This is a genomic window from Clostridium lamae, from assembly GCF_033043255.1.
Lineage (GTDB): Bacteria > Bacillota > Clostridia > Clostridiales > Clostridiaceae > Clostridium > Clostridium lamae.
Map to the genome: position 1 here is coordinate 1 of NZ_JASCQJ010000009.1, position 57,671 is coordinate 57,671.

The 57,671-nt window shown below is 28.3% G+C and carries 56 protein-coding genes and 1 other annotated feature (1 of these 57 running past the window's edge); of the genes, 43 read left to right on the top strand and 13 right to left on the bottom strand.

The window, feature by feature from the left end:
• Window positions 1-70: 70 nt before the first annotated feature.
• Complete coding sequence (locus QK892_RS06475; RefSeq protein WP_317272721.1) at window positions 71-811, top strand: alpha/beta family hydrolase; 741 nt, start codon at window positions 71-73, stop codon at window positions 809-811.
• 79 nt (window positions 812-890) lie between these two features.
• Here the strand turns inward: QK892_RS06475 and QK892_RS06480 are convergent, their stop codons facing one another.
• The gene (locus QK892_RS06480) at window positions 891-1,517 is read right to left on the bottom strand and encodes a hypothetical protein (protein ID WP_317272722.1); all 627 of its coding nucleotides are present in this window, start codon (window positions 1,515-1,517) and stop codon (window positions 891-893) included.
• Between the two features lie 225 nt (window positions 1,518-1,742).
• Here QK892_RS06480 and QK892_RS06485 point away from each other — a divergent pair, with 225 nt between their 5' ends.
• Complete coding sequence (locus QK892_RS06485) at window positions 1,743-3,218, top strand: LCP family protein (RefSeq protein WP_317272723.1); 1,476 nt, start codon at window positions 1,743-1,745, stop codon at window positions 3,216-3,218.
• Window positions 3,219-3,339: 121 nt separating this feature from the next.
• On the top strand, window positions 3,340-3,990 hold the full coding sequence (locus QK892_RS06490) for a site-2 protease family protein (protein WP_394855009.1): 651 nt from the start codon (window positions 3,340-3,342) through the stop codon (window positions 3,988-3,990).
• A 75-nt stretch (window positions 3,991-4,065) separates the two neighbouring features.
• Here QK892_RS06490 and QK892_RS06495 read toward each other — a convergent pair whose 3' ends face one another.
• A complete protein-coding gene (locus QK892_RS06495) occupies window positions 4,066-5,574 on the bottom strand; it encodes a Ppx/GppA phosphatase family protein (RefSeq protein WP_317272725.1) in 1,509 nt (502 codons plus the stop codon).
• 146 nt (window positions 5,575-5,720) lie between these two features.
• Window positions 5,721-5,922: a binding site (T-box leader), on the top strand.
• 56 nt (window positions 5,923-5,978) lie between these two features.
• Between QK892_RS06495 and argS the strand changes: the two genes are divergently transcribed.
• Together argS and QK892_RS06505 are read left to right on the top strand one after the other, a co-directional pair.
• On the top strand, window positions 5,979-7,670 hold the full coding sequence (gene argS, locus QK892_RS06500; protein ID WP_317272726.1) for an arginine--tRNA ligase: 1,692 nt from the start codon (window positions 5,979-5,981) through the stop codon (window positions 7,668-7,670).
• A gap of 186 nt (window positions 7,671-7,856) precedes the next feature.
• Window positions 7,857-8,942: an AI-2E family transporter gene (locus QK892_RS06505; RefSeq protein ID WP_317272727.1), complete on the top strand. Its 1,086-nt coding sequence runs from the start codon at window positions 7,857-7,859 to the stop codon at window positions 8,940-8,942.
• 44 nt (window positions 8,943-8,986) lie between these two features.
• Here QK892_RS06505 and QK892_RS06510 read toward each other — a convergent pair whose 3' ends face one another.
• Window positions 8,987-9,151 carry a FeoB-associated Cys-rich membrane protein gene (locus QK892_RS06510; RefSeq protein ID WP_317272728.1) on the bottom strand — a complete coding sequence of 55 codons (165 nt, stop codon included), beginning with the start codon at window positions 9,149-9,151 and terminating at the stop codon, window positions 8,987-8,989.
• Window positions 9,152-9,502: 351 nt separating this feature from the next.
• Between QK892_RS06510 and QK892_RS06515 the strand changes: the two genes are divergently transcribed.
• Window positions 9,503-10,285 (top strand): ribonuclease H-like domain-containing protein, encoded by a 783-nt coding sequence (locus QK892_RS06515; protein ID WP_317272729.1) that lies wholly within the window; start codon window positions 9,503-9,505, stop codon window positions 10,283-10,285.
• A 75-nt stretch (window positions 10,286-10,360) separates the two neighbouring features.
• On the opposite strand, the gene QK892_RS06520 is transcribed toward QK892_RS06515, so the two are convergent.
• Window positions 10,361-11,227 carry a ComEC/Rec2 family competence protein gene (locus QK892_RS06520; protein WP_317272730.1) on the bottom strand — a complete coding sequence of 289 codons (867 nt, stop codon included), beginning with the start codon at window positions 11,225-11,227 and terminating at the stop codon, window positions 10,361-10,363.
• Window positions 11,228-11,370: 143 nt separating this feature from the next.
• On the opposite strand from QK892_RS06520, the gene QK892_RS06525 reads away from it, so the two are divergent.
• A complete protein-coding gene (locus QK892_RS06525) occupies window positions 11,371-12,081 on the top strand; it encodes a lysophospholipid acyltransferase family protein (protein WP_317272731.1) in 711 nt (236 codons plus the stop codon).
• Window positions 12,082-12,409: 328 nt separating this feature from the next.
• On the top strand, window positions 12,410-14,158 hold the full coding sequence (locus QK892_RS06530; RefSeq protein WP_317272732.1) for a phosphoenolpyruvate carboxykinase (ATP): 1,749 nt from the start codon (window positions 12,410-12,412) through the stop codon (window positions 14,156-14,158).
• A gap of 60 nt (window positions 14,159-14,218) precedes the next feature.
• Here the strand turns inward: QK892_RS06530 and QK892_RS06535 are convergent, their stop codons facing one another.
• Window positions 14,219-14,428: a DUF378 domain-containing protein gene (locus QK892_RS06535; protein ID WP_317272733.1), complete on the bottom strand. Its 210-nt coding sequence runs from the start codon at window positions 14,426-14,428 to the stop codon at window positions 14,219-14,221.
• 60 nt (window positions 14,429-14,488) lie between these two features.
• The gene (locus tag QK892_RS06540; RefSeq protein ID WP_317272734.1) at window positions 14,489-14,956 is read right to left on the bottom strand and encodes an Lrp/AsnC ligand binding domain-containing protein; all 468 of its coding nucleotides are present in this window, start codon (window positions 14,954-14,956) and stop codon (window positions 14,489-14,491) included.
• A 250-nt stretch (window positions 14,957-15,206) separates the two neighbouring features.
• On the opposite strand from QK892_RS06540, the gene QK892_RS06545 reads away from it, so the two are divergent.
• Entirely contained in the window at window positions 15,207-15,542 is a 336-nt protein-coding gene (locus QK892_RS06545) for a hypothetical protein (RefSeq protein WP_317272735.1), read from the top strand.
• Between the two features lie 48 nt (window positions 15,543-15,590).
• Here QK892_RS06545 and QK892_RS06550 read toward each other — a convergent pair whose 3' ends face one another.
• Window positions 15,591-16,616, bottom strand: coding sequence for a histidinol phosphatase (locus tag QK892_RS06550; RefSeq protein WP_317272736.1), 1,026 nt, complete (start codon window positions 16,614-16,616; stop codon window positions 15,591-15,593).
• A 118-nt stretch (window positions 16,617-16,734) separates the two neighbouring features.
• On the opposite strand from QK892_RS06550, the gene QK892_RS06555 reads away from it, so the two are divergent.
• A complete protein-coding gene (locus tag QK892_RS06555) occupies window positions 16,735-17,235 on the top strand; it encodes a gamma carbonic anhydrase family protein (protein ID WP_317272737.1) in 501 nt (166 codons plus the stop codon).
• Window positions 17,236-17,248: 13 nt separating this feature from the next.
• The gene (locus tag QK892_RS06560) at window positions 17,249-18,091 is read left to right on the top strand and encodes a CvfB family protein (protein WP_317272738.1); all 843 of its coding nucleotides are present in this window, start codon (window positions 17,249-17,251) and stop codon (window positions 18,089-18,091) included.
• Window positions 18,092-18,171: 80 nt separating this feature from the next.
• Here the strand turns inward: QK892_RS06560 and QK892_RS06565 are convergent, their stop codons facing one another.
• Entirely contained in the window at window positions 18,172-19,218 is a 1,047-nt protein-coding gene (locus tag QK892_RS06565; protein WP_317272739.1) for a BtrH N-terminal domain-containing protein, read from the bottom strand.
• 173 nt (window positions 19,219-19,391) lie between these two features.
• Here QK892_RS06565 and QK892_RS06570 point away from each other — a divergent pair, with 173 nt between their 5' ends.
• The 4 genes from QK892_RS06570 to QK892_RS06585 all read left to right on the top strand — a co-directional run bounded on the left by QK892_RS06570 (window position 19,392) and on the right by QK892_RS06585 (window position 22,051).
• On the top strand, window positions 19,392-20,192 hold the full coding sequence (locus QK892_RS06570; protein WP_317272816.1) for an amino acid ABC transporter substrate-binding protein: 801 nt from the start codon (window positions 19,392-19,394) through the stop codon (window positions 20,190-20,192).
• Window positions 20,193-20,221: 29 nt separating this feature from the next.
• A complete protein-coding gene (locus QK892_RS06575) occupies window positions 20,222-20,863 on the top strand; it encodes an amino acid ABC transporter permease (protein ID WP_317272817.1) in 642 nt (213 codons plus the stop codon).
• 10 nt (window positions 20,864-20,873) lie between these two features.
• Window positions 20,874-21,563: an amino acid ABC transporter ATP-binding protein gene (locus QK892_RS06580; protein ID WP_317272740.1), complete on the top strand. Its 690-nt coding sequence runs from the start codon at window positions 20,874-20,876 to the stop codon at window positions 21,561-21,563.
• 269 nt (window positions 21,564-21,832) lie between these two features.
• Window positions 21,833-22,051 (top strand): hypothetical protein, encoded by a 219-nt coding sequence (locus QK892_RS06585; protein ID WP_317272741.1) that lies wholly within the window; start codon window positions 21,833-21,835, stop codon window positions 22,049-22,051.
• 151 nt (window positions 22,052-22,202) lie between these two features.
• On the opposite strand, the gene QK892_RS06590 is transcribed toward QK892_RS06585, so the two are convergent.
• Complete coding sequence (locus QK892_RS06590; protein ID WP_317272742.1) at window positions 22,203-24,833, bottom strand: calcium-translocating P-type ATPase, PMCA-type; 2,631 nt, start codon at window positions 24,831-24,833, stop codon at window positions 22,203-22,205.
• A 137-nt stretch (window positions 24,834-24,970) separates the two neighbouring features.
• Between QK892_RS06590 and QK892_RS06595 the strand changes: the two genes are divergently transcribed.
• From QK892_RS06595 to QK892_RS06635, 9 genes are all read left to right on the top strand, one after another.
• Entirely contained in the window at window positions 24,971-25,393 is a 423-nt protein-coding gene (locus tag QK892_RS06595) for a YaaR family protein (RefSeq protein WP_317272743.1), read from the top strand.
• 82 nt (window positions 25,394-25,475) lie between these two features.
• Window positions 25,476-27,188, top strand: coding sequence for an ABC transporter ATP-binding protein (locus QK892_RS06600; RefSeq protein WP_317272744.1), 1,713 nt, complete (start codon window positions 25,476-25,478; stop codon window positions 27,186-27,188).
• A 108-nt stretch (window positions 27,189-27,296) separates the two neighbouring features.
• A complete protein-coding gene (gene trxA, locus QK892_RS06605; protein ID WP_317272745.1) occupies window positions 27,297-27,611 on the top strand; it encodes a thioredoxin in 315 nt (104 codons plus the stop codon).
• Window positions 27,612-27,624: 13 nt separating this feature from the next.
• Window positions 27,625-28,491 carry an NAD(P)/FAD-dependent oxidoreductase gene (locus QK892_RS06610; RefSeq protein WP_317272746.1) on the top strand — a complete coding sequence of 289 codons (867 nt, stop codon included), beginning with the start codon at window positions 27,625-27,627 and terminating at the stop codon, window positions 28,489-28,491.
• Between the two features lie 123 nt (window positions 28,492-28,614).
• A complete protein-coding gene (locus tag QK892_RS06615) occupies window positions 28,615-30,348 on the top strand; it encodes an oleate hydratase (protein ID WP_317272747.1) in 1,734 nt (577 codons plus the stop codon).
• A 305-nt stretch (window positions 30,349-30,653) separates the two neighbouring features.
• Window positions 30,654-31,247: a 30S ribosomal protein S4 gene (gene rpsD, locus QK892_RS06620; protein WP_317272748.1), complete on the top strand. Its 594-nt coding sequence runs from the start codon at window positions 30,654-30,656 to the stop codon at window positions 31,245-31,247.
• Window positions 31,248-31,476: 229 nt separating this feature from the next.
• Window positions 31,477-31,947 (top strand): L,D-transpeptidase, encoded by a 471-nt coding sequence (locus QK892_RS06625; protein ID WP_317272749.1) that lies wholly within the window; start codon window positions 31,477-31,479, stop codon window positions 31,945-31,947.
• Between the two features lie 132 nt (window positions 31,948-32,079).
• Window positions 32,080-32,931, top strand: coding sequence for a DegV family protein (locus QK892_RS06630; protein ID WP_317272750.1), 852 nt, complete (start codon window positions 32,080-32,082; stop codon window positions 32,929-32,931).
• A 168-nt stretch (window positions 32,932-33,099) separates the two neighbouring features.
• On the top strand, window positions 33,100-35,289 hold the full coding sequence (locus QK892_RS06635; protein ID WP_317272751.1) for an alpha-galactosidase: 2,190 nt from the start codon (window positions 33,100-33,102) through the stop codon (window positions 35,287-35,289).
• 38 nt (window positions 35,290-35,327) lie between these two features.
• Here the strand turns inward: QK892_RS06635 and QK892_RS06640 are convergent, their stop codons facing one another.
• Window positions 35,328-35,756 (bottom strand): hypothetical protein, encoded by a 429-nt coding sequence (locus QK892_RS06640; RefSeq protein ID WP_317272752.1) that lies wholly within the window; start codon window positions 35,754-35,756, stop codon window positions 35,328-35,330.
• A gap of 161 nt (window positions 35,757-35,917) precedes the next feature.
• Between QK892_RS06640 and QK892_RS06645 the strand changes: the two genes are divergently transcribed.
• The 14 genes from QK892_RS06645 to QK892_RS06710 all read left to right on the top strand — a co-directional run bounded on the left by QK892_RS06645 (window position 35,918) and on the right by QK892_RS06710 (window position 51,000).
• A complete protein-coding gene (locus QK892_RS06645) occupies window positions 35,918-36,631 on the top strand; it encodes a gamma-glutamyl-gamma-aminobutyrate hydrolase family protein (RefSeq protein ID WP_317272753.1) in 714 nt (237 codons plus the stop codon).
• A gap of 206 nt (window positions 36,632-36,837) precedes the next feature.
• A complete protein-coding gene (locus QK892_RS06650; RefSeq protein ID WP_317272754.1) occupies window positions 36,838-37,377 on the top strand; it encodes a bifunctional transcriptional activator/DNA repair enzyme AdaA in 540 nt (179 codons plus the stop codon).
• 38 nt (window positions 37,378-37,415) lie between these two features.
• A complete protein-coding gene (locus tag QK892_RS06655; protein WP_317272755.1) occupies window positions 37,416-37,904 on the top strand; it encodes a methylated-DNA--[protein]-cysteine S-methyltransferase in 489 nt (162 codons plus the stop codon).
• Window positions 37,905-37,916: 12 nt separating this feature from the next.
• A complete protein-coding gene (locus QK892_RS06660) occupies window positions 37,917-38,627 on the top strand; it encodes a DNA alkylation repair protein (RefSeq protein ID WP_394855008.1) in 711 nt (236 codons plus the stop codon).
• 51 nt (window positions 38,628-38,678) lie between these two features.
• Entirely contained in the window at window positions 38,679-39,440 is a 762-nt protein-coding gene (locus QK892_RS06665; protein WP_317272756.1) for a MurR/RpiR family transcriptional regulator, read from the top strand.
• Window positions 39,441-39,561: 121 nt separating this feature from the next.
• Window positions 39,562-41,169, top strand: coding sequence for a PTS transporter subunit EIIC (locus tag QK892_RS06670; protein ID WP_317272757.1), 1,608 nt, complete (start codon window positions 39,562-39,564; stop codon window positions 41,167-41,169).
• A 139-nt stretch (window positions 41,170-41,308) separates the two neighbouring features.
• Window positions 41,309-41,929, top strand: a complete 621-nt coding sequence (locus QK892_RS06675) for an orotidine 5'-phosphate decarboxylase / HUMPS family protein (protein ID WP_317272758.1) — start codon at window positions 41,309-41,311, stop codon at window positions 41,927-41,929.
• Complete coding sequence (hxlB, locus tag QK892_RS06680; protein WP_317272759.1) at window positions 41,926-42,468, top strand: 6-phospho-3-hexuloisomerase; 543 nt, start codon at window positions 41,926-41,928, stop codon at window positions 42,466-42,468. The genes QK892_RS06675 and hxlB overlap by 4 nt, the downstream gene beginning before the upstream one ends.
• Window positions 42,469-42,739: 271 nt before the next feature.
• Window positions 42,740-44,074, top strand: a complete 1,335-nt coding sequence (locus QK892_RS06685) for a 6-phospho-alpha-glucosidase (protein WP_317272760.1) — start codon at window positions 42,740-42,742, stop codon at window positions 44,072-44,074.
• Between the two features lie 95 nt (window positions 44,075-44,169).
• On the top strand, window positions 44,170-45,885 hold the full coding sequence (ilvD, locus tag QK892_RS06690) for a dihydroxy-acid dehydratase (protein ID WP_317272761.1): 1,716 nt from the start codon (window positions 44,170-44,172) through the stop codon (window positions 45,883-45,885).
• Between the two features lie 304 nt (window positions 45,886-46,189).
• Window positions 46,190-46,693, top strand: coding sequence for a GNAT family N-acetyltransferase (locus QK892_RS06695; RefSeq protein ID WP_317272762.1), 504 nt, complete (start codon window positions 46,190-46,192; stop codon window positions 46,691-46,693).
• A 190-nt stretch (window positions 46,694-46,883) separates the two neighbouring features.
• The gene (locus QK892_RS06700) at window positions 46,884-48,611 is read left to right on the top strand and encodes an ABC transporter ATP-binding protein (protein ID WP_317272763.1); all 1,728 of its coding nucleotides are present in this window, start codon (window positions 46,884-46,886) and stop codon (window positions 48,609-48,611) included.
• Window positions 48,611-50,395, top strand: a complete 1,785-nt coding sequence (locus QK892_RS06705) for an ABC transporter ATP-binding protein (RefSeq protein WP_317272764.1) — start codon at window positions 48,611-48,613, stop codon at window positions 50,393-50,395. The genes QK892_RS06700 and QK892_RS06705 overlap by 1 nt, the downstream gene beginning before the upstream one ends.
• Before the next feature lie 74 nt (window positions 50,396-50,469).
• Window positions 50,470-51,000, top strand: a complete 531-nt coding sequence (locus tag QK892_RS06710) for a hypothetical protein (RefSeq protein ID WP_317272765.1) — start codon at window positions 50,470-50,472, stop codon at window positions 50,998-51,000.
• Window positions 51,001-51,199: 199 nt separating this feature from the next.
• On the opposite strand, the gene QK892_RS06715 is transcribed toward QK892_RS06710, so the two are convergent.
• Together QK892_RS06715 and QK892_RS06720 are read right to left on the bottom strand one after the other, a co-directional pair.
• Window positions 51,200-51,718, bottom strand: a complete 519-nt coding sequence (locus QK892_RS06715; RefSeq protein WP_317272766.1) for a DUF2179 domain-containing protein — start codon at window positions 51,716-51,718, stop codon at window positions 51,200-51,202.
• A gap of 152 nt (window positions 51,719-51,870) precedes the next feature.
• Window positions 51,871-52,185, bottom strand: coding sequence for a hypothetical protein (locus QK892_RS06720; protein WP_317272767.1), 315 nt, complete (start codon window positions 52,183-52,185; stop codon window positions 51,871-51,873).
• 169 nt (window positions 52,186-52,354) lie between these two features.
• Here QK892_RS06720 and QK892_RS06725 point away from each other — a divergent pair, with 169 nt between their 5' ends.
• Window positions 52,355-52,921 carry a beta-class carbonic anhydrase gene (locus QK892_RS06725; protein ID WP_317272768.1) on the top strand — a complete coding sequence of 189 codons (567 nt, stop codon included), beginning with the start codon at window positions 52,355-52,357 and terminating at the stop codon, window positions 52,919-52,921.
• Window positions 52,922-53,006: 85 nt separating this feature from the next.
• Here the strand turns inward: QK892_RS06725 and QK892_RS06730 are convergent, their stop codons facing one another.
• On the bottom strand, window positions 53,007-53,957 hold the full coding sequence (locus QK892_RS06730) for an alpha/beta hydrolase (protein ID WP_317272769.1): 951 nt from the start codon (window positions 53,955-53,957) through the stop codon (window positions 53,007-53,009).
• A gap of 352 nt (window positions 53,958-54,309) precedes the next feature.
• On the opposite strand from QK892_RS06730, the gene QK892_RS06735 reads away from it, so the two are divergent.
• The 4 genes from QK892_RS06735 to hcp all read left to right on the top strand — a co-directional run.
• Window positions 54,310-55,341: an AI-2E family transporter gene (locus QK892_RS06735; RefSeq protein WP_317272770.1), complete on the top strand. Its 1,032-nt coding sequence runs from the start codon at window positions 54,310-54,312 to the stop codon at window positions 55,339-55,341.
• A 217-nt stretch (window positions 55,342-55,558) separates the two neighbouring features.
• Window positions 55,559-56,191 carry an HAD family hydrolase gene (locus QK892_RS06740; protein WP_317272771.1) on the top strand — a complete coding sequence of 211 codons (633 nt, stop codon included), beginning with the start codon at window positions 55,559-55,561 and terminating at the stop codon, window positions 56,189-56,191.
• Entirely contained in the window at window positions 56,191-57,213 is a 1,023-nt protein-coding gene (locus tag QK892_RS06745; RefSeq protein ID WP_317272772.1) for an ROK family protein, read from the top strand. The genes QK892_RS06740 and QK892_RS06745 overlap by 1 nt, the downstream gene beginning before the upstream one ends.
• A 203-nt stretch (window positions 57,214-57,416) precedes the next feature.
• On the top strand, window positions 57,417-57,671 hold the beginning of the coding sequence (hcp, locus tag QK892_RS06750) for a hydroxylamine reductase (protein WP_317272773.1). It continues 1,398 nt past the right edge of the window; 255 of the gene's 1,653 nt are visible here — the first part of the coding sequence; its start codon is at window positions 57,417-57,419; its stop codon lies beyond the right edge, outside the window.

A 57,671-nucleotide genomic window follows, 5' to 3' on the forward strand; every position in this document is an offset into this window, starting at 1 on the left:
ATATTCCTACTATGATTTTTTGTTAAAAATTAATATAATATATATTATTAGAAATGTATAGGAGTAAATAATGAGTGGGAAAATAATAAATAAATTTAAAAAAGGTACTATAATTGTTTTAAGTGCTTTGCTAATAATATCAATAATTTTTATAGCATGGGCCCAAAAAGTTTATGAACCTACTGAAGAAGCTATTGAAGTATTTAAAAATCAAGAGTCAATAGAAATAATTCAAGATGAATTTATCATTTTTAAACCTAAGAATGATACAGTTAAAAAGGGTTTTATTTTTTATCCAGGTGGAAAAGTTAACCCGGAGTCATATTCTGTTCTAGCTGAAGGAATAGCTGAAAAGGGATATTTAGTTGTTATAGTACCAATGCCTTTAGATTTAGCAGTGTTATCTCCAAACAAAGCTGAAGAGGTTATTAATATGTATAGTGATATAGAGACTTGGGCTATTGGTGGACATTCTCTAGGGGGGGTAATTGCTAGTAGGTTTGCAAGTGAAAATGATAATGTCAAAGGATTAGCTTTATATGCTTCTTATCCTAGTGGGGATGAACTTGTAGACAAAACTTTAGAAGTTATAAGTATCTATGGAAGCGAAGATGGAGTTGCGGATTTAGAAAAAATAAAGAATGCGAATTTATCTAAAAATAGTGAACTATTTGAGATTAAAGGTGGAAATCATTCTCAATTTGGTAATTACGGTCATCAAGAGGGCGATAATAATGCTACAATTAGTTCTAATGATCAAATTACAGAAACAATTAATATTACAGTTAGAATGTTAGAAGAGTTAAAGTAATTGATATTATTTATATAATATATAAAAAAGAAATTAGTTATGTATTTATAGTACTAACTAATTTCTTTTATTATTATTATTATGATATCATTTCACTAAGTTTTTGTAATGCATCATCTTTAGCATCAAAAAAGAATTTATGTTCTTTTATATAATTTTGGTCTGTTTCAGGCAAATTAGCTATAGGTTTAGAATCTGTATAAACCTTTTTCTCTGATTCAATTATATTTCCATTTTCATCAGTTTTAAAGATAGAAATATATCCATCTTCTTCACCTAAATAATATTTATTAGCTTGAAATTTATCATTACTTACTTCTTCATCACGTGTGTATGTTAGTTTTTGCTCATTTTTTTCAGAGAGAACATAACCTTCTTTTGATAATTCTTCTGAAAGTTCTTCTTCTGTTAATTTATCTTTTAAATTTAATTTTTTCTTTACATTAAGTAAATTATCTACCATGTCAACAGTATCATTTGTTTTTAAAGTTACAAATATATTATCATTTAAGTAATTATTATCTACAATTACATTTTGAGTATTAATATCTTCATTTTTTCTATTAGGATTAGTTAAGTAATTTGTTATAAAGTAGCTTGCACAAAAAGAAATTGCTAGCAAGGTAACTATTGAAACTAAAATTGCAGATTTTTGTTTTTTATTTAAATTTGGTTTAGAGGAATTATTATTGTTCATATCATCCATATTTATCACTCCTTGCTAAGATTATTGACAACAATTAAGATAATTAAACAAAAATAATAAAAAAAATTATAAATTTGGGCATTATATAAGTAAGGAATTAAAAATAAATATAGATTGTTATTATTTTGTAATGAAAATTGAAAATTATTCTTGTATAATGAAATAGATATTGTTAAAGAGTGTATAATAGTCGTTATATGATTGGAAGGCATAGGGAGGAAAAAAATGAGTGAAAATGAATCATTAAAGAGAATAAAAGATAAAAAGAAAAAAAGAAAAAAAAGTAAAATTATATTAATATCAGTTTTAGGGGTACTAGCTATTTTAATTGCTGTGGGAGTTTTGTACTACAATCATATTAAAAATAGAGTATTTATTGAAACTAAACCTAAAGAGAGTGCTACTCAAAAAGTTGATTATGAAGAAGTAGAGGGAATTACAAATGTATTATTAATAGGAACTGATGGTAGAACTTCAGATGAAGCTGCTAGAGCAGATTCAATAATTATAGCTACTTTAGATAACAACAATAAGAAAGTTAAGTTAACATCTATAATTAGAGATACATTAGTAAATATTCCAGAGTATGGAGAAGATAAGATTAATGCAGCCTTCTTTTATGGATCTTCAGAATTAGACGATGATGGAAAGTTAAGAGGCTTTGAAGGTGGAGCATCTTTATTGATGGATACAATTGAAGAAAATTTTGATCTTCATTTAGATAAGTATGTTATAGTAAACTTTTGGGGATTTGAAGAAATCATAGATGAAGTTGGTGGAATTGAAGCAGATATAAAAGATTATGAAATAGATGAAATCAATAAATATATTGGTGAATCTACTGGAGTAAATTCTCCGCCTATAACTGAAACAGGATTACAAACTTTAAATGGCCAACAAGCACTTTCTTATGCAAGAATTAGATATGTTGGAAATGGTGGATTTGAAAGAAGTGAGAGACAAAGTAAAGTTTTATTCCAATTAGCTACAAAGTTGAAAGAGGTTAATCCTTTAAAATATATTTCTATTGCTGATACTTTATCAAAACAAGTTAAGACTAATATACCTATACCAGAAGCGTTAGATTTAGCTTATACAATATATAAATTGCCTACATTAGAATTTGAGCAATTACAAATACCTCAAGCAGAGCTTATTGCGAGAGATAATTTATATAAGGATAGAGGTTGGTGCTTACTAATAGATATTAAGCAAAATGCACAAATAATGCATGATTTTATATTTAATAATAAGCTTCCAAACGTAGATGAATTTGATTTGAATTCAGTGTATAGTGTAGCTGCAGCATATGATGCAGAAGAAGCAAGATATAATTCTATATATAACATAAATCCAGCAGATTATGATGATAAAGGTACGGATGAAACAACAAATCCAACGCCTCCAAAAGTAGAAAAGCCTTCTAATGAAAATCAAGAAAAACCAAATAATAATACCGGTGGAAATAATAATGGTGAAAATAATACCGGTGGAAATAATAATGGTGGAAATAATAATGGTGGAAACAATGAAACGCCTCCAACAAATCCTGGTGGAAGTACAGGAGAAGATAAAGGGGAAGAAAAACCTCCAGCAACAGGTGGAGAAACAGGTGGAGAGACTGGTGGAAACAATGAAACAAAGCCAACAAATCCTGATAATAAACCTACAGCACCATCAAATAATACCACTAATCAATAATAGAAGTTTGGAGATAATTAAGGTGGAATGTAAATATCATTCCACCTATTTTCTTAAATTAATGTGAACAAATAAAATGTATACAGGTATGTGATATAATTAAAAAAAGAAAAAAAGGAGGATTTCAATGCAATATTCTTTATTAAATAAGATAATAGTAATCCCTGCCATATTAATTGCATTTGTGGCACAAGGTTATGCAAGAGCTAAGGTTGCAGATAAGTTAGGGGATAAAACACCAAAGTTTCACGGCCGTTTAAGCTTAAATCCATTAGCTCATATAGACTTGATTGGATTTATAATGATATTAATAACTGGTTTTGGATGGACTAAGCCAGTAGAGACTAATCCTGCAGCGTTCAAGAGAGGATATAAAGATGAGATAAAGGTAACAATTGCTGGACCGTTGGCAAATTTAATAGTTGCTTTTGTTGGTGTGTTTATATTTCAAATTTGGGTTGAGTTAGCATATGGTATTTTACCATACTCAGCTTATACTATTATAGGGTCTATGTTATATGGTATTTGTACTATAAATATAAGTCTTTTTATATTTAATTTATTACCTATACCAGGGCTTGCTGGTTTTGATTTATTTAGACAACTTAGTCCAAAGAATTTTTATAAGTATGGAATAAAGTTATATGATTATCAAATTGTAATACTTATAGCTATTGTTTTTTTAGGAAGATATATTCTGTCTTATCCAGTTATATATATATATAGATTTTTTGCGCTGATATCAGGTTTAGTTTTAGGAATATTCTTTTAAAGAAATGATGTGTCATATGCATTGACACATCATTTTTTATTTACAGGGAAAGGAATATAATATTTATATCCTTTTTTATATTGATTTAATAATTAATTCTTTTCCGTAGATTTCTTTAAATCTTTCGCTTGCCCTAAGAGCTTGACGGACTTCAAAATCCACATCAATATCAGAATGAACATTAATAGTTACTGTTTCTTCGTCAAAGGTTACATCAAGATCCTTTACGGCTCCTACTAAACTTCTATCTAAGCCCTCAGCTATTTTTAAAAGAACACCAATAGTCTTAGCAATTTTAAAGTCTAATTGGTTAATTATAGCTGAAAAAGGTGATATTGGAGTTGTGTAACTATTAAATCTGTGAGATGCAGCTATAGCAGCACTCATAAGAAGTTCTTTATGAGTTAATCCATTTATAGTTGAATTCAAAATTATATAAAAGGAGTGCTTATGGTGGCCATAATAATTTATACTTATACCACAATCATGAAGCATTGCTGAAGTTTTGATAATATTATAAAATTCATCTCCTAAATGATGTAAAGGTCTTAAAGCATTATATAAAGAATACGTTATGTTAAAAACATTTTTTGCATGATTTTTATCTCCATTAAGTGTATCTAATATTCCGTTAATGCTGTAATCTAGAATATCACTTGGAATAGAGTAGTTTTCCTTTAAATATTCATATATTAAACCTTCCCGTAAGCCTCTGCCAGATATAATAATTTTATTGCACTGTACAATATTTGAAATCCTCTTAAAGATAGCAGTTCCGCCAACTATAATATCAGCAAGTTCTGGATCAATTCCTTCAAGCTTTTGCCTTTGTTTAAAGTCTTTGCATTTCAATAAATTAAAGATTTCTTGAACATCAATATCTGTAAGTTCATAATTGTGAACTATATCAAAAGGATATCTTTTCCTTGCTCTATCAATTTTACCAACAGTTCTTATAGTGGATGCTATGCCAATTATAGATTGAAATTTAGTTTCCTTTAACCACTCAATACTTTCAATTTCCTTTGATAAGGCTTCGAATGCATTATTTAAGTCATTAGGTAATATTCTATCCTTTAGATTATAATTATAAGTGAAGTTCACACTCCCAAGTGGAATGGTGATACTTTTTATAATATCATTTCCATGTACCCAAGCTAGATGAGTATCTGTGCCAGCAACCTCAACTAATAGAGAGTTTTCTATATAAGTACTTCTTCTTACACCTAAAAAGTTGTAGAAAATTTCTTCCTTACAGCTTAAAACACGAATGTCTATGTTTAATTCTTCTTTTATGCGTTTAATTAATGTATCTTTGTTTTTAGCTTCCCTTAATGATTCTGTAGCTACAGCAAAGATTCTACTTGCACCTGAGACTGTACATAATGACTTATACGCTCTCAATGTTGAAAGTATAATATTTAAGTTTTCGTTACAAATACAGTAATCATTAACTAAATCATAACACAATCTAACTGATGTTTTTAGTTCATCAATTATTTTAAAATATCCATTTTCATTAACTTCAGTCAACATAAGTCTAAGAGAACTTGGACCTATATCAATGACACCAATCCTATCCATATTAACTCCTTAATTAAAATAATTTTAAATATTAATATAAACTATTATATCATTTATAATAATAAAGTATAGGGACGTTGATATAGATTTTATATTGACAATAAATCTCTCATTTATGTATAATGTTGATATTGTAAATATATATATTAAAATCTATGAAAAGAAGAGTACTGTATTCGATTCTTTTAGCGAATAAGGGATGGTGTGAGCCTTATAAGATAGAATAATAGGAAGAGAGCCTTGGAGATAGCTACTGAAATTTAAGTAGGATAGTTCGTTTGCTGCGTTAAAGCATTGAGTGGCATTTAATGCAATCAGAGTGGTACCGCGGATTTATCCGTCTCTTATATTATTTAAGAGGCGGTTTTTTTATTTATAACAATAAAATACAAGGAGGATAAAAAATGGATTATAAGAAGAAAGTTGCTGAAGCTATAAGTAAGCATGTTGATATGGATGTTGAAAATATTGAAAAATTAATAGAAATTCCACCTAAAAGTGAAATGGGAGACTATGCTTTTCCATGTTTCCAATTAGCAAAAGCTTTTAGAAAAGCTCCAAATATGATTTCAGAAGAATTAAAAGAAAAAATAAGTGGTGAAGGATTTGAGAAAGTAATTAATATAGGACCATATGTTAATTTCTTTGTTGATAAGAGTGAATTTACTAAAAACACAATAGATAAAATATTATCTAAAGGTGATGAATATGGTTCAAGTAATATTGGAGAAGGTAAGACTATATGTGTAGAATATTCATCTCCTAACATTGCTAAACCTTTCCATGTAGGACACTTATTTACTACAGCTATAGGTAATTCTTTATATAAGTTGTTTAAAAAAGAAGGATATACTGTAGAGGGAATTAATCACTTAGGTGATTGGGGAACACAATTTGGAAAGCTTATATCTGCATATAAAAGATGGGGAAATGAAGAAGCATTAGAGAAAAATGCTATAGATGAGTTATTAAGAATATATGTTAAGTTCCATGACGAAGCAGAAAAAGATCCAGCATTAGAAGACGAAGGAAGAGCTTATTTTAAGGCTTTAGAAGATGGGGATAAAGAAGTAGAAGCTTTATGGAAGAGATTCAGAGACTTAAGTTTGAAGGAATTTGAAAGAATATATAATGTATTTGATGTTAAATTTGATTCATATGCTGGGGAAGCCTTTTACAATGATAAGATGGATGTAGTAGTTGATGAATTAAAAGAAAAAAATCTTTTAGTTGAAAGTAATGGTGCTCAAGTAGTTATGCTAGATGAGTATAATATGCCGCCATGTATAGTTTTAAAAGGTGATGGAGCTTCAATATATGCAACAAGAGATTTAGCAGCAGCTATGTATAGAAAGAAAACTTACGATTTCTATAAGAGTATATATGTAGTTGGAAGCCCTCAAGCATTACATTTTAAGCAAGTATTTAAAGTTCTTGAGCTTGCAGGACATGAATGGGCAAATGATTGTGTTCATGTAGGATTTGGATTAGTTAAGTTTGCAGATAGAAAGCTTTCAACTAGAAAGGGTGAAGTTATACTATTAGATGACTTAATAAAGGAATCTGTAGATAAAACTTTAGAAGTAATCAATGAAAAGAATCCAAATTTAGAAAATAAAGAGGAAGTAGCTAAGAAAATAGGAGTAGGTGCAATAGTATTCACTTATCTAAAAAACTCAAGAGAAAAAGATATTGTATTCGATTGGAAGGAAATGCTTTCATTTGAAGGTGAAACAGGACCTTATGTTCAATATTCTTATGCTAGAGCAAATAGCATATTAAGTAAGGTTGATGAGTTAAAAGGAGTTGCAGATTATTCAAAATTAGATTCTAAGGAAGAATTTGAATTAATTAAATCTCTAGAAAGCTTTGGAAAACAAATTCACCAAGCAACAGAAAAATTAGAACCATCAATAGTTACTAGATATGCAATAGAAGTTGCTAAGTTATTTAACAAGTTCTATAATGCACATTCTGTATTAAATTTAGAAGACGCAGGATTAAAAGAAGCTAGAATTAATTTAGTTAAAGCTACATGTCAAGTAATCAAGAATTCTTTAGCTTTAATTGGAATAGAAGTAGTAGATAAAATGTAATAAAGATAGTAAGCTTACAGTGAATATAGTTTTTGCTGTAAGCTTAATTAATTTTAAGAATAATTTGTTAATAATATAAAAAAATAATAAACAGTATTAATAATATATGAGAAAGCATGATATATTTTTAATGAAAATGAAAGGAGAGGTGATAGTATTTTTAAAGATAATAAATATAGAGATTTATTGTTAATTGTTATTATAAGCATATTAGTTTTATTGATTGGATATAAATTGGTGGAGAATTCTTATTATTTTTTCAAAATAATAAGAAAGCTATGGGCATTATTATTACCTGTAGTTTATGGATTTGTTATTGCATATATATTAAATCCATTAGTTAAGAAAATAAGGAAGAAGTTTAAAGTTAGAGAAGGAATAGCAATATCAGTTTCTTATTTATTTTTGATTGCACTAATAATAGTAGTGGCTATATTTTTTATACCTAGTATGATTAATAGCTCTACAGAAATATCATCAAAAATACCTTCATATATTAATGAAGCACAAGGGTGGATTAATAGTGTTTTAGATAATCAAGCTATACATGATATTATAGCAAATACAGGAGCAGTTAATGATGTTAATGAATTGATAGCAGGTCTGGGTACTATAACAGTAACAATAATAGAAGGAGTAGTAGGGTGTATATTTGCCTTTTCAAGCCAATTAGTAAAGCTGTTTTTAGGATTATTAATATCAATTTATGTATTAATTGATAAGGACAGAATAATTATAGAATCTAAAAAACTTCTATTTTTAATATTTAAAGAAGATAAATCTAAAAAAATAATTGAAGCTTTAAGAATTTATAATAATATGATAGGTGCATATATTGGGATTAAGGCTATAGACTCTACAATTATAGGAATAATGGCTTTAATATTATTAACTATAGTTAAGTCTGAATATGCATTTTTACTTGCTATAATAGTTGGAGTTACTAATATGATACCTTATTTTGGTCCATTTATAGGAGAAATAGTTGGATTTTTATTCAATGTTTTTGTATCTCCAGCCAAGGGGATAGTTGTATTCTTGGTTTTATTAGCACTTCAGCAATTTGATGGATGGTATCTAGATCCAAAACTCATAGGAAATAAGGTTGGGGTAAGACCTCTATTTATTATAATAGCAGTTATAATTGGAGGAGGATTCTTTGGTGTTATAGGAATGCTTCTTGCATCTCCTACAGTAGCTACATTAAAGATTTACTATGAAAGATTAATGAAGAGAAATAAAGAAATAATTAAGAATGCAGAAAAGGCTTAAAGGATTATAAAAAAATATAAGTAGGACCTGTTTTGAGGCAGTTCCTACTTGTATTTTTTTATCTTTAGTGCATTTGAATTATCTTTATACATAGGGCAATGATCAGAACAGCTTCCACAGCTACAACTACCTTTAGAAGATTTATGAAAAGTTTTAAATAGTATATATGCGGCTAAAGCAACAATGACTAATGTGATTAGTATCTCCATGAGAACACCTTCTTCTTATAAATTTTAATTTAATATTATGTATTTTTAAGCCTGTCCTATTACTAGCTTAATTAAATATGATTCGTTAGATAACTTCATTAAATGAATATTGAAAATCATTATCATAATTTAATGATATCAAACTGTTAAATAATAATCAATCATATATGAAATTAAATAAAATGATTTTAAGTTATATATATTTTTTATGAACATAATAAGAATTACATAATATTATAAAAGTATGGAGTATTATAATTTTATTCTATATTCTTATAAAAGGTGGTATAATGTTATAAGATAAATAAAGGAATTAAAAGGTGATAATGATAAGGAAGAAAGAGTGGTAGTGTGATTATAAGAGAGAATATAATAGAGATAAATTCCGCAGATAGAGAATTTATGCTGAAAACAGATGATATAAATAGAGAGCCTGAAGAATTGATTTTTTTTGACTTAGAGCATTATGTGTATAAAAAACCTAAATGTATAGGCGTATTTGGAGCTTGTATATTTGAAGATAATAAACTTTTTGTGACTCAGTATATGATTGAAAATAAATATGAATCTATACAAATATTAGAATTAGCAAAGAAATATTTCTTAAAGATGAAAAATAAAGGGAAAAAAGCTATCGTCACCTTTTCTGGTAACAATGATTACACAGTAATAAACTATTTATTTAAAAAATATGGTATAGAATTTAATTTCTCTAAAGAGTTCGAAGATATAGATATTCAAAGGGAATATGAAAAGGCAATGAATCATTCTATAGGACTAAAAAACTTAGAAAAAGATTTTGATATCCATAGAGAAGGTGAAGTAATAAGTGGATCAAATCTTGCAAAAACTTTCAATAAAGTATTAAAGGATAAAGATTATATATTAAGAATGCCTAAAGAAAAGATAGAGACAATATTGTTATACAATGAACAAGATGTTACTAATTTATATAATATATATATGCTTTGGAATGCTTATGTTAAGAAGGAAGATGAAAAACAAATAATCGATGATAAATATAGTGTACAAGATAAATCAAATGAAGAATTCTTAGATGCTGAAACTGGTGAAATAATAGAACTAAATAAAAAGGAAATTTTGAGTAACCAAGAAAATGCTATAGGAGAATAGATATATATATTTATATATTAATTTAAGAATTATATTCTTAAATGATAGATGCTCCTAAAGAATTAGGAGCATCTATCATTTTAAAGAAGTTTTAATGGACTTACCATCTGAGGTAATTATTATAGATCCATTTATATCAGTTCTATATATTTTTGTATCTTCGATTTTTTCTAAAGTTTCCTCGCTTGGATGACCGTAACTATTGTCTTCTCCAACTGAAATTATTGTTATCTTAGGGTTAACCTTATCTAAAAAGTTTTTACTAGTGGAAGTAGATGAGCCGTGATGTCCTATTTTTAGTATATCGCTTTTAAGATTGAAGGCTTTGTTAATTACTTCTTCTTCAGTATCTTCTTCTGCATCTCCAGTAAATAAAAATGAATTATTACCATAGGAAATTTTAATTATAGGTGAATAATTATTTAAGTTATCATAGACATCTACGCTTGGTGAGAAAACTTCTACTAAAGTATTTTTTCCAAGATTTATATTACTATTATTAGCTTTTAATATTTTTATCTTGAGGTTTTTTCTTGATAATGATTCAGCCATACTTTCAAATGCTGACGTATTACTTTGAGCTTTAGGGGAATAAAAGTTAATTATTTTATAATTATTAATAATATAATTCATATTGCCAATATGATCTTCATGAGGATGAGTAGCAATCACATAATCGAATTGAGGAATATAGATTGAATCTAAATATTTAATTAACTTATTTTTTTCACTTCTTGATCCAGAATCTATAAGTAAATTCTTGTTATTAACTTGAATTAATACTGCATCTCCTTGTCCAACATCTATGAAATGAACTTTTATTTCATTAGAATTACTTGAATTGTTTTTAAATAATTCCTTTATTAAGAAGATACTAAGTATAATTAATAATAATATAAGTATATTTTGCAGTTTTTTTATTAATTTAAATTTTCTAATCATTTAATCTCCTAATGAAAAATAAAATTATATAAAGTGGTTTCATATATGTATTATGGACATAACATAATTAAAATATAATTGAAGAAAGAAAAATTACCCTTTATAATATAGTAGGATGAAATATAATATAGGTGGTGAGTTAAATGAAATTTTATAAAGTCATAAGTTATGGATTTTATATGTTATTTATGCAATTTAAAGCGATTAAACGTTGGTATATAGAAAAAACTAAGGGGGAAAAAGCTGCAATTGACTATAGTGGAAAAGTAGGAGAAGATTGGGCGAGATACACAATTCATAATGCACTTAATATGAATGTTACTGTTGTTGGTAAAGAAAATATACCTAATGAACCATGCTGTTATATAGGTAACCATACAAGCATATTAGACATTCCAATATTGATTGATTCAGTTGGTAAGTGTATGGGATTTGTAGCAAAAAAAGAAATGGTTAAGGCTCCAGTGCTTGGATATTGGATGAAGCATTATAATTGTGTTCCATTAGATAGAGAAAATGCTAGGGAAGCGATTAAAGTTATAAGAGAAGGTGCAGATAATATCAAAAAGGGATATAGTATGGCAATTTTCCCGGAAGGGACTAGGAGTAAGGATGGGAAGCTTAGAGAATTTAAAAAAGGAAGTCTTAAGCTTGCAACTATGGCAAAAGCACCAGTTGTTCCAGTTTCGATTGATGGAGCTTATAGAGCATATGAAATTGATGGTAAATTTAAAACAGCAATGGATGTTACAGTAACATTTGGTGAGGCTATTTATACTGATAAATTAAGCAGAGAAGAAGAAAAACAATTAATGGAAAAAGTTAGAGAAGTAATATCAAAAAATCTTAAATAGAATACAATAATAAGAGCTATGTTATTAATTTTATGACATAGCTCTTATTATCGAACAATAAAGTGGATAATAAGAGTTAATATTCGATATAACGTAAACTATATTTAATAATGACATAAAAATATTCGAGAAAAAATAATAACCTATTAAAATTTATAATATGAATTTCATTGATTACGTTTACTTTTATATGGATTATTAATAATTAATAAATTTTATAAAAAATGAAAAAGTTTCTTTCAAAACTTGCAAATTATATGTTATAATATAAAAAAATAAGGATGAAATGAAATTTTGCAATGAAGTATATTTCAAAAAGGGGGCAATCATGCGTAAAGAATTTTCTATGAGCAATGATAAAGTATTAATTAATTTTACTGCTAAGTATTGTAGTACATTTGAAGAGTTAGTTGAAAGTCAAGGATTTACTAGAGTAATAGAAAATTACTTAAGTAAATCAAAAAGGAAGGTTTCATTAAGTTGGAGATACTTAGTAGAAACTTTGGAGACAGAAAATATAAATGAAATAACAGCTAACTTAATAAAGATATTTAAGTATTTTACAGTTATGAATGTTGAGGAAATAGTTGAAACTAATCCTAAATACAAGGATTTATTTTTAGATAAAGATAGATTCATAGCTTTAATCGAGGATTTATATTTATTCTGGAGAACGTTGGAAAGATATACTATTGTACACAGCAATAAGCTAAGAGAAGGATTATCAGCGGTTAGCTTTACACAAGCGAATTCTTCTTTATCTAATTTGATATTAAAATTATATAGAAAAATTGAGAAGAATATATTAGGATATAAACCAAATGTATTTAGACAAATACCAGTTGGGGGAAATGCTTCAGTTATAATAAATAAAGTATTATGGCCATTACCAAAAGGATATGAAGCATTAGAAGATATTGAGTTTATAGATAGTATATTATTAGAAACACCATTTATAACATATCCTAAAAAGAATACAAGAAGCGGAATGTTTACAGAAGTGGATGTTAACCCATTGGAGAAAGCTACTTTAAATAAGGAGCACTGGTTCTGTTATCCTGCTAAGGTTGGGGAATTAATTGCATTTATTTATTTCCATAGAGATTATATGCAGCATGGAATTACATTATGTAACTTATTCGAAATGGCAAGAGTAGAAGAATATAGAGGTAAAAAACCAGATTTAGTTTATATCTTTGGTGCTAATGATGATAGTGGAGAAAAGAAAACTGTATTTTATGATGATAAAGAGAATGATATAATGGTGGGATATGTTAATCATTCAGAAGAGATAGATTACTTTGGATATATGAAGAAGATGACATTAACACTTCATAATTTAGTTATGATTAAGAGAGGATATTTACCAATTCATGGGGCAATGGTAAATATTGAACTTAAAGATGGAAAGACAGCTAATGTAGTAATTATGGGTGATAGTGGTGCTGGAAAGTCAGAAAGCTTAGAAGCATTTAGAACTCTAAGTGAAGATTACATCAGTAATATGACTATTATATTTGATGATATGGGAACATTTAAAGAAATAGATGGAAAAATTATTGGTTATGGAACTGAAATTGGTGCCTTTGTAAGGTTAGATGACTTAGATCAAGGGTATGCATTTAAAGAGATAGATAGAAGTATCTTTATGAATCCAGATAAGATTAATGCTAGATTAGTTATGCCTGTTGCACCATATAAAGAAATTGTTAAAGGCTATGAAGTAGATCTATTCCTATATGCTAATAACTATACTGAAGTAAAAGAGGGAGAAAATTCAATTGAGTATTTTAAGACTCCAGAAGATGCAATAAATGTATTTAAATCAGGTGCTAGAATGGCTAAAGGAACTACATCAGAAAAGGGGCTAGTTGAAAGTTATTTTGCAAATCCATTTGGACCAGCACAAAAGCAAGAGGAGACTAATGTATTAATAGATAGATATTTTGAGTCTATGTTTAAGGGAACAGTTAAAGTTGGTCAAATTAAAACTTGCTTAGCTTTAGAGGGTAAGGAAAAAGAAGGTCCTAGAGAAGCGGCAATAGAACTATTTGATATAATAAAAAAATTAAAATAAATAAGTTTATAACTTAATAATAAAAAATAAAGTTTAGGGGAGTTTATACTCCCTTAAACTTTATTCATTCGAGCCCATATATTTACTTTTTGCAAAAAATGAAAGTGAATATAATCCGGCTATTCCCACTAATGCATAAATTATTCTTTCTAAAGCGGGCATGAATCCAAATAAACTATTAACTAGATTATATTGGAAAAATCCGATTAATCCCCAATTAACAGCTCCAATAATAACTAGAATAAGAACAATTGAGTCTAATATCTTCATAAAAATCCTTCCTTTCATTGGTTATGACAATAGTTTAACCAGTAAAAGAAGTTTTATGCGCTATATAGTTATATTTCTGTCAATAGGTTGATTTAAAGAAATGATAGTATCAGTTCTTTGTATTCCATCAATTGAATTGATTTTATTTAGTAATATATCTTGAAGATCAGTTATGTTTTTGCATACAACTTTAGCAAAAACACTATAGTTACCAGTAGTTAGATGTAATTCTACAACTTCTTTAATCTTTGATAATTCTTCAAAAACTGAATCAAAAGAAGATGTCTTGTCTACATATATTCCAACAAAACAGCATACGTCATAACCAAGCTTAGGTAAATTTAATAGAATTCTTGTACCTTTAATTATACCAAGTTCTTCCATTTTCTTCATTCTAACATGAATAGTACCACCACTAACATGACATATTCTAGCTATTTCTAAGTAAGGAGTTCTACAATCTTTTATTAATAATTCTAATATTTGATAATCTAATTCGTCTAATTGGTTAGTTAGGTTTAAACTCATGAAACCACCTCATTTAACATTTTTATAATTACTTCCTATATTTTATCAAAAAATTATTTAAAATAGAAGCGAAATATAATAAATTTAATAAATAAAATCTTTTATATTAATATATTACTAAAATTTAACTATTAGTCGAAATATATACATATAAACTTTTAAGTTACAAATAATTAAATTTATATAGCTTGAAAACATAGAGAATTTCTTTTAATATATAATATAGAAGCATTTAAAGGAGGATTATACCGTGGGCGACATATTATTAACTATAGCATACTTTGCAATTACTATCGGATTAATGGTTTTATTATTTATAATTGGAAGAAAGTATGTATATTCAAAGGTAAGAATAAATAAATGGATTCCATTAGCTATTTCTATAGTATTATTTGTAGTTCAATTTATTGTTAGAAGTCAGAACGTTTGGATAACTATGGCATTTACTTTAGTTATACTTTGGTTCTTTATGTGGTTTATGGACATACAAAACACAGGGGGACCTAAGAAAAAAGAAAAGAAAATTGAAATTAGACCTAAGGCTAAGCCTAATAGAGTAAAACATATGCAAAATCAAAAAAAATAAAATGCTTATAAATAAACATGGCAATTCATAAAGAAATGCCATGTTTGTTTAATTTATAAGACTATTTTCACTTATAAAGATTGGAGAACTACAAGCTATTCTATTATCATCTTGTATTATTTTAATAACATACCAAGTTTCATTATTATCTTTTTTATGCTCATATAAATACTTAATACTATTTAAATTTATATTTTCTATATTTCTTATAATTTTACCATGATTACTAATTATTTGAATTTCTTTGATTTTATATTTAATATCTTCAGCAAAAATCATAAATCTTAGTTTATTTGAAGATATAAAAATCTCTTCCCCCATAAAACCATCATTTATTGTAAAATGAAATTTTAAGTATCTAGATTCTGTTGAATAAGTTCTTCTTTCTCTAAAAGCTGAAATAATATCAGCTGTTGATAGATTATTGCATATGCAAGCAGTCAAGTTCTCAGAATCTCCAAATGGGAATATATGATTAGTTTCTTTGCTTATAGTACCAAGCTGCCAACCAGAATCTAATAAACTAAAATAATATTTATCGCCACGTATTAGTTTATTATTAGAATCTTTATGACTCACTTCAGCAGAAGTAATGAGTTTATTTAGTACTTCATTATATGGAATTAGCTTTACATTCCTATTCGGTATATTAATTGATATAAAAGCATCTATGTTATTTAACATCCATAATGTAAAAATTTTGAAGTCTGTAATTGTACTAGTGAAAAAGTTGTTGCTGTGAATAATATTAATATCTCCATATGAATTAGTGCTAGATTTAAAGCCTACTAGTGGAATAAAGTCACTATTTTTTTTTCGCATTCTAGCAGCATAAATCTTACTGGCTTGAAATTTAGAGTATTTACTGTCTTTTAGATTTACTTCTTCAGAAAGATAAGAGTTATGATCTGTTATAAACATAAAATTTAAACCAATTTTAAATGCGTATTCAAAAGCTTCTATGGGAGAACCCTTGCCAGTTGAATATCCTGTATTGTAATTGGGAATTCCATAATAATATTTAATATTAGATTTATCAAAGTCGTTTATATTCTTACTTTTTTTTCTACCCAACTTAAGCTCCTTAATAAATTACTATATATTATATATAGTATTTAATAAGTAGAAATAATGACAAGAATATCAAGGAGTGATAAAATATCTTTAAATATATTAAATAGGAGGGTATGAGATGATTTTAGATTTTAAAGGTATTAGACCAGTCATAGATGAGACTTGCTATATTTCAGAAAGTGTTGATATAATAGGAGAAGTTGTTATAGAAAAAAACGCTAATATTTGGTTTGGAACTACTATAAGAGGAGATATGAGTAAAATTCATATTGGAGAAAATACTAATATTCAAGAGAATTCAGTTGTTCATGTTGATTTTGATTGTGAAACTAACATAGGAAAAAATGTAACAGTAGGACATAGAGCTATTATTCATGGATGTACTATTGCAGATAATGTTTTAGTAGGCATGGGATCAATAATACTAAATGGGGCAAAGATAGGAAAGAATAGTATTATTGGAGCTGGCTCATTAGTAACTCAATATAAGGAATTTGAAGAAGGTGTTCTTATTATGGGAAGCCCAGCTAAAGTTGTTAGAAAGCTTACTGAAGATGAAATAAGAAGTATAGAGCAGTCTGCTAAGAATTATGTAGAAATTAGCAGAAAATACTTATAAATCAGGAGGAAAAATGATTAATATAGGTGAATATAATTTATTAGAAGTCAAGAGAGAAAAGGAATTTGGTTATTACTTAGGTGATGGTGGTAAAGTAGACGTTTTATTACCTAAATCAATTGCTGAAGGAAAAGAAATTAATGTTGGGGATAAATTAGAAGTTTTTGTATATAGAGATTCAAAAGATAGACCAATTGCAACTTTTAAAAAGCCGTTAGTAACAGTGGGCGAAGTTGGGTATTTAAAAGTAGTTTTTCAAACAGAATTTGGAGCTTTTATAGACTTTGGACTAGACAGAGATATATTTGTACCTTTAAAGGAGCAAAGATATAAGTTACATACAGGAAGTAAATATTTGTTTTATATATATTTAGATAAAACAGGTAGATTAGCAGCAACTACAGATGTTGAAAGTTATATATTAAATGCAGGTGAAGAAGGTAAGGAATTTAAGATTGGTGATGAGGTAGTAGGTCAAGTTTACGGTAAAACTCAAGGGGGCACAGTACATATCGCCATTGATTCCAAGTATAGAGGATTAATTTTACCTAATGAATATTATACTGAAATATATCCAGGAACTGAAATGAAACTTAGAGTTAAAAGAATATATGAAGATGGCGTTATTGGATTAACTCCAAGACAAACTAGATTAAGTGAAAGAGAAAAAATTCAAGAAGATATATTAAAGTATTTAAAGAAAAATGGTGGATTTATGCATTTTAATGATAAATCTAAACCAGAAGATATAAAGGCTACATTTAATACTAGTAAAAACTACTTTAAAATGGCTCTTGGTGGATTAATGAAAGAGGGAAAAATAGTTCAAGAAGAAGAAGGAACTAGATTGAAATAATAAAAGGTAGTATTTTGTTAATAGTATATAATTAATGACAGTAAGGTAAGTTATAAAAGATATAACTTACCTTATTATTATTATGCATTTACAAATTCTTTTAGTTCAGTTAATAGAGTAGTTTCTTCATCATATATTTCTTTTGTCAATACCGAGATTTCTTTTAATAAGTTTCTATTTAATGTTTCTGATAACTTCCATAGTAAATCCCCTACAGAATCCCATTTATTTGATATAGCTATATATTTGTTTCCTATTTCTTTAAATTCCTCAATTTCTACAATATCACATGCTTGTATTAAGAAGTCTCCATACATTTTTCTAAATATGCCTCCACCTGTTCCACCATCAGCGCTTATTTGGAAATAGTTAGTAATGCCTACAGAATTCAATTTTTTATTATCAAATTTATCCCACTTTAAGACTTCCTTAGAAAACTTTTTTATTCCATTCAGTCCTAATAATTGTGCCGGAGGATTTAACATATTTTCACAAGTTTCATTTATTGCTGCAAAAATAATAGATTTTGTTATAGCAGTTTTTTCATTAAAGTTTATATCAAGATATTTGTTTTTAGAAGGAAATGGCTTATGATTGCTACTACGAGCCGTCTCTATTTGTGTATAAGATACTAAGTGAAAATCTTCTGCAATATTTCCTTTAGGAGTTCTGATCGCATAGTCAGAATTGTCTCTATCACTTATATAGAAATTTTGATTTTCATAGTCATATCCAAATATAACTATAGCATGTCCACCAAAATGGTTATCTTTTCCTAAATTTAGATAATCAAGATAAGCCATATCAGCATATACTAGAACTGGTTTGTTCTCATCTAGAAGTTCAATGGTTTTATCAAAAGCAGACTTATATTTTCTACTTGATTTACATTTGATTTCAATATTAAGTCTTTCTCCAAGCTTTTTCTCAAACTCAAAAGGCATTGTTCTTCCAGCTAGCATAGGTGATTTTTCAAGGTTTATATAACAAAATGATAATCCAGAACCAATACCAAAAATCATTTCCTCGGTCATATGATAATTATAATAGTCAAATATTTGTTTTAATGCACTTGTAATGCAATGTTTACCACCTGTAGGTTTGAATTTATCAACTATTTTTTTCATTTTGATGCCTCCTTTTTATACATAGTACCATCTATAATAAGACATCATTATGTCATATTATTAATAAATAAAAAATATTTTCGTACATTGTTGACTTTAATACTTTATCGTGATAAAGTATTAGATAAGGAAAGCGATAAGCGGAAAATAAAAAGGGGGATTTAATTATGAATATGAAGGTTAAGAAAAAAGTTTTATCATTGGCATTGATGGCTATATTGCCAATTACATTAATATCATGTGGAGAGAAAAAAGCTAGCAATTCACTAGAAAAGGAAACTTTGATACTTGGTTTTGATGATACTTTTGTACCAATGGGGTTTAAAGATGAAAATGGAGAATATACAGGTTTTGATATAGATCTTGCAAAAGAAATGAGTAAGAAGCTTGGAAAAGAAATAGAGTTTCAGCCAATAGATTGGAGCATGAAGGAAACAGAACTTAATAACGGAAATATAGATTTTATTTGGAATGGATATAGTGTTACTGAAGAAAGAAAAGAAAAAGTAGAATTTTCAAATTCTTATTTAAATAATAGACAAGTTATAATAACATTAGCTGATTCTAAGATTAATTCTAAAGCGGATTTAGCAGGGGCTGTGGTTGGAGCACAAAATCAATCAAGTGCTGTTGATGCCATAGAGGCTGATGGAGATATAGTATCAACATTTAAAGATGGACAAATAGTAACATTTGATACTAATAATGATGCATTTATGGATTTAGAAGCTGGAAGATTAGATGCAATAGTAGCAGATGAGATACTAGCTAAATATTATATTAATCAAAGAGGTGCTGAAAAATATAAGGTTTTAGATGAAGACTTTGGTGATGAAGAATATGCGGTAGGCATGAGAAAAGAAGATAAAGAATTAGTTGAAGCATTTAATAAAGCCTTTAAGGAATTAATAGATGAAGGAATAGCAGGAGAAATTTCAGAAAAATGGTTTGGAGAAGATATTATAGTTAAATAGAAGTATAGGTGGTGTTTACTTTGGAATTAATAAATGAAATAATAGCTTTTTTACCTCAAGCATTAGAAGGTCTAAAGGTAACAATTAAAATTTTTGCAATAACATTAATATTATCAATACCTTTAGGAGTAATAGTTGCACTTGGAAGGGTATCAAAAATTAAGTTAATTAAATCATTAACAGGGATATATGTATTAGTTTTAAGAGGAACACCTTTATTACTTCAAATATTATTTATATTTTTTGGATTACCATTATTAAATATAAATATTCAAAGATTTCCAGCAGCTATATTAGCCATGGTATTAAATTATGGAGCTTATTTTGGTGAAATATTTAGAGCAGGAATTTTATCAATAGATAAAGGACAATTCGAAGGTGCAGAAGTTTTAGGGCTTAGCAAAAAGGATACATTCTTTAGAATAATAATGCCTCAAGCATTAAAAAGGATATTTCCACCTGTAGCAAATGAAGTTGTTACTTTAGTAAAAGATACAGCTTTAATATATGTTGTTGGCTTAGACGAATTATTAAAAATAGCAAAGATAGCAGCTAATAGATTATCGTCTATTATGCCTTTTGTAGTAGTTGCTGTTGTATATTTAATTTTTAATGGATTAATAACGAAATTATTAGAATTTATAGAAAAGAAATTTAGTTACTATGAATAGGAGGGATACTATGCTAAGAATTCAAGGAATAAATAAAAAGTTTGGAAATTCAGAAGTTTTAAAAGGAATAGATTTAGAAGTTAATTCTGGAGAAGTAGTAGTAATAGTAGGTCCTTCTGGCGGTGGAAAAACTACTTTATTAAGATGTATAAATGGGTTAGAGTTTTGTGATAAGGGTACTATAGAAATAGATAAAAAATATCTATGCAAGGATGGAGTTTATGAAAATAAAAGTAAATTCAATGAGGCAAGAAGAGAAATTGGACTAGTATTTCAAAGTTTTAATCTTTTTCCACATATGAGTGTTTTGGAGAATTTAATAGAAGCACCTAAAAGAGTTTTAAAACAATCAGAAGAAGAGGCAGTAAAAAATGCAAAGGGAATATTAAATTTTTTAGGTCTTGAAGATAAGATAAATAGCTATCCATACCAATTATCAGGTGGTCAAAAGCAAAGAGTTGCCATAGGTAGGGCTCTAGCATTAAACCCAAAATTAATGTGCTTTGATGAACCTACATCTGCTTTAGATCCAGGATTAACAGGAGAAGTTGCAGAGCTAATAAGGTCTTTAGCAAAGAACGGAATGAGTATGCTTATTATAACTCATGATATGAGTTTTGCTGAAAAAGTTGCAGATAAGATTTATTCTATGAATAATGGAGTATTAACTACTGGGAATTTTTATAAACCAGCAATATAGAATGAAAGAATGAAAGAATGAAAGAATGAAAAAATGTAGAATTATTGATGTAATTCTAAAGGAATTACTGAAAATATAGTTATTTTAGAAACTCCTAAGGAGTTTCTTTTTTACTTTAATGTTAATAGTTACCAATATATTTCTACAAGAGTATATTATTTCTTTTTTTTATGGGAGTATATTCCGAATAAGTGTATAATAAAAGTATAAATTATTACACAATTGTATTATATTCATAATTAAAAACTATATAGGAGGATTAAGAATTTATGAAAAATCAAATTAAATATTATTTAACTGGAATCATTATACTAATATTAAGTTCACCTTTAGCCTATACAACGCTTAATATTATTTATCAAAACAAAAATTTATCTGGGGAATTTGAACCATTATTAAATGGATTTATACATTCATATATGCTAATTGGAGTATTAGTATTTAGTATTGGCTTAATAAATTTATTTGTAGAGCATAAACAAAAGTAATACATTTTGATGAACAATTTTAAACTACTGCGAATTAAAAGTGGATAAATAAATTATCCACTTTCATACTCTCCATTATCAATATAATTTTAAAACAAAGCCTAATTTTACATTTTTGCATTATTAATTTTTACTATTAAGTTTGTAATACTTATGCAGCTTTTTTCTTATCACTTGCTCTAAAGAATATCTTAATTATTTCATTAATTGCAAAAGGAATTAATGAAATTAATATTACAATTCCCCAATCTTTTAAACTTAAAGAATATACTTTAAAGATATCAGCAGTAAAAGGAATAGTTATTATCGCGAATTGTAGCAATATTCCTAGGAGTAATGATCCTATTAACCACTTATTTTTAAATATTCCAATTTGGAATAGTGATTTAGTTTCATTTCTAACAGCAAAGGAGTAGAAAAGTTGTGAAACGCTAAGGACAACAAAAGCCATAGTTTGAGCATGTCTTAATGAATCAGGATATAAGTATTCTCCAAGTAAAAATGCAAATAAAGTGTTTGCACCTATTAATACTCCGTTTATTACTAACAAAATCCCCATTCTTCCAGAAAAAAGGCTTTCTTTTGGGTTTCTTGGAGGTAGTTTCATTACATCCTTGTCACCAGGATCAACGCCTAATGATAATGCAGGAAAACTATCTGTTATTAAATTTACCCAAAGAATATGAATAGGCAAAAGTGGAGATGGCCAGTTCAATAATATAGCTACGAATAAAGCCACTACTTCACCTAAGTTACAACTTAAAAGAAAAATTATAGATTTTTTAATATTATTAAATATATTTCTTCCTTCTTCCACTGCTTTAACTATTGTAGTGAAGTTATCATCTGTTAGTACCATATCAGCAGCACCTTTAGCAACGTCTGTACCAGTAATTCCCATAGCTACACCTATATCTGCTGCTTTTAATGATGGAGCATCATTTACGCCATCACCTGTCATTGATACTATATTTCCGTATGATTTAAATGCTTTTACTATTTTAACTTTATGCTCTGGAGAGACTCTTGCAAAAACTCTATAATTATTTACTATCTTAGTGAACTCTTCTTCTGAGTAGCTATCTATTTCACTTCCAGACATAGCTTCAGAAATATCATTTACAATTCCAAGTTCTTTAGCAATAGCAACAGCAGTATTCTTATGATCACCAGTAATCATTATTGTTCTTATTCCAGCTTTTTTACTTAATTCAATAGAACCTTTTACTTCTTCTCTTGGTGGGTCAATCATCCCCATAAGACCTACAAAAATTAAATCTTTTTCTAAATCATCAATTACTACATGTTCATTATTAATTGTCTTATAAGCTAGGGCCAATACTCTTAAGGCATCATCTGACATTGAATTAGAAGCATTTAATGTTTTTTCTTTTTCTATGTTCGTAAATTCTTTAATTTCTCCATTAACTAATATTTTATTAGAGATTTTTAAAATACTATCTATCGCTCCTTTTGTGAATACATAGTACTTATTTTCATAAGAGTTAACTGTAGTCATAAGTTTTCTATCAGAATCAAAAGGAATTTCATTTATCCTTTTATATGCTTTATTTAAATCTTCTTTAAATATGCTTAGTTTATTTCCTACATCTATTAAAGCAACTTCAGTTGGATCTCCAGTTTGAACACCGTTTTTTGAGGTTGCATCATTACATAAAATCATCCCATGTGTTAGAAGTTTTGTTTCTTTATCGGTAATATTCATATCTTCCAAATTAGATATTTGTCCATTAACGTAGTATTTTTTAACTGTCATTTTATTAATAGTTAATGTACCTGTTTTATCAGAACAAATTATATTAACAGATCCCAATGTTTCAACAGATGGCAGTTTTCTAATAATTGCATTTTCTTTGATCATCCTTTGTACACCAAGTGCTAATACAATGGCTACAATAGCTGGCAATCCTTCAGGAATAGCAGCAACTGCTAAACTTATAGATGTCATAAACATTTCTAGGAAGTCTCTACCTTGGAACATTGATACTATAAACATAAGAATAGAAATGCCAACAGCAGCAAAGCCTAATATTTTCCCCAGCTGAGCTAATTTCTTTTGAAGAGGGGTTGTGTTTTCATCCTCCTCATCAAGCATTTTTGCTATTTTACCAATTTCAGTATTCATTCCAGTGCTAACAACTATACCAAGACCTCTGCCATAGGTAGCTAAGGTAGACATGAAAGCCATATTATGTTGGTCTCCAATAGATACATCCTTATCTTCGAGAATAACATCAGAATTTTTTTCGGAAGGGACAGATTCACCAGTAAAAGCTGATTCTTCTATTTTTAAGTTAGCAGATTCAACGATTCTTAAATCAGCAGGAATATATCTTCCAGCATCAATAATTACAATATCTCCTACAACTACTTCTTCTGATGGTATTTCTACAATATTACCATCTCTTTTAACGATAGCTTTTGGGGTAGACATATTCTTTAAAGCTTCTAAAGCTTTTTCAGCCTTAGATTCTTGTATAACCCCTATAATTGCATTAACAAGTATTACTATCAATATAATAATTGAGTCACTAGCTTCTCCTACAATAAATGATATAACCGCTGCTATTAATAAGATATAAATCATAACATCATTAATTTGAGCTAAGAAAAGCTGAAATATAGATTTTTTCTTTTTTCCTTCGATTTTATTTAATCCATTTTTATCTAATCTAAGTTTAGCTTCCGAAGATGAAAGCCCATTTATTAGATTAGTGGATAGTTCATTTATAATTTCTTTAGAATCTTTATTAAACCACATTCAAAAACCTCCATAATTCAAAATTATAATAAAAGACTATATAAATATATTGTCTTTATTTTATTAATATTAATACATATAAAAAAAGTGAGGGAAATAAATTTTATGTTATAATAGTTTTTGAAAGGGTGAACATTATGGAAATAGGAAGAGTCAATAGAAAAGGGATAATAAGTAAAGAGAGAAAAATGATTTCTGAAAAAAAAGATTTTTCTCAGAGCTTTAATCAAGCGAGAGATAGAAAGTCGGAAGAGCAATTAAAAAAGATGATTGAAGATATACATAAAAAAGGAAATAGATTAGTAATTACTAAAACTTATGGAGATGTAATTGCATATAAAAAAATGATAAAAGAGTATTTAGAATCAATTTTAAAGTTCATGTATGATACAAAAAAAGATGTTAGCTTTTGGCAAACGCAGTATTTCATTACAGTAGATACAATAGATAATAAATTAGAGGAGTTAACTGAATCACTCTTAAAAGGTGAAATTGAAAATATAAATATTGCTGCATCGATAGATGAAATACAAGGATTGATTGTGGATATTTATAGATGAATAAACAATACTACCTTGAAAAAAGGTATAAAGAAATGTATTATTAAATAATAATAATTCGCAGTTATATAGGAGGTTATATATGATAAAAAGATTTATTAGCTATTATAAGCCATATAAAAAGTTATTTTTCTTGGATATGTTAGTAGCAACTATCGCAGCAGCTTCTGATTTAGTTTATCCATTGATGACTAGAACATTAGTAAATGACAGTATTCCTAATAAAAATATTAGAATGATTATTATATTTGCAGTTGTTTTAATACTTATTTATTTAATTAAGGCTGCTTGTGCATATTTCATGCAATATTATGGACATGTTATGGGAGTACATATGCAAGGTGATATGAGGAAGGACATGTTCTTGCATTTGCAAAAACTACCTAATAAATATTTCGATAATAATAAAACTGGGGACTTAATGAGTAGAATGATTAATGATCTTATGGAAGTATCAGAACTGGCTCATCATGGACCAGAAGATTTATTTATTTCTCTTGTTATGCTTATAGGATCATTTATCGTATTATGTACAATAAATATTCCATTAACTTTAATTATTTTTGCATTCATTCCATTCATAGTTCTCTTTACATGGAAGCAAAAAAATAGAATGCTTAATGCTTTTATGGAAACTAGGGTTGAAACATCAGCGGTAAATTCAAATCTTGAAAATTCACTTTCTGGAATTAGGATTACAAAAGCTTTTGTATCTCATGAACATGAAATAGACAAGTTTAAAAAAGGAAATAATAAGTTTAAAAAGGCTAGATCCAAGGCGTATAAAGTTATGGCAGAATATGGTGCTGGAGTAGGGTTTGGAATAGATATATTAGACTATATATCATTAATAGCAGGAGGAATATTTACTTATTTTAATTATATTAATCTAGGTGATTTTTTTGCTTATTTATTATATATTAAGCTGTTTACACAACCAATAAAGAAGCTTGTAAGCTTTATGGAACAATACCAAAATGGAATGACTGGTTTTAAAAGATTTATATCAATAATAGATGAAGAAGTAGAAGAGGATGGAAATCAAGAATTAAAAGAAGTTAAAGGTGAAATTGAATTTAAAGATGTTCACTTTAGTTATGATGAAAAAAATATATTAGAGGGAATTGATTTAAAGATTGAGGCTGGTAAGATGCTTGCGTTAGTTGGACCATCTGGAGGTGGAAAGACTACGTTTTGTAATTTGATTCCAAGGTTTTATGATGTAAGTGATGGTGATATTTCTATTGATGGTACAAGTATATATAATGTTACTCTAGAGTCATTAAGAGGAAATATAGGAATAGTTCAACAAGATGTATTTTTATTTACTGGGACAATAAAGGATAACATTTTATACGGTAATCAAGATGCTACTGATGAAGAAGTAATTATAGCGGCAAAAAGAGCGAATATACATGAATTTATAATGAACTTACCAGAAGGGTATGATACCTATATAGGTGAAAGAGGAGTTAAACTTTCAGGTGGACAAAAACAAAGAATATCAATTGCAAGAGTATTCTTAAAGAATCCACCTATTCTAATATTAGATGAAGCAACATCTGCATTAGATAATACAACAGAGTATATGATACAAAAATCATTAGAAGAATTATGTGAAGGAAGAACTACTATAGTAGTGGCTCATAGATTATCCACAATTAAAAATGCTAGCGAGATATTGGTGTTGACTGATAGGGGGATAGAAGAAAAGGGAAGTCATGACGAGCTTCTTGAAAAAGGTGGATTATATAAGGAGTTATATGAATCACAATTTTTAAATTTAAAGAAATAAACTTTAGATATTTGGGGAGAATATCTAAAGAGAATATTGACTAATTTGATTAAAATATAGTAAAATAAACAAAATACCCTGTAGGGGTATAATAGGAGGTAGATTTATATGGTTCAACATGTATCTGAAGTGGATTTTAATGAAGTAGTATTAAATTATGAAGGTGTTGTTTTAGTTGATTTCTGGGCAACTTGGTGTGGTCCGTGTAAAATGATAGCACCGGTAGTTGAAGAGGTGTCTAAGGAAGTTAATAATGCAAGATTTGTAAAAGTGGATGTTGATCAAAATGAAAACTTAGCAAACAAGTATCAAATATCAAGTATTCCAACATTAATGATATTTAAAAATGGTACTCCAGTTGATACTTTAGTAGGATTTATGCCAAAGGATTCTTTAAAAGCTGCTGTAATTAAGCATCTTTAATAGAGGTATTATCTTGGATAAAAGATATGACATAGCAATTATTGGTACTGGACCTGCAGGGTTATCTGCAGCATTAAATGCAAAAATAAGAAATAAAGATTTTATTATCTTTGGCAATAAAAATTTAACTAATAAAATAGTTAAAGCACCTAAAATCAATAATTATTTAGGCTTTTATAATGCTAGCGGTGAAACATTAAAAGAAAAGTTTCAAGAGCATTTAAATTCTATGAATATAGAAATTACTGAAGAAAGAATAAATAGCATATATGCTATGGGAGAATATTTTTCTCTAATGGCAAATGATAAGACTTTTGAAGCTAAAACTATTATTCTGGCTACTGGAATAGAATATACAAGGCCAATAAAAGGTGAAGAAGAATTTTTAGGTAAGGGCGTTGGATATTGTGCAACATGTGATGCACCTTTATATAAAAATAAAATAGTAACTATAATAGGACATAATAAGGAAGCTGAAGATGAAACAAATTATGTTTCTGAAATTGCTGGTAAAGTATATTATATTCCTATGTATAAAGGAAAGTATAATATAAATGAAAATGTGACTTTAGTGGAAGATAAACCAGAAGAGGTTGTTGGAGATTTAAAGGTTAATAAATTAATTTTAAAGAATTCTGAAATAGAAACAAATGCTGTTTTTATTTTAAAAGACTCAATTTCTCCAGGGCAGTTAGTTCCAGGTTTAAAAATTAAAGAAGGTCACATTCATGTAGATAGACTAATGAAAACTAATATACCTGGTTGCTTTGCAGCAGGAGATTGTGTAGGAAAGCCTTATCAATATATTAAATCTGCTGGTGAAGGAAATATTGCCTCTCTTAGTGCTGTTAAATATTTAGATGAGTTAGCTAAGAAATAATTTAAAAATACAGTACATAATGTACTGTATTTTTTGTATAATCTTATTATACTTTTTTAAATTGTAAATTATAATAAGATTATATAAAGAAACAATCATAGGAAAGTTGAGGGAATTATATTTATGAATAATAGACAAAAAAATAGTAAAATTAATCCTTTGCTAGTTGTTGGAGCTATTGCAGGAGCAGCTGCTGTAGCGACCGCTGCAAAAAAGATAAAAGATAATAAGCAAAAGAAAGAATCGTTCGAGAGATTCAGTAAAAGCTTCGAAGAGAATGGAGAAAGACAAGTATATTTTGTTGGAGGTGGCCTAGGATCATTAGCAGGTGCAACATATTTAATAAGAGATTGCAATTTTAAAGGGGAAAATATCCACATTATTGATGGATTTAACATCATAGGGGCAAGTAATGATGGAGGAAATGCAACAAATGGATTCTTTGTCAGTTGTGCTAGAAAGTTAAACGAAAAGACATATGAAAACTTCTGGGAACTATTTAGAAGTGTACCATCAATTGATATGCCAGGAATGAGCGTTACTGAGGAAATATTAAATTTCGATCATTTTCATCCTACTCACGCACAAGCGCGTTTAATTGATAAGCAAGGTAATAAAGTAGACGTAACAAATATGGGATTTAATAATTCAGATCGTATGGCTTTAGGGAAACTAATGATGATGCCTGAGGAAAGATTAGATGATTTAACTATAGAAGACTGGTTTAGGGACACTCCACACTTCTTTACAACAAATTTCTGGTATATGTGGCAAACTACTTTTGCTTTCCAAAAATGGTCTAGTTTATTTGAATTTAAAAGATATATGGAACGCATGATACTTGAATATTCTAGTCTAGATACATTAGAAGGAGTTACTCGTACAACCTATAATCAATATGAATCAGTAATTCTTCCTATAAAAGAATACCTAAGTAAACAAAACGTAGATTTTAGTATAAGAGCTACAGTTACAGATATAGATTTTAAACCAGGAGAGAAAATAACTGCAACAGCAATTCATATAAAAGATGATGAGGGAGAAAAGGTAATAGAATTAAAAGATGACGATATATGTATAATGACCAATGGATCAATGACTGACAATGCAACATTAGGAGACTTCAATACAGCTCCAGAATATAAAACTGAGAATCCATTATCAGCTAAGCTTTGGGAAAAAGTTGCAAGGAAAAAGATGGGGCTTGGAAACCCAATACCTTTCTTCAAAAACCCTGATAATACTAATTGGGAAAGCTTTACTGTAACTTGTAAAGGAAATAAGTTATTAAAGTTTATTGAAAAGTTTTCAGGTAATACACCAGGAAGTGGAGCGTTAATGACTTTTAGAGATTCAAACTGGTTAATGAGTATAGTAGTCCCAGCTCAACCTCATTTTAAAAATCAACCGATGGATACAACAGTTTTTTGGGGATATGGACTTTATACAGATAAAGTAGGTGATTATGTAAAGAAGCCAATGAAAGACTGTACTGGTAAAGAAATACTAACAGAGCTTTTACATCATCTTCATTTTGAAGAGAATATGGATGAAATTATGAATTCTGTTGTTAATGTAATCCCATGTATGATGCCATACATAGACTCTCAATTCCAACCAAGAAAAATGACTGATAGACCTAATGTAGTACCAGAAGGTTCAACTAACTTTGCTATGATTAGTCAATTTGTTGAAATTCCAGATGATATAGTATTCACTGAAGAATATTCAGTACGTGCTGCAAGAACAGCAATATATACTTTATTAGATGTTAAACATAAAGAAGTAATACCAGTAACACAATATAAAAAAGATCCAAAGATAGCATTAAAAGCTATTAGGAAAACTTATAGTTAATATAAAGAATGAATATTATTAACTTTCTATAGGTATGATTTTAGGGACAAAATTTAAACGTGGACCAAATTTAATATTAGAATTCAATAACTCTGAAGCAATTATTTATATTGCATCAGAGTTATTTTTTATAAAATTTATTCTCTAAAGGGAATATGAAGTAAATCTATAAAAAACATAGAAAAATAAAGTAATTAGAGAATAATTTAATTACAAAGCTTTAATTAGTAATGATAATCATTTTCAATAAATATATTATTATGATATTATTTCAATATAATTTAATTTATAAGAGGAGGAAAACGATGGCTAGAAAAAGAAATCCAAGATTTAAAGAAAGTAGAAGACTTGGATTAAATGTCTCAGGACACCCTAAGGCTATGGACAGAGCTTTTAGGGGAACAAGTAGAGCAGATAAGAAATTATCTGAGTATGGAATAAGACTATTAGAAAAGCAAAGATTAAGAGCATATTATGGAGTTCTTGAAAAACAATTTAGAAAATATGTTGAAGAAGCTTTCAAAGTAAAAGATGGAACTACAGGGGAGGCGTTATTAATTAGATTAGAATCTAGATTAGATAATCTTGTTTATAGAATGGGTTTTGCTAGTTCTATAAGAGCAGCAAGGCAGATGGTAAATCATGGCCATATATTAGTAAATGGACAAAAAATTGATATACCATCTTATAAAGTTGAACCAGGTTCTGAGATTTCTTTAAAAGAAAAAGCTCGAAAATCAGCTAATTACATTGAGTATATAAGTAACCATACAAACATTTTACCTTATATTGACTGTAACTTAGAAGAGTTTACAGCTGTATATAAAAGATATCCATTAAGAACAGAAATACCTATACAAATAAATGAAAATTTAATAGTTGAGTTCTATTCAAGATAACTTTTTCTAGTATAACAATTTATATCTTCTTTAAATTAAAGTATATTTTGCCAATACTATATAGTGCAGTATATAGTATAAATCCGCTTTCATAATATAAAGGTCCTTGCAGAAATAATTTCTGAAAGGGCCTTAATTTATATCATTTATTAATTTTACCTTTATTCTTTAGAATATTTAGAAGTCGAAGCATAGTATAATTTGGAATTTATTAATAAAGGATGAGAATATGAAAATAATTAATAAAGTTATATCTGCATTTAGAGGAGATGGAAGTTATATTGAAAGTGCTACTAAATTTATTAACACAAGTGGCTTTTCGAGCAATACTAAATATTTTATCTGGGTAGATTTAAAAAGTTTTAAGGTTAATATTTTTAATGGATCGAAGAATAAGTGGAATCTCCTTCACAGCTATCTATGTACAATAGGAAAAAAATCTACTCCTACTCCAAAGGGAACTTTTTCAGTAGGGATTAAGGGACTCTATTTTGGAGTGGAAAAGGGATATAAATGTTGGTATTATACGCAATTTAAAGGCAATTATTTATTTCATTCTATAATATATAATTTAGATGGGAGTGTAAGAGATGGTAGGCTTGGCATGGCTTTATCTGATGGTTGTGTAAGATTAGAAAAAACAAATGCTAAGTGGATATATGATAATATACCTGAAGGTACTAGGGTATATATTAGTTAAAATTTCTTATTAATCCAATTTCTTTTTTAAATGTTTACAAAAAGACATTGACACTTATACGTTGTAGTGATAATCTGAATTAGTAATTTATTAAGAAATTTTAGAGATTAACTATGAAATTGGAGACAAAAGATGATTAGAATTTTATCAGACTCTTCCACACTTTATTCAATAAGTGAAGGACAAGCAAATAAGGTAGATATATCACCATTAGTGGTAACTATCAATAACAAAACTTATATGGAATATGAAGAAATTAATTCAGAAGAATTTTTAAAATTAATTAATGATGGACATGTTCCTAAATCTTCACAGCCTCCTATAGGTCATGTTTTAGATTTGTATAGTAAGTATCCAGAAGATGAAATAATAAATATTTCAATGGCTGATGGGTTATCTGGAACATATAATTCTGCATGTATGGCAAGAAATATGGACAATAATCCAGATAGAATAGAGGTTATAAATTCTAAAACTTTATGTGGACCTCATAAATATTTAGTAGATTTAGCAGTTAGGTTAGTAGATAAAGGACATAGTAAAGAAGAAATAATAAAAGAGATAAATGACCTTATTGAAACATCAAAATCATTTTTAATACCTCATGATTTTGATTTTCTAGTAAGAGGAGGTAGAATATCATCATTAGTTGGTAAAATTGGAAGTGTAATTAAGCTAGTTCCAATTATGACTCTTTCTGAAGACAAAAAGTCTCTTGTTAAATTTTCTGCTAAGCGTTCATTTAAAAAGGCTATAAAGAAAGTTACAGAGAACTTACTTGAAGAAAATATAGATAGTGGCTATAAAATTTATATATCTCATGCTTCAAATTTAGAATTAGCATCAGAAGCAAATGAGATAATTTCTCAAGAAATAAAAGATGCTGATATAGAGATCAAAGAATTAGGACCTGTTTTTATTACGCAAGGTGGTCCAAGTTGTATAGCTATTCAAGTAATAAAGAAGCATGAAGAATTAAAGTAAGAATTACACACAGTATTTTATTAAAAAATAAAATACTGTGTTTTTTTATAAATAAAATTTATGTTATATATGCAAAATGTAAGAAATAAATAGATTTTTATTGAAAACCTTTTAAATCATACATTATATATATATAATTAAGTAAAACTTGTATTTGGAGGTATGATTGTGGGAATTAAATATATTGAGAAAAATAGAACTTTCAAATTAGATGCGAAAGATACATCATATATTATTGCTATAGTAGATGAGGAAAACTTTTTGGGACATGTATATTTTGGGAAAAAAGTATTAGATGAAGATTTGAACTATTTGATGAGAACAGAAGAGTCTCCATTTATCCCATCTAAAAATAATAGAGATAGAGTTGCTTTTTATGACAGCTTTCCTTTTGAATATTCAAATCATGGAATAGGAGATTTTAGAGAATCTGCAATTAAGGTTTTAGATAAAAATGGACATTCTTATATTAAGCTTGAATATAAATCTCATAACATATACAGGGGAAAGAAAGAATTAAAAGATCTACCTAGTACATTTGGGAATAATGATGATTGTACAAGTCTTGAAGTTATTTGTACAGATGAAAAATTAAACTTAGAAGTCACATTAATATATTCTGTCTTTGAAGAACTAGATGTAATTACTAGAGCTGTAAAAGTTAAAAATCTAGGTGAAGATAATATTACATTAGAAAAAGTACTTTCTACTTGTATAAATCTTGATGGAATCAATTATGATATGATTACATTAAATGGGGCATGGGCTAGAGAGAGACATATTGAAAGAAAACCAATAGGCTATGGCAAACAAGGTATATGTAGCATAAGAGGAGAGTCAAGTCATCAACATAATCCTTTTATAGCAATATTAGATAGAAAAGCTACTGATGATTATGGGGATGTATATGGATTTAACTTTGTTTATTCAGGAAATTTTATAGCTCAAGCAGAAGGAAATCAGTTTAATTCAACTAGAGTCGTAATGGGAATAAATCCAGAAGACTTTAGATGGATACTTAATAAAAACGATGAATTCATAGCACCTGAAGTAGTTATGGTATATTCTAATGAAGGAATAGGCAAGATGACAAGAACTTATCATGACCTATATAGAAATCACTTGATAAGAGGGAAATATAAGGACAAAAAGAGACCTATTTTAATTAATAATTGGGAAGCAACTTATTTTAATTTTAATACTGAAAAATTACTTGATATAGCAAAGGAAGCATCATCTTTAGGGATTGAGATGCTTGTTATGGACGATGGATGGTTTGGAAAACGTAATGCGGATAATTCATCTTTAGGTGATTGGTTTGTAAATGAAAATAAATTAAATGGTGGACTTAAATATTTAGTAGATGAAGTCAATAAACTTGGAATGGAGTTTGGAATATGGGTTGAGCCAGAAATGATATCAGAGAATTCAGAACTTTATAAAAAGCATCCAGATTGGTGTATTCAAATTCCAGGAAGAAAACCAGCACTTTGTAGAGAACAGTATGTACTAGACCTCTCTAGAAAAGAAATAGTAGATTATATATATAATAATATAAAATCAGTTTTATCTAGTGCAAATATAAAATATGTTAAATGGGATATGAATAGACAATTATCAGATTTAGGAAGTCTCTTATTAGATAAGGAGAAACAAGGAGAGTTATTCCATAGATATGTATTAGGAGTTTATAATATGATGGATAGATTCACTAAGGACTTTCCAGATATACTATTAGAAAATTGTTCTGGTGGTGGTGCAAGATTTGATCCAGGAATGTTATATTATAGTCCTCAAATATGGTGTTCAGATGATACAGATGCAATTGAAAGATTAAAGATACAAGAAGGAACTGCAATGGTTTATCCACTATCCACAATAGGAGCACATGTAAGTGATTGTCCAAATCATACTGTTGGTAGGACTACACCATTTGAAACTCGAGGTCATGTTGCTCTTGCAGGAACTTTTGGTTATGAATTAGATGTTACTAAAATTCCAAAAGAAGATAGAGAAATGATTCCGAGGCAAGTTGAAATGTATCATAAGTATAATGATTTAATTAGAAGAGGAGATTATTATAGATTAGAAAATTATTCTGAAAATCATGAAATTGATGCTTGGGAAGTAGTTTCTAAAAATAAAGATGAAGTATTAGTTACATGTATTCAAGTTCTAGGGAGACCAAACTATCACAGTAGAAGGATAAAATTAAAAGGACTAGATAGTAAAAAATTATATGAGAATAAGGAAACTGGTGAAGTATTATCAGGAACTGCTTTAATGAATGCAGGTATAAATTTAACAGGTCTTTATGGCGATTTCAAAGGAAAGTTAATATATTTCAAACAAAAATAAAAAAGAATAGTCTAACATTAATTATTTATAATGTTAGACTATTTTTCAGTTTCTTCTATGATATTTTCGCGATTTAGGAATATCTCATAGAAGGCTTCTAGCCTTAGTAAATTTGCAAATACACTTAACAAATAAGCTGATTCAAGTTTTTTATAAGATTGTATAAAATTATTTTCATTTAAATATTGATTTCTTAGTTCTCTGGCATAAACTCTTCTAATAGATACTACCCATAGGAGCACGTAGCCTATAACTATTATTAATTGACCAAATACAGTTACCTCTGCAGAAGTAATGTCTACCTCGTTATTAGTAATTATGTCATAAATGTCAATTTGAGCACCATAGTAAATTATTAAATAACCAAGTGCATTTAGAGTAGCGGCTAAAGATTCAAGTCTTTCAGTTTCAAAATCTAATTGTCTGATATACTCTTCAATAAATTCATTAAATTCTTCATTGTCCAAGGTAGTATAATACTCCTTAAAATATTCCAAACTATTATATGAAAAAAAATGTATTATTGTTAAAATTAACATTATAGATTCACTATTTTTGAGTGAAATTTAAATCGAGAAAGTTCATATTAATATATTAAAATAACATTTTATTGAAGGAGGACTATTATATGAAGAAACCAATTATAGCAGTTACTGCATTATTTGATGATGAAAAAGATAGTATATGGATGTTGCCTGCATATTTAAATTCTATTATAGAAGCAGGGGGAATACCTATAATGTTGCCATTAGTAGATAATAAGGAAGATATAAAAGCTTTAGCAAATAAATTTGATGGATTTTTATTAACAGGTGGACAAGATATAAATCCTAAAATATATAATGAAAGTAAAGCAAATCATTGTGGTATCATTAGCGATATTAGAGATACTATGGAAGGTATTTTACTTGAAGAAGTTTTAAGTTTAAACAAGCCTATTTTAGCAATTTGTAGAGGCTTTCAATTATTAAACTCTCATTTAGGTGGAAAGTTGTATCAAGATATAAGCATAGAAAAAAACAATGGAAATGGAAGTATCCATAGGCAAGAAAAGCCTTATGATAAACCAGTTCATAAAGTGAAGGTGAAAGAAGACTCCTTATTGTTTGAAATTGTAAATAAAAGTGAGATAAATGTTAATAGTCTCCATCATCAGGCTATAAAAGAGTTGTCATCAAAAGTAGAAGAAGCAGGTATTACTGAAGATGGGCTTATAGAAAGCATTTATTTAAAAAATAAAAAATTCGTGTTGGGGGTTCAATGGCATCCAGAATTATTATATAAGGATTTTGAAGAACAATTTTTAATTTTTAAGGCTTTTATAAATAGTTGTATTAAATAAAAGTATTTTAAAGCTAAATATAGCGAATAATTATAGAAAAGGAGCTGCCTAGGTAGCTCCTTAATTAAAAATGTAGAATTATTGATGTAATTCGAAAGGAATTACTAAAAAGATATATATTTTTATGTTTAGTGATAAAATTAAAAGATAAAAATTCGTAAGAAAAAGTTCAAGTATTATGATAAATTATTATAGGAGGTAGATATATGAATAAGGAGGAAAAATGGAAAGCAGTCATACAATATGATTCAAGATATGATGGAAAGTTTTTTTATGGAGTGAAAACTACAAGAATATTTTGCCATCCATCCTGTAAATCTAAAAATCCAAATAGACAAAATGTAGAGTTCTTTTCTACAACTGAAAGTGCAATTGAAAATGGATTTAGACCTTGTAAAAGATGTCGACCTGATTTAGTAGAATATAACCCTATTACTAATATTGCAAATAGTATGAAGGAAATTTATGATAAATATTATTTTGATGAAGAGTTAATTCAGATTAAGATAGATGAACTTCATATAGCAAAGAGTCATCTAATAAGAGTTTTTAATAAGACTTTTGGGCAAACACCTAAGTCATACATTTCTAAAGTTAGAATTGAGAAGTCAAAAGAGCTTTTGAAGACTAGTAATAAATCAATCACTGAAATTTCTTACGATTGTGGATATAAGAGTTTATCAACTTTTTATGATAATTTTAAGAAATTTGAAGGGATGAGTCCTATGAGTTACCGTATAAAATAATTAATAAGCTATTAGTTAATAGCTTGGGAAGGAATTATATGAAAAGTATTTTTTATTATAAAACTATAATTGGTGAAATTGGAATTGCCGATAACGGAAAAGGTATTACTAATATTTATATAAAAGATAAAGGGAAAATTGAAAATGATATAGAAATAAGAGAAACTAAATTAATTAAAGATGCAATAACTCAACTAAATGAATATTTTTCAGGAGTAAGAGTAGAATTTGATCTTGCATTAGATCCAGGAGGAACAGAATTTCAAAATAAAGTATGGAATGAGCTTTCTAAAATACCTTATGGAGAAACGAGAGCATATAAGGAAATAGCGGACAATATTGGTAATTCAAAAGCAGCCAGAGCTGTTGGTATGGCTAACAATAAAAATCCAATACCAATAATTGTACCATGTCATAGAGTTATAGGTAAAAATAATAGTTTAGTTGGATATGCTGGTGGTTTAGAAATGAAATTAAAGCTACTGCAAATAGAAGGTAATACTTCTTTATTAAATCTTATAAAATAAGGGGCATATACATTGGATATTAATGAAAATATAATTTTAGATATTAGGCAAGAACTTTTAAGTTTATGTGATGAAAATTATAGAGAATTTTCTTCTAAACTTTTACCAGGTGTTAATAACATTCTTGGAGTTAGACTTCCTGCACTTAGAAAAATTGCTAAAAGTATTGCTAAGAGTGATTGGAGGAGTTACTTAAATAATTCAAAGGATGAGTATTTTGAGGAAGTAATGCTAGACGGTATGGTAATTGGTTATATTAATGATATTGATATAGATGAAATTTTGAATCTTATCAGAAATTATGTGCCAAAGATTAATAATTGGTCTGTTTGTGATAGCTTTTGTAATGGTCTAAAAATCACAGCGAAAAATAAAGAGAAAATGTGGAGCTTTTTAGAAGGATATCTTTCATCTAATTATGAATATGAGGTAAGATTTGCTGTAGTAATGTTATTAAACTTTTATGTTGATGAAGATTATGTTAAATTAGTCTTAAGTAAGTTAGATAATATAAAGAATGAAGGTTATTATGTTAAAATGGCAGTTGCTTGGGCAATTTCCATTTGTTATGTTAGATTTAGTGAAATAACATTGAATTATCTAAAGGAAAATAATTTAGATGACTTTACATATAATAAATCATTACAAAAAATTTGTGAATCTTTAAAGGTTTCTAAAGAAGAAAAAGAGATTATTAAGAAGATGAAGAGAAAATTGAAATAGAGAATTATTGTTGAGAATTTATAGTTATTTATGAATATTGGAGGGACATATATGGATTTATCGAAGTTTATTGAAAATAAAGGTCTCACTGAAATTGAAATAAAGGTTTTGAATTATATAGTAGATAATATAGAAGATGTAAATAAATTAGGGGTTAGAGGAATTGCTAAAAATAATTATACTTCAACATCTACAATAATGAGGCTTTCTAAAAAACTTGGTTATTCGGGTTTCTTAGAAATGCAGTACAACTTAGCAGCTTTAAAGAAAAATGAACTAGGTGATGATTTAAACGAAAGAGACTTCCTTGATAGTTTAGATATGGATAACCTTTTAAAGGAAAATACTAGTGATGTTATTAATAGGTTTGTTGATACTTTATTTAATGATGATAATAAATTTATTTTTATATATGCGAATGGTTTTTCTGGAATTGTAGCAGAATATATTAATAAGAAGCTTTTAGTTATGGGGAAAAGAAGTATATTATCAAATGGTACAGATTCAATAGGTGTATTTGAGAATAACTTAGACTATATAAGTTCAATTATAGTTATTTCAAAATCAGGAGAAACTCCAATGGTTTTAAATAAGGTGAAAACAGCAAAGGACTATGGTATTAATGTAATATCATTTACAAATGAAAGAGAAAATAGCATAAGTAAACTTGCAGATATAAGTTTCAAGATAGATGATGCAAATAAGTTAGATGACAGAAATCTAATGCCGAATACTTTTTTTCCTAAGGTGTTAGTTTTAGTTGAATTATTAATATACGAATATTATAAACGAAAGAATAGTAATTCTAAGTAACGTGTTATCTAATTGGGTAACACGTTTTTTTGAAGATGAAATCTATATACAGAGATGGGGATACTAATTATAATGAAAAATGTAAATGGTTTCTCAAGAAATTATAAATGGAGGTAGAAAAATGAAAGAAAAGATAATGAATAAGCTACAAGACTTTTCTAAAGGAATGTTTGTACCAGTTTTAATACTACCTATAGCAGGTATAATAATAGCAATAGGTAATATTTTGACTAATGCAAGGTTAGCAGAATACTTGCCATTTTTAAAGAATGATATTGTATATGGGCTTGGAAAAATGTTATCAGGATCTTTGGTTTCAATATTAACTAACTTAGGTATTATATTTTGTGTAGGTTTAGCAGTGGGACTTGCTAAAAAGAAAAAAGCTGAAGCGGGATTCACTTCATTATTAGTATTTTTAGTATTTATAAACGCAATGAATATATTTTTAACTCTTAATGAAAAATTAGCACCAGCAGATGCATTAAGAGGAAGCGGACAAACAACTGTATTAGGTGTGCAAATACTAGATATGGGAGTTTTCTTAGGCATTATATTAGGAATAGTTGTTGCATATATCCATAATAAATTCTGTGAAAAAGAATTTGATGGAGCATTTCAAATATATGGTGGGTCAAGATTAGTATTTATCATATTAATTCCAGTAACAGTTGGTTTAGCAATATTATTTAGCTATATATGGCCACCAGTTCAAAATGGCATTAATAGCTTAGGTGAATTTATCCAAGGATCAGGAAATTTTGGTATATTCACATACGGAGCATTAGAAAGATTATTAATTCCTACAGGATTGCATCATTTAGTTTATACTCCATTCTTATATAGTTCATTAGGTGGAGTTGCTGAAATTGGAGGACAAGTTTTTGAAGGAGCTAGAAACATATACTTTGCAGAAATGGCTGACCCAACTATAGCTAAACTTTCAGCATCAGTAATTTGGGATGCTAGAGGTCTTTCAAAGATGTTTGGTTTAATAGGTGCATGTTTAGCTATGTATCATACAGCATTACCAAAGAATAAAACTAAGATAAAAGCTATTTTGATTCCAGCAGCTGTTACATCAATTTTAGCAGGGGTTACAGAACCAATAGAATTTTCATTTATGTTTGTAGCACCTGTACTATTTGTAATACACAGTGTATTAAGTGGGTTAGGTATGGTTGTATTGAATATATTAGGAGTTACAGCAATAGGTCCAAATGGATTAATAGACTTCTTATTATATAATCTTCCACTTGGAATAGAAAAAACAGGCTGGCCAATGTATATATTAGTTGGTTTAGGACAATTCGTAGTATATTATGTAATCTTTAGATTTGTAATAAGTAAGTTTAAATTAAAAACTCCAGGAAGAGAAGAAGATGGAGATACAAAACTTTATACAAAGAGTGATTATAAAGAAAAAACTGCAGCTAAGGGTAATTCAACTACTGGCATTGAAAGCAAGGACATGGGTAATGTAGGATTAGCCCCTATAATAGTAGAAGGCCTTGGTGGAGCAGATAATATAGTAAAGGTTGATAATTGTTTTACAAGATTAAGACTGATAGTAAAAGATTCATCACTAGTTAATGAAGCTTTATTAAAGAATGAAACTGCAGCTAGTGGAGTTGTAATAAAAGGTGAAAATGTTCAAGTAGTTTATGGATTAAAAGTTACGGGCGTAAGAAAAAGTGTAGATGAATATCTTGGAATAGAAGCAAATTAAGAGATTTTTAAGTATAGGAGTGATTAAAATTAGTCACTCCTATTTGTGCTAAGATTTTTAATTTAATAGTTTAAATTTTAGTATATAAAATAACTAGATATTCGAAATTTATAATGTGGAATACAGAATGGAGGTAAAGATGAAAGTACAAGTTGCTATCGATAGAGTAGAGTTAGATAAGGCTATAGAGTTAGTTGGAATATTTAATGGAATAGCAGATATAATTGAAATTGGAACATCTTTAATTAAAGACTATGGTCTTTTAAATTTAAAGAAGCTGACTTTAAAAGCAACTAAATCATTAATATTAGGAGATATAAAGACAAATGATGAGGGAGCTTATGAGTTTACTATGGGATATAATCAAGGATTCGATATTTTAACTGTTATGGGGAATTCTTCTTTAGAGACAATAGAAAAGTGCTATGATGTAGCTAAAGAGAAAAATAAAAAGATGATGATTGATTTACTTGAATGTTCAGAGGAAAAAGTAAAAGAGATATCAAAATTTGATGAAGCAATTTATTGCTTACACACATCTGTAGATAAAAGTAGAACTAATGATATTATAAAAGAACTTAGAGATTTTAAAATTAAGTTCCCTAATATAAAAAATATTGCTATTGCTGGAGGAATAAATTTAGATATAATTAAAAATTTAAAAAATGAAAATATCGATATAGCAGTTATAGGATCTTTAATAACAACATCACAAGAGCCAAGTAAGACTTTAAATAAAATAATGGAGGAACTATTATGAATTTAATAGATGAAATATTAAAAGAAGTGAATAATGTAGTACTTAATGTTAATGAAAAAGAAATAGGGGAGATAGTAGAGACTCTTAATAAAAATAATTCTATCTTTGTTGATGGAGAAGGAAGAAGTGGCTTTCAAGCAAAAGGTTTTGCTATGAGATTAATGCATATAGGATATAAATCATATGTTATGGGGGAAACTATTACCCCTGCATTAAAAAAGGATGATATTTTTATAGCTATATCAGGTTCTGGAACTACAAAGAATACTTTAAGCAATGCAAGTTCAGCAAAGAATTTAGGATTAAAAATTATTGCAGTTACAAATAAGAGAAATTCTCCTCTAGGGGAAATTGCAGATATTATTTTAGAAGTACCAGGAAAGATTAAGTCTGATGGTGAAGGAGGGTCAATACAATTATTAAGTTCTTTATTTGATCAAGCTGTTCATATAGTACTAGATTGTGTATGCCTTTTAATAAGTAAGAGAGAGAATTTATCTAATAGTGAAGCATTAAATAATCATGTTAATATAGAGTAGTAAGAATTGAAATATATAATAGAATACTACAATATCTAGTTACATGTGTTGTTATGTTTTTTAGCGATATTTATAGAAATTCATTAAAAAATCGTAAGAAATTAGAGGATTTAAAGGAACGTGTTACAACCTAGGGTAACAGGTTTCTTTGGCTACCGAAACTGTTTACCATTACATATTGCTGGTCTATAATGTGCTTGTGAGATGAATTAAAACTTAATTTAAATAAAGCAAATTATAATATTAGTATAGTACGAAAGGTGGCTAATTTATGGATACAAATAAAAAGTTTTCTGTAGTAATAGCAGGAGGTGGAAGTACATTTACACCAGGTATCGTAATGATGCTTTTAGATAATGTAGATCGTTTCCCTTTACGTAAATTAAAATTATACGATAATGATAAAGAACGACAAGAAGTAATTGGTGAAGCACTTGAAATATTATTAAAGGAAAGTGCACCTGAAATAGAATTTTCATATACAACAGATCCAGAAGAAGCGTTCACAGATGTTGATTTCTGTATGGCACACATAAGAGTTGGTAAATATGAAATGCGTGAAAAGGATGAAAAGATTCCTCTAAAATATGGAGTTGTTGGACAAGAAACATGTGGACCAGGTGGATTAGCATATGGAATGCGTTCAATTGGTGGAATGATAGAATTAATAGATTTAATGGAAAAATATTCTCCAAATTGTTGGATGCTTAATTATTCAAATCCTGCAGCTATAGTTGCTGAAGCATGCCGTGTATTAAAACCAAAATCAAAAGTGTTAAATATATGTGATATGCCAGTTGGAACATTACGTCGTATGTCTCAAATAGTTGGATTAACACCAGCAGATTTAGAAGTTAACTATTTCGGATTGAATCATTTTGGATGGTGGACTAGTGTTAGAGATAAACAAGGAAATGATTTAATGCCAAAATTAATAGAATATGTTTCAGAAAATGGTTATTTAAATCAAGTTGAAGTAGATACTCAACACACAGAGCCAAGTTGGCAAGAAACTCATAAGAAGGCGAAGGATTTAATAGCCTTAGATCCTAAATTCTTACCAAACACTTATTTAAAATACTACCTATATCCAGATTATGTTGTAGAACACTCTAATGCAGAATTTACTAGAGCAAACGAAGTAATGAATGGAAGAGAAAAGAATGTATTTGATGCAGCAAGAGAAATAATAAAGGCAGGAACAGCAAAGGGTGGAGAATTCCATATAGATGCTCATGCATCATTTATTGTTGACTTAGCAAGAGCAATTGCATACAACACACATGAAAGAATGTTATGTATAGTGGAAAATAAAGGTGCAATTGAAAACTTTGATCCAACAGCAATGGTTGAAGTACCATGTATAGTAGGAAGTAATGGACCAGAAGCTTTGGTTCAAGGAAGTATTCCAAGATTTGAAAAGGGTCTTATGGAACAACAAGTTGCAGTAGAAAAATTAGTTGTTGAGGCTTGGATTGAAGGAAGTTACCAAAAGCTATGGCAAGCACTTACTTTATCTAAGACAGTACCAAGTGCAAAGGTAGCAAAAGAAATCTTAGATGATTTAATAGAAGCTAATAAAGGATACTGGCCAGAATTAAAATAAGAAGGTATAAAAAGAACAGTCATAGGCTCGGAATATGGATTATCCATCTTCCGAGCTATGTTTAAGTAATAGAGTGTTAAGTAAGGAGAATAATAATGATTAGTCAAGATATTAGAAAAATTGCTCCAGAAATGGATCCACTTCGTAGAGGAATGGGATATACTTCAGAAGATTTATCTAAACCACAAATAATAGTTGAAAGCACTTTTGGAGATAGCCATCCTGGAAGTATTCACTTACTTAAGTTTGCGAACAATGCAGCTAAAGGAGTATCAGATAAAGGGGGAAGAGCATCTAGATTCTTTGCAACAGATATATGTGATGGAATGGCACAAGGGCATGATGGAATAAACTATTCATTAGCATCTAGAGATACGATAGCATCACTTATAGAAATTCACGCTAATGCAACACCTTTTGATGGGGGAGTTTTTATAACTAGTTGTGATAAAGGTGTACCTGCGCATTTAATGGCTATAGGAAGAATAAATATACCTGCAATTGTTGTAACTGGTGGTGTAATGAAAGCAGGTCCAAACCTTTTAACATTAGAACAAATAGGAACGTACAGTGCTATGCAAAGACGTGGAGAAATTACTGAAGATGAATTAACATATTATAAAAATAATGCATGTCCATCAGCTGGTTCATGTTCCTTTATGGGAACTGCTGCAACTATGCAAATAATGGCTGAAGCATTGGGATTAATGTTGCCAGGAAGTGCAGTTATGCCTGCAACATGTGATGATTTAGAGAATATAGCTATAGAAGCAGGTAAACAAATAGTTGAATTAGCTAGAAAAAATTTAAAAGCAAGAGATATAGTAACATTAAAATCTTTCGAAAATGCAATTATAATTCATGCGGCTATTTCTGGATCAACTAATTCTCTTCTTCATATTCCAGCTATTGCACATGAATTTGGAGTAGATATAGATGCAGAAAGCTTTGATAGAATACACAGATATGCACCATATTTATTAAATATACGTCCAACAGGCAAATGGCCAGCAGAGTATTTCTATTATGCAGGTGGAGTTCCAGCAGTAATGGAAGAGGTTAAAGATTTATTACATTTAGACGTAATGACAGTTACAGGAAAAACTTTAGGTGAAAACTTAGAAGATTTAAAGAAAAATGGATTTTATGATAAATGTAATGAATATCTAAAAGGAACTGGATTAAGGAAAGAAGATATTATTAAGCCATATAATAATCCAATAGGCAAAAATGGGGCTATAGCAATATTAAAAGGCAATATAGCACCAGAAGGAGCTGTTGTTAAACATTCTGCTGTACCAAAAGAAATGCATAAGGCTATTTTAAGTGCAAGACCATTTGATAGTGAAGAAGATGCAATTGAAGCAGTATTATCTAAAAAGATTAAACCAGGTGATGCTGTATTTATTAGGTATGAAGGCCCAAAGGGAAGTGGAATGCCAGAAATGTTCTATACAACAGAAGCAATTTCATCAGATAACGAATTATCTGCAAGCATAGCTTTAATTACTGATGGAAGATTTTCAGGTGCATCAAGGGGGCCAGCTATAGGACATGTATCACCAGAAGCAGCAGTAGGTGGACCAATAGCTTTAATTGAAGAAAATGATTTAATAGAAATAGATATAGAAAAAAGAATATTACAAATAGTAGGTATTAATGGAGAAAGAATGAATCTAGATGAGATAGATAGAATACTTTCTAAACGTAAAGAGTTATGGAAGCCTAGAGCAAATAAATATGAATCTGGAATATTAAAGATATTCTCAGAAAAAGCAGTTTCACCAATGAAGGGTGGATATATGGAATAATTAATAATGAGTAGTTAATAAGTAACAAGGTTTTGATATAAAAATTAGAGTATATAGAAAAGTGGAAAGTCAAGTAAACTATGGCGTGGGTAAAATAGTAAGGTAATGATGATTTCATTTTAAGCTATTATAAAATAAATATGAGAGATAAGTGAAAGGGCTGTAGTACTAAAGAAATAGTGGCACAGTCCTTTTTACTTCTTAATAAAGATAATATTTCTTAAGAAATTACAGATATTCATCTGAAAAAGTGTTAAGATATTCTATAATACTAACTAATAAATTTTATGTTTAGGAGAAGAAGATGGAATTAAGAAAAGCAACAGAAAATGATTTAAAAAACATAATGAAAATTATTGATGAAGCAAAGAAGTTTCTTAAAAATAATAATGTTGATCAATGGCAAAATGGGTATCCAAATGAGGATGTTATTTTAAAAGATATTAAAAGTAATAGTAGCTATGTTTTAGAGGATAGTAATGAAATAATAGGAACGGTTGCATTATCTTTTGATGGGGAAGAAACTTACAACAGTATTTATGAAGGGGAATGGCTTTCAAATGGAAAATATGCTGTTACTCATAGAATAGCTGTTCTTAATAATAGTGATAGAAAGGGAATTGGAACAGAAATAATTAAAAAGTCTGAAGAAATTTGCTTATCACAAGGTATAAATAATATTAGGATTGACACACATGAAGATAATTTAGTAATGCAGAATTTATTAAAAAAGAATGGATTTAAGTACTGTGGTGTTATTTATTTAATAGATGGAAGTAAAAGAATTGCTTTTGAGAAAGAAATCTAAAATAGAACAAGTTTAAAACCCCTAAGGGGTTTTTTATTTATGGTAAATATTGTGGATTTTTCTGCCAAAATGTGATAAAATATTGTGATAATTTGAATGCATAATTCAAAAAGATGCAATAATACTATTATAGAGTTATTTCATTTTTATTTATATTTAAATAATTTAAGAAAGGAAGTGAATAATTGCAATGAAATTAATATTAAAGTATTTAAAGAATTATAAGGCACTTCTTGTACTAAATATTATATCTGTTTTTGGATTTGCATTGGTGGAATTAGGAATACCAACTATAATGGCAAAGGTTATAGATACAGGAATTATTAATAGTGACGTTAATTATATTAAAAGAATGGGATTTATAATAGGAGTTATTTCAATAATAGGAGTTCTTGGAACTATACTACTCGGATATTGTTCATCTAGGATATCAACAGGTATTACTAGAGATATGAGAAATGATATTTTTAAAAAAGCTCAGGAATTTTCTCATACAGAATATAATAAGTTTGGAGTATCTTCGATGATAACAAGAACTACAAATGATGCTTTTGTACTATTGCAATTTACTAATACCCTTTTAAGGACAGCTTTACTTACACCAGTAATGTTTACAGTAAGTTTAGTGATGATACTAAGAACTAGTCCATCATTATCTATTGTATTAGCAGCAGTAATACCTCTTATAATTTTGGGAGTAATAATAATAGCAAAAACTTCAGAACCTTTATCAGAAACATTACAAAAGAGGTTAGATAAGTTAAATAGAATATCTAGAGAAAACTTAACAGGTATAAGAGTAATTAGAGCTTTTGGAAATGATAAGTATGAAGGGAAAAGATTTGATGAAACAAATGAGCTTTATGCAAATGTATCAAAAAAGTTAAACAAGCTTATGGCAATCTCTCAGCCTATGTTTTTCTTTTTGCTTAATATAGCTATTATAGTAATATTTTGGGTATCAAGTAAAATGATAAATGTAGGAACACTTCAAGTTGGTCAATTAGTTGCATTTATTGAATATCTCTTCCATGCGATGTTTTCAATAATGCTATTTTCAATGGTATTTGTAATGTATCCTAGAGCTCAAGTTTCAGCTAACAGAATAATGGAGCTTCTTAATGAGGAACCAATAATAAAGAGTCCAGAGAATGGAGTTAAAGAAACTGAAATTAAAGGAATAATTGAATTTAATAATGTATCATTTATTTATCCAAATGGAGAAGAGGCTGTTCTTAAAGATATTTCATTTAAAGCTCAAAAAGGTGAAACTATCGCATTTATTGGAAGTACAGGTAGTGGGAAAAGTACATTAATAAATTTAATACCAAGATTTTATGATGTTACAAAAGGTAGTATAAAAATAGATGGTGTAGATGTAAGAGATTACGATTTAAAATCATTACGTAAAAAGATAGGATTTATTCCTCAAAAGACACTTCTATTTACAGGAAGTATAGCGAGTAATATAAGATTTGGCAAGAAAAATGCAGAGACTGGAGAAGTAGAGTATTCAGCTAAGGTAGCTCAAGCTTATGATTTTATTTCTCGAAAACCAAAAAGGTTTGAAGAGCAGATTAGTGAGGGTGGATCAAATGTATCTGGAGGACAAAAACAAAGATTATCAATTGCTAGAGCAATAGTTAGAAAACCAGAAATATATATATTTGATGATAGCTTTTCAGCACTTGATTTTAAAACAGATGCTATTTTAAGAAAAAGACTTAAATCTGAGACGAAAGATTCAATTGTGTTAATTGTTGCTCAAAGAATAGGTTCTATTATGGATGCTGATAAGATTATAGTGTTAAATGAAGGGCAGGTAGTTGGAATTGGTACACATAAAGAACTTCTGAAGAATTGTGAAATATATCATGAAATAGCAGCATCACAACTTACAGAGGAGGAGTTAGCATAATGAATAATTTTAAATCAGTATCAAGAAAAATTTCTCCTTTTGTTAATAAATATAAGTGGTCTTTCATTGGAGCAATATTTTTTATAATTTCAGCAGCAGTTTTTACTGCAATTGCACCAAGAACTGAAGGATTGATAATTACACGATTAACTGAAGATTTTGCAGCAATTATAAAAGGTGTTTCAGGAGCTTCTGTTAACTTTAACTATATAATTAAAGTATTAGCTTTATTATTTTTCGTATATTTAGGTGGCACAGGTTCAACTTTTATAGCAAGTTTCTTAGTAACTAATGCTATTCAAAATACTATGAGGGATATTAGAAATTCAGTTCAAAGAAAGATAAGTAAGCTTCCTATAAGATATTTTGATAGTAATAGCTATGGAGATGTGTTAAGTAGAATTACTAATGATGTAGATGCAATATCAAATGCATTACAACAGAGCTTTGTTCAAGTTATAAATGCTATTTTATCATTAAGCTTAGCACTTATAATGATGTATTCAATTAATGTAAAGCTTGCACTTTTAGCAACTTTAATAATTCCTTTAAGCTTAATAATAACTAAGATAATAGTTAATAAATCACAAAAGTTATTTGATAAGCAACAAGCAGCTTTAGGAAAGCTTAATGGAAGAGTACAAGAATTATATACAGGGTTTAATGAAATAAAACTTTATGGTAAGGAAAATGATGCCTTACGTGATTTTATGGAAGCAAATCAAGAATTACGAGAAATGGGATTTAGGGCTCAATTTATATCAAGTATAATGTCGCCTTTAATAGGGCTCGTTACTTATTTAGGGATAGCTGTTGTGGGTGTTACAGGAGCAATAATATCTATTGCAGGAGGAATTTCTGTAGGTAATTTACAAGCTTTTATACGTTATATATGGCAAATAAACCAACCTCTATCCCAGGTAACTCAATTATCATCTGCAATACAATCAGCATTTTCAGCAGCACATAGGGTATTTGAATTTTTAGATGAAGAAGAAGAAATAAAAGATATAGAAAATACTATAAAGCTTAAAAATCCTAAGGGGAATGTAAGTTTTGAACATGTGAAATTTGGATATGGTGATGATAAGATACTTATAGAAGATTTAAGTGCAGAAGTAAAAAGTGGTCAGATGGTTGCAATAGTTGGACCAACAGGCGCTGGAAAAACTACGCTTATTAATTTATTAATGAGATTTTATGAAATTGAAAGTGGTTCTATTAAGATTGATGGCGTAGATATAAGAGATATGAAGCGTGAAGATTTACGTTCTATATTTGGAATGGTACTCCAAGATACTTGGCTATTCAATGGAACTATATACGATAATATTGAATATGGTAGATTTGGAGCGAGTAAGGAAGAAATAATAGAAGCTGCTAAAATTGCAAATGTACATCATTTTATAAAAACTCTACCTGATGGGTATAATATGTTCTTAAATGAAGAAGCATCTAATATATCACAAGGGGAAAAGCAACTTTTAACTATAGCTAGAGCAATACTTAAGGACCCAGCTATATTAATTTTAGATGAAGCGACTAGCTCAGTAGATACAAGGCTAGAGTTATTACTACAAAAAGCTATGAGAAATATAATGAAGGGGAGAACTAGCTTTGTTATAGCTCACAGACTTTCAACTATAAGAAGTGCAGACTTGATATTAGTAATAAATGACGGAAATATAATAGAGCAAGGAACTCATGAAGAATTAATGAAGAAAGCGGGTTTTTACGAAAATCTTTATAATAGTCAATTTGCTGATAATGAAGAAGTAATTTAAATATTTTTAATAGTACCTCACTGATAAAAAGAGCATAGCCTATAATATAGCTATGTCTTAAAGGTGGGGTATTTTTGTCGAAGAAAAAATATAGAAAAAAAAGAGGAAGAGGAGCAGAAGATTTTTTTGGAGGTGAAAGAGTGGAAATATATGGAGATTCGATCGAAAAAAAGAGAAAAAGTGAGCCTGGTAAGGAGAAAAATGAAGCGGAAGATACTACTGAAACACCCACTAGAGAAGAGCTTTTTGAAGATTTAGGTATTATAAACTTAAGTATAGATCTAGTAACTATAGCAGTTATTGCTACAATTTTAAATCTATATCATGTGTATAGTTTAAAGGCACAAACTTTAGATGATTTATTCGATACAAATTGTAAAGAAAACTTTATAGATACAACTAACTTTCCTAAGTTAACTAATACTTTGTTTTTATTCACAACAGGAACATTTTTAGTTTTAAATTATACCCTATTACAAAAAAACAATAATGAACATAGAAATGATCCCAATAATAAAGAAGTAGTATCAAGTTATAAATCATTTTTAGCTAGCTTATTTACTTTCTTAGCAGTAATAATTAGCCGAGATAATTTAGAACTTTAAAGATTCTATCATACAATATAAAATGAATAATGAAAAATATAAAATTAAAGTAGAAACTCCTAGAGGAGTTTCTAAAATAAATATATCTTTTATTATTTACTCAAAATTACTTCATTAAGTTATGGAGTAAACTGTTAATTTTGCTGTGATATGATCGTATTTGATGTCATAAGCAAAAATAGATAGCTGCACGTTCTTACTATAATTTTTTAAATTGTTTTGTAATATATCCACCTTTAAATTGAGTAGGTTCATAAGAAACAATAAAAGAATTTTTTTCAATTGATTGAATTAAAGAAATAACTTCAGTTTCTCTACTTCTATGAGAAACTATTTCAAGCTTATATCTTATTTCTTTATTAATTCCTTCTCCTTCATAGACAGTAACACCAAATTTCAATTCTCTTAGTTTATTAACTAGTTCTTCATTATATTTTGTTAAATTCACATGGATTGACCTATATCCAATTGCTAGTTTCTCTTCAATTCTTCCTCCTAAATAAATTCCTATTGAGTAACCAAGAATGTAGGCTCCTATATTTAAAAAATTCTTTAAATCAGAGAAAACAATACCTAAGCTAACTATGTAAATAATAGCCTCTAAAAAAGCTACCATTGACGCTTGAACTTTTTTTCCTTTAACAACAAAGGTAGTTCTTAATGTTAGAAGCGGAACGTATACTAGCTGCAAAATGAATATGGATAATGCATTTATCAAAATAACCCCTCCTTTTTTATTTATTATAGTCTAACTAGTTTGAATTTTCATATAAGTAAATTTAAACTATAGACAGTAAAGTATAGAATTTAGGATAATAAGATAGATAATCCTCAATTTAAATGAGGCTGTCATTAAGACAGCCTCATGTTTTAAGAATTAATCCAATCAACAACGCCAGGAGTTAATGATGCTACATCATCTTTAGCTACTTTTGTTACAAAAAGTAAATCCCCAGCTTCTAAGAAAACTTTTATCTTTTCAGATATTTCATTAGCAGAAGAAGTGGTCTTAACTAAATAACTATCAGGCATAAAGTTAGCCCATGCTCCAAAAGATTTTATAGTTGCAACAATATCATAGTCATCACGATGATGGTGATGATGCTCATGATCATGATCATGTCCTTCGCATCCACAAGAATGACTATCTTCATTTAAATAAAATGTTATAGCATAAGTTTCCATATGTACCTCCTAAAAAAATATATTTTTAATTATTATAATATATTTTTAAAATAAAAGATATTGATATATTTTGTAAAACAATAATTACACGATATATATACATAATAAATATATGAAAATATAGTTACATGGTATAATATTAATCAAATAACATACTAAGGAGGGTACTATGAGTAAGTTAGAGGAAATATTAGATTTTAATAGAAAGTTTGTAGAAAATAAAGAGTATGAGGTATATAGAACATCAAAGGAACCTGATAAAAAAATTCTTATACTATCTTGCATGGATACAAGACTAACAGATCTATTACCTAGAGCTTTAAATACAAAAAATGGGGATGTAAAGATAGTTAAAAATGCTGGAGCATCAATTATGCATCAATTTGGTAGTGTAGTTAGAAGCATTATAGTAGCAGTATATGAGTTTAATGTTGATGAGATATTTGTTATTGGGCATCATGGATGTGGAATGTGTAATTTAGATACAAAAGATTTACTTAATAAAATTATAGATAGAGGAATATCTATTGATACTATTGAAACACTTGAAAATGGGGGGATTGATATTAATAAATGGCTTCATGGCTTTGATTCAGTAGAGAAGTCCATTGAAGACAGTGTAAATTTAATTAAGAAACATCCGTTAATTCCAAAAGATATATTTGTACATGGATTAGTTATTGATCCAGAAACAGGGGAATTAGATTTGGTAGTTAATGGATATAGCAATAAGTAATAGCTAAGAAGTAATAGGTAAGAGTGAATAGGTAAGTGTTTTCTTTAACTATTCACTATTCATTCTTACTTCTTACTTATTATTTTTAACTCAAGTATTTTTTTATAAATTTTTCAATTGTTGCCCAATATAAATCTGGATTTACCTTTGAGGCCTTGGCATGTCCTGCACCTTCTATTGTTAATTTCTCTTTTTCGCAGTTAGCGGCATTATAAAGCTCATCCATCATGCGATATGGAACAAAATTATCTTCATCTCCATGGATAAATAATATAGGAGTTTTAGATTTTGCAACTTGCTTAACTACTGAGGCTTCTCTTAAGCTATATCCAGCTTTAAATTTTGAAACTACAGAAGAAGCATTCATTATAGGAAAATCAGGTAATGAATATAAAGCCTTAAGCTGGTGTGAAAATTGCGCCCATACAGAAGTATATCCACAGTCAGCAATAACAACTTTTACATTTGGAGGAAGACTCTCTCCTGATGTCATAGATACCGTTGCTGCTCCCATAGAAATTCCATGAAGGATTATCTTTGAATTAACATTATCATTAATTATTACATCAATCCATTTAAGAATATCTAATCTATCATCCCATCCCATGCCTATATAACTACCTTCACTTTTCCCATGAGCCCTTAAATCAGGAATTAATATATTATACCCCATATCATAAAAGTTCTTAGCATAATTGCCCATATCACTACCTTTACCAGTATAACCATGTACTGTTATTACCCAGTTATCAGTAGGAATTTCATTTAAAATTTTATAGCCATGAAGTTTTAGTTTATCAAAGGATTCAATATAAACATCAGAGTAATTTGATTTTTCTAAAAGCCAGTTTAAAGCTTCATGAACTATTTCGCCACTAGTAGATTTAGCATCTTCAGGTGAACCAAATATTGCTTCTTTTGATGTATTTGGGTTAAGAGCAAGATTGTAAAAATAGTTTCCTATAATACTTAAAGCACTAACGGATAGTGTGCCTAGTGCTCCTACAGAAAATAATATCGCCTTTTTTTTATTCATATAATATCACCTTAAATCAAAAATTTATTTTAAAATCATAAAGCTATTATTTGGTATTATTTTAACATTTTTATGTAGATATAACAATCTTGTAGAATGCGTTTATAAGAGTAATGACAATTTTGATGCTTCTTCAGTTATTCGTCCTTAAATTGAATTTTAAATTAAAGATATATAAATAATATAAAAAGTAATACAGATAGGACGATATTATAGTAAAATTAAATATATAAATATAATACAAATAAATATGAGTGAAGAAAAGCTATATAGCTTAAATCTAAAAGGACAACATGTTATTTTCTTTAAAAATAATACACATATTATTTGGATATTAAGAGAGGAGAAAACAATGTTAAAAAAACTTTATTATAATGGTGGTAATTATGTTCTGTATTTTTTACTCTTTAATATAGCATTCTTATTATTTTGGTTATCTCTTAAATTTGCAATTCCCTTTGTGATAAGCTTACTTCTATCAATATGGTTGCATCCCTTAGCTAACTTTATTAGTAATAAAACTAAAATAAAAAAAGAGTTGGTAAATCTTCTTTGTATTATACTTAGTATCTTTATTGTTATAGGGGGATTGGCTCTTATAGGAACTGGTATGCTAAAAGAAACATCTGATATTGTGGGGCAATTAAGTGAAGTTAATATAGGGTTTATACCTGATAAAATTGAGCAACTAAAAGTATATATAGAAATGATGCCATCGGATATAGTGGATAATATTAATGCTCAGCTTCAAGGTTTAGCAACAAGTTTAATTGGTTATGTAGCTGTATTAGGAAATTGGGTGCTTAAAGTAGCATCTTTGATTCCGACAGGAACTATAAATTTAATAATAGTGGTTCTAAGTACGTACTATTTAATGAGAGATCATGAAGTGTTAGCAACTAAATTTGAGAATTTTATGATCGGAAAGAATGAGTTACCTAGAAATCTTTTAAAAAGGGCTAATTCTATAATAATAAATTATATACAAAGTTACAGCATTTTATTATCCATTACATTCATAGAATGCATGATAGTATTTAGTGTATTTGATATTAAATATAAATTTACTTTATCTATATTATGTGTATTTCTAGACATATTGCCTATTGTAGGAAGTGCAATTATTTATATTCCTATAGTTATAATATTCTTGATTCAAGGGGAAATCGTTTCAGCTATATGGATTATGATACTTTATATTGCATTTATGGTTATAAGAAATATTTTAGAACCAAAGTTATTATCTAAGAGCCTTGAAATACATCCAGTATTAATACTTATGAGTATTTATATAGGACTAGCTGTATATGGAATCCTGGGAATTATATATTGTATATTCTTAATAGCGTACTTTAAATTGCTAAAGGAAATGGAAGTAGTTTAGGTTTTTAATTTTTATGGGATTAACAGTATTTATAATAAAACTTGATGCTGACACTTATTAATTTTTAAGTCATAAAGCTATTGCAATGAACATAATTAGAACTTTATTCCATAAGAGTATTATTATGAATTCTTAATTGAACATTATATAAAAACATGGTAAAATACTTTTGAAATAAACTTTTAAAAGTGTTATATAAAAGGTGTGAATATAATATATGTGCAAGTATAAATGTATAATTTTTGATTTAGATGGAACAGTACTAAATACTGAAAGAATGAACCTTGTCCCTTTGCAAAGACTAATAAAAGAGGAACTTGGAATAGAGATGAAGTATGAGGATTTATTAAAATATAAGGCATATGCAGGTAGAAAAACTCTAGAAGAGCTAGGATTTAAAGATATTGAAAAATCTTATAGTAAATGGGTTAAATACGTAAATGAATTTGAAGAAGGAGCAATTCTTTATGATGGATTTCATGAAGTGTTTAAATCCTTAAATGATAGAAATATAATATGTGGAATAGTAAGTTCAAAAACTAGAGAGCAGTATGAAATAGATTTTATAAGTAAGGGATTAGATAAATATATAGAGTGTGAAGTTTTAGCAGATGATACTGAGAGGCATAAACCATATCCTGATCCATTATTAAGATTTACTGAAATAGTAGATATTGAGCCAAAGGATTGTATGTATGTAGGAGATACCATGTTTGATTTTAAAGCTACTAAGGCTGCAGGCATGGATTTTGGATTAGCTTTATGGGGTGCAGATAGCGTAGAAGGGATAAAGGCAGACTTTGAATTCAATTTTCCAAAAGATATTTTAAAGGAGTTAAATCTTGTATAATGAACAGGATAGCAGGAAAACCAACAGAGCTTAAAAATGTAAATATTTCATTAATATTAAATTCAATAAGGGATAGAGGTAATGCAACTAGAGGTGAGATTTCTAAAGATACAGGATTAAGTCATACAACGGTAAGAGCTATTTTAAATGAGTTAATAGAAATAAATGAAATAATATCCGTAGGACTAGATGAATCTAGTGGTGGAAGACGAGCTGAAAGATACAAGGTTAATTCTAATAAAAGATATATACTAGCAATATCAATAGAAGAAGATAAAGCCATTTATAGGATAGTAAATACTTTAGGAGAAGTTTTAGAAGAAAAAATTGAATTTACTAGTAATTTAGAAGACATTGAAAATGTTGTGAATATAGTTGGAAATTTTTATAAAAATTATCATAATATAGAGGGTATTGGAATTAGTGTTCCAGGAGTTGTTACTGATGATGGGTATTTATCTGGAATTAGGATGGAAGATTGGAAGGAAATAAAGATAAGAAAATATCTTAAAGAGAAATTTAATCTTCCTATATTACTAGAAAATGATATAAATTCTGCTTCTTTAGCCTTTTATAATGAGTATATAGAGAAAAATAAATGTGATTCTATTAGCCTCGTATATATAAGTTTTACATCACTAGGGGTGGGATCTGGAATAATAATAAATGGAAATGTATTAAAAGGTGACAATGGATATGCAGGAGAAATCGGATTCATTCCTATTGAAAATACTTTTTTAAATACAGTTATGTCTAGTGAGTTAGACGATGATAAGTATGTACACGTAATTATTAATATTATTAAAACAATATCATCAATAATTAACCCAAGTGTGGTTGTTTTAGGTGGAAGCAATTTTAGATATAGTATAAAAAATGAAATAAAAGACAAGTATACTAAGGAGTTTAGCATAAATACGGAGATATTAATAGAAGAGGAAAAATGCAATTATTCATTAGAAGGCATAAAAGAAGAGGCTTTAAAACTAATAAATAAAGAAGTTAAATTAATTAAAAATTAAAAATAAAGTTATTATTAGTGTAGAGGGCGTGATAGCTTTGCTAGCGTAACCAAAGTACTATTTAATATATTTAAAAGCTATGACTAAAATAATTTTAGTCATAGCTTTATTATTATTGTTTTGTTTTACAAAAGTGTATTTTATATGAATAAAAAATATTTATATAACTGATACTAGGTTTATATATAGAAAGGAGAATTAATATGGAGAATGCAATGTTTTGTTATCAATGTGAACAAACGACTGGGGGAAAAGGTTGCACTAAAATGGGGGTTTGTGGAAAAACACCAGAAGTTGCAAACCTTCAAGACTTATTGATTTATCAGTTACAGGGTATAGCATGTTATGCTAAATCATTAATTGATAAAGGTGAGCTTATCGATAAAACAATAGTTGATTTTGTAGAAGGTGGACTTTTTACAACATTAACTAATGTTAATTTTGATCCAGACGTACAT

Excerpts from the sequence above, each read along its gene's own strand:
- QK892_RS06600 (WP_317272744.1), top strand. The coding sequence starts at position 25,476 with ATGATAAAAAGATTTATTAGCTATTATAAGCCATATAAAAAGTTATTT.
- QK892_RS06540 (WP_317272734.1), bottom strand. The coding sequence starts at position 14,956 with ATGAGTTTAAACCTAACTAACCAATTAGACGAATTAGATTATCAAATA.
- QK892_RS06560 (WP_317272738.1), top strand. The coding sequence starts at position 17,249 with ATGATTAATATAGGTGAATATAATTTATTAGAAGTCAAGAGAGAAAAG.
- QK892_RS06510 (WP_317272728.1), bottom strand. The coding sequence starts at position 9,151 with ATGGAGATACTAATCACATTAGTCATTGTTGCTTTAGCCGCATATATA.
- QK892_RS06675 (WP_317272758.1), top strand. The coding sequence starts at position 41,309 with ATGAAAGTACAAGTTGCTATCGATAGAGTAGAGTTAGATAAGGCTATA.
- QK892_RS06700 (WP_317272763.1), top strand. The coding sequence starts at position 46,884 with ATGAAATTAATATTAAAGTATTTAAAGAATTATAAGGCACTTCTTGTA.
- QK892_RS06725 (WP_317272768.1), top strand. The coding sequence starts at position 52,355 with ATGAGTAAGTTAGAGGAAATATTAGATTTTAATAGAAAGTTTGTAGAA.
- QK892_RS06570 (WP_317272816.1), top strand. The coding sequence starts at position 19,392 with ATGAAGGTTAAGAAAAAAGTTTTATCATTGGCATTGATGGCTATATTG.
- QK892_RS06665 (WP_317272756.1), top strand. The coding sequence starts at position 38,679 with ATGGATTTATCGAAGTTTATTGAAAATAAAGGTCTCACTGAAATTGAA.
- QK892_RS06685 (WP_317272760.1), top strand. The coding sequence starts at position 42,740 with ATGGATACAAATAAAAAGTTTTCTGTAGTAATAGCAGGAGGTGGAAGT.
- QK892_RS06535 (WP_317272733.1), bottom strand. The coding sequence starts at position 14,428 with ATGAAGATATTAGACTCAATTGTTCTTATTCTAGTTATTATTGGAGCT.
- QK892_RS06615 (WP_317272747.1), top strand. The coding sequence starts at position 28,615 with ATGAATAATAGACAAAAAAATAGTAAAATTAATCCTTTGCTAGTTGTT.
- QK892_RS06595 (WP_317272743.1), top strand. The coding sequence starts at position 24,971 with ATGGAAATAGGAAGAGTCAATAGAAAAGGGATAATAAGTAAAGAGAGA.
- argS (WP_317272726.1), top strand. The coding sequence starts at position 5,979 with ATGGATTATAAGAAGAAAGTTGCTGAAGCTATAAGTAAGCATGTTGAT.
- QK892_RS06520 (WP_317272730.1), bottom strand. The coding sequence starts at position 11,227 with ATGATTAGAAAATTTAAATTAATAAAAAAACTGCAAAATATACTTATA.
- QK892_RS06480 (WP_317272722.1), bottom strand. The coding sequence starts at position 1,517 with ATGGATGATATGAACAATAATAATTCCTCTAAACCAAATTTAAATAAA.
- trxA (WP_317272745.1), top strand. The coding sequence starts at position 27,297 with ATGGTTCAACATGTATCTGAAGTGGATTTTAATGAAGTAGTATTAAAT.
- QK892_RS06590 (WP_317272742.1), bottom strand. The coding sequence starts at position 24,833 with ATGTGGTTTAATAAAGATTCTAAAGAAATTATAAATGAACTATCCACT.
- QK892_RS06485 (WP_317272723.1), top strand. The coding sequence starts at position 1,743 with ATGAGTGAAAATGAATCATTAAAGAGAATAAAAGATAAAAAGAAAAAA.
- QK892_RS06495 (WP_317272725.1), bottom strand. The coding sequence starts at position 5,574 with ATGGATAGGATTGGTGTCATTGATATAGGTCCAAGTTCTCTTAGACTT.
- QK892_RS06530 (WP_317272732.1), top strand. The coding sequence starts at position 12,410 with ATGCGTAAAGAATTTTCTATGAGCAATGATAAAGTATTAATTAATTTT.
- QK892_RS06655 (WP_317272755.1), top strand. The coding sequence starts at position 37,416 with ATGAAAAGTATTTTTTATTATAAAACTATAATTGGTGAAATTGGAATT.
- QK892_RS06475 (WP_317272721.1), top strand. The coding sequence starts at position 71 with ATGAGTGGGAAAATAATAAATAAATTTAAAAAAGGTACTATAATTGTT.
- QK892_RS06650 (WP_317272754.1), top strand. The coding sequence starts at position 36,838 with ATGAATAAGGAGGAAAAATGGAAAGCAGTCATACAATATGATTCAAGA.
- QK892_RS06585 (WP_317272741.1), top strand. The coding sequence starts at position 21,833 with ATGAAAAATCAAATTAAATATTATTTAACTGGAATCATTATACTAATA.
- ilvD (WP_317272761.1), top strand. The coding sequence starts at position 44,170 with ATGATTAGTCAAGATATTAGAAAAATTGCTCCAGAAATGGATCCACTT.
- QK892_RS06625 (WP_317272749.1), top strand. The coding sequence starts at position 31,477 with ATGAAAATAATTAATAAAGTTATATCTGCATTTAGAGGAGATGGAAGT.
- QK892_RS06580 (WP_317272740.1), top strand. The coding sequence starts at position 20,874 with ATGCTAAGAATTCAAGGAATAAATAAAAAGTTTGGAAATTCAGAAGTT.
- QK892_RS06740 (WP_317272771.1), top strand. The coding sequence starts at position 55,559 with ATGTGCAAGTATAAATGTATAATTTTTGATTTAGATGGAACAGTACTA.
- QK892_RS06695 (WP_317272762.1), top strand. The coding sequence starts at position 46,190 with ATGGAATTAAGAAAAGCAACAGAAAATGATTTAAAAAACATAATGAAA.
- hxlB (WP_317272759.1), top strand. The coding sequence starts at position 41,926 with ATGAATTTAATAGATGAAATATTAAAAGAAGTGAATAATGTAGTACTT.
- QK892_RS06735 (WP_317272770.1), top strand. The coding sequence starts at position 54,310 with ATGTTAAAAAAACTTTATTATAATGGTGGTAATTATGTTCTGTATTTT.
- QK892_RS06565 (WP_317272739.1), bottom strand. The coding sequence starts at position 19,218 with ATGAAAAAAATAGTTGATAAATTCAAACCTACAGGTGGTAAACATTGC.
- QK892_RS06705 (WP_317272764.1), top strand. The coding sequence starts at position 48,611 with ATGAATAATTTTAAATCAGTATCAAGAAAAATTTCTCCTTTTGTTAAT.
- QK892_RS06730 (WP_317272769.1), bottom strand. The coding sequence starts at position 53,957 with ATGAATAAAAAAAAGGCGATATTATTTTCTGTAGGAGCACTAGGCACA.
- QK892_RS06720 (WP_317272767.1), bottom strand. The coding sequence starts at position 52,185 with ATGGAAACTTATGCTATAACATTTTATTTAAATGAAGATAGTCATTCT.
- QK892_RS06645 (WP_317272753.1), top strand. The coding sequence starts at position 35,918 with ATGAAGAAACCAATTATAGCAGTTACTGCATTATTTGATGATGAAAAA.
- QK892_RS06670 (WP_317272757.1), top strand. The coding sequence starts at position 39,562 with ATGAAAGAAAAGATAATGAATAAGCTACAAGACTTTTCTAAAGGAATG.
- QK892_RS06555 (WP_317272737.1), top strand. The coding sequence starts at position 16,735 with ATGATTTTAGATTTTAAAGGTATTAGACCAGTCATAGATGAGACTTGC.
- rpsD (WP_317272748.1), top strand. The coding sequence starts at position 30,654 with ATGGCTAGAAAAAGAAATCCAAGATTTAAAGAAAGTAGAAGACTTGGA.
- QK892_RS06745 (WP_317272772.1), top strand. The coding sequence starts at position 56,191 with ATGAACAGGATAGCAGGAAAACCAACAGAGCTTAAAAATGTAAATATT.
- QK892_RS06630 (WP_317272750.1), top strand. The coding sequence starts at position 32,080 with ATGATTAGAATTTTATCAGACTCTTCCACACTTTATTCAATAAGTGAA.
- QK892_RS06525 (WP_317272731.1), top strand. The coding sequence starts at position 11,371 with ATGAAATTTTATAAAGTCATAAGTTATGGATTTTATATGTTATTTATG.